Origin of the sequence: Listeria immobilis, from assembly GCF_014322765.1 — a bacterium.
Classification (GTDB): domain Bacteria; phylum Bacillota; class Bacilli; order Lactobacillales; family Listeriaceae; genus Listeria; species Listeria immobilis.
This window is the reverse complement of record NZ_JAASTZ010000021.1, coordinates 1-46,256: the sequence shown is the minus strand read 5'-3', so window position 1 is coordinate 46,256 and position 46,256 is coordinate 1. Positions and strand designations below refer to the sequence as shown.

54 protein-coding genes are annotated in these 46,256 nt (G+C 34.1%); 50 read left to right on the top strand and 4 right to left on the bottom strand.

The features are described from left to right. Positions 1–311: 311 nt before the first annotated feature. The 27 genes from HCJ50_RS13970 (at position 312) to HCJ50_RS13840 (ending at position 16,987) form a co-directional block, all read left to right on the top strand. Positions 312–596 carry a hypothetical protein gene (locus HCJ50_RS13970; RefSeq protein ID WP_187127559.1) on the top strand — a complete coding sequence of 95 codons (285 nt, stop codon included), beginning with the start codon at positions 312–314 and terminating at the stop codon, positions 594–596. Between the two features lie 2 nt (positions 597–598). Continuing rightward, a complete protein-coding gene (locus HCJ50_RS13965; protein WP_311769598.1) occupies positions 599–1,306 on the top strand; it encodes a hypothetical protein in 708 nt (235 codons plus the stop codon). A 37-nt stretch (positions 1,307–1,343) separates the two neighbouring features. Continuing rightward, positions 1,344–1,658 (top strand): hypothetical protein, encoded by a 315-nt coding sequence (locus tag HCJ50_RS13960; protein ID WP_187127558.1) that lies wholly within the window; start codon positions 1,344–1,346, stop codon positions 1,656–1,658. Positions 1,659–1,990: 332 nt separating this feature from the next. Next, positions 1,991–2,161, top strand: a complete 171-nt coding sequence (locus tag HCJ50_RS13955; RefSeq protein ID WP_185348389.1) for a hypothetical protein — start codon at positions 1,991–1,993, stop codon at positions 2,159–2,161. Between the two features lie 52 nt (positions 2,162–2,213). Beyond that, positions 2,214–2,516 (top strand): hypothetical protein, encoded by a 303-nt coding sequence (locus tag HCJ50_RS13950; protein WP_185348387.1) that lies wholly within the window; start codon positions 2,214–2,216, stop codon positions 2,514–2,516. A 62-nt stretch (positions 2,517–2,578) separates the two neighbouring features. Further along, positions 2,579–3,190, top strand: coding sequence for a thermonuclease family protein (locus HCJ50_RS13945; protein ID WP_185348385.1), 612 nt, complete (start codon positions 2,579–2,581; stop codon positions 3,188–3,190). Between the two features lie 14 nt (positions 3,191–3,204). Continuing rightward, the gene (locus HCJ50_RS13940) at positions 3,205–3,606 is read left to right on the top strand and encodes a hypothetical protein (RefSeq protein ID WP_185348383.1); all 402 of its coding nucleotides are present in this window, start codon (positions 3,205–3,207) and stop codon (positions 3,604–3,606) included. A gap of 171 nt (positions 3,607–3,777) precedes the next feature. Next, positions 3,778–4,014 carry a hypothetical protein gene (locus tag HCJ50_RS13935; RefSeq protein WP_185348381.1) on the top strand — a complete coding sequence of 79 codons (237 nt, stop codon included), beginning with the start codon at positions 3,778–3,780 and terminating at the stop codon, positions 4,012–4,014. Between the two features lie 96 nt (positions 4,015–4,110). Then, the gene (locus HCJ50_RS13930; protein ID WP_185395768.1) at positions 4,111–4,605 is read left to right on the top strand and encodes a hypothetical protein; all 495 of its coding nucleotides are present in this window, start codon (positions 4,111–4,113) and stop codon (positions 4,603–4,605) included. 84 nt (positions 4,606–4,689) lie between these two features. After that, the gene (locus HCJ50_RS13925) at positions 4,690–4,836 is read left to right on the top strand and encodes a hypothetical protein (RefSeq protein WP_185349385.1); all 147 of its coding nucleotides are present in this window, start codon (positions 4,690–4,692) and stop codon (positions 4,834–4,836) included. Further along, complete coding sequence (locus tag HCJ50_RS13920; protein WP_185349387.1) at positions 4,833–5,456, top strand: hypothetical protein; 624 nt, start codon at positions 4,833–4,835, stop codon at positions 5,454–5,456. The genes HCJ50_RS13925 and HCJ50_RS13920 overlap by 4 nt, the downstream gene beginning before the upstream one ends. Positions 5,457–5,468: 12 nt before the next feature. Continuing rightward, positions 5,469–5,747 carry a hypothetical protein gene (locus tag HCJ50_RS13915; protein ID WP_185349389.1) on the top strand — a complete coding sequence of 93 codons (279 nt, stop codon included), beginning with the start codon at positions 5,469–5,471 and terminating at the stop codon, positions 5,745–5,747. A gap of 4 nt (positions 5,748–5,751) precedes the next feature. Then, on the top strand, positions 5,752–6,012 hold the full coding sequence (locus HCJ50_RS13910; RefSeq protein WP_185349391.1) for a hypothetical protein: 261 nt from the start codon (positions 5,752–5,754) through the stop codon (positions 6,010–6,012). 28 nt (positions 6,013–6,040) lie between these two features. Next, a complete protein-coding gene (locus HCJ50_RS15915; protein WP_260443082.1) occupies positions 6,041–6,547 on the top strand; it encodes an AP2 domain-containing protein in 507 nt (168 codons plus the stop codon). Between the two features lie 220 nt (positions 6,548–6,767). Next, on the top strand, positions 6,768–7,442 hold the full coding sequence (locus tag HCJ50_RS13900; RefSeq protein ID WP_185398498.1) for a hypothetical protein: 675 nt from the start codon (positions 6,768–6,770) through the stop codon (positions 7,440–7,442). A gap of 21 nt (positions 7,443–7,463) precedes the next feature. Beyond that, the gene (locus tag HCJ50_RS13895; protein WP_185349395.1) at positions 7,464–7,676 is read left to right on the top strand and encodes a hypothetical protein; all 213 of its coding nucleotides are present in this window, start codon (positions 7,464–7,466) and stop codon (positions 7,674–7,676) included. Positions 7,677–8,102: 426 nt separating this feature from the next. After that, positions 8,103–10,640 (top strand): AAA family ATPase, encoded by a 2,538-nt coding sequence (locus HCJ50_RS13890; RefSeq protein WP_185349397.1) that lies wholly within the window; start codon positions 8,103–8,105, stop codon positions 10,638–10,640. Positions 10,641–10,975: 335 nt separating this feature from the next. Beyond that, a complete protein-coding gene (locus tag HCJ50_RS13885) occupies positions 10,976–11,560 on the top strand; it encodes a recombinase family protein (protein ID WP_185349399.1) in 585 nt (194 codons plus the stop codon). A 114-nt stretch (positions 11,561–11,674) separates the two neighbouring features. Beyond that, complete coding sequence (locus tag HCJ50_RS13880; RefSeq protein ID WP_185349401.1) at positions 11,675–11,959, top strand: TIGR04197 family type VII secretion effector; 285 nt, start codon at positions 11,675–11,677, stop codon at positions 11,957–11,959. A gap of 16 nt (positions 11,960–11,975) precedes the next feature. Further along, complete coding sequence (locus HCJ50_RS13875; RefSeq protein WP_185349403.1) at positions 11,976–12,332, top strand: DUF3958 family protein; 357 nt, start codon at positions 11,976–11,978, stop codon at positions 12,330–12,332. Further along, complete coding sequence (locus HCJ50_RS13870) at positions 12,332–13,807, top strand: pre-toxin TG domain-containing protein (protein ID WP_185349405.1); 1,476 nt, start codon at positions 12,332–12,334, stop codon at positions 13,805–13,807. The genes HCJ50_RS13875 and HCJ50_RS13870 overlap by 1 nt, the downstream gene beginning before the upstream one ends. 10 nt (positions 13,808–13,817) lie before the next feature. Next, positions 13,818–14,252 (top strand): YrhA family protein, encoded by a 435-nt coding sequence (locus HCJ50_RS13865; RefSeq protein WP_185349407.1) that lies wholly within the window; start codon positions 13,818–13,820, stop codon positions 14,250–14,252. A 27-nt stretch (positions 14,253–14,279) separates the two neighbouring features. Beyond that, positions 14,280–14,654, top strand: coding sequence for a CPCC family cysteine-rich protein (locus HCJ50_RS13860; RefSeq protein ID WP_185349409.1), 375 nt, complete (start codon positions 14,280–14,282; stop codon positions 14,652–14,654). A gap of 19 nt (positions 14,655–14,673) precedes the next feature. Further along, complete coding sequence (locus tag HCJ50_RS13855) at positions 14,674–14,967, top strand: barstar family protein (RefSeq protein WP_185349411.1); 294 nt, start codon at positions 14,674–14,676, stop codon at positions 14,965–14,967. A gap of 138 nt (positions 14,968–15,105) precedes the next feature. Continuing rightward, positions 15,106–15,366 carry a YolD-like family protein gene (locus tag HCJ50_RS13850; protein ID WP_185349413.1) on the top strand — a complete coding sequence of 87 codons (261 nt, stop codon included), beginning with the start codon at positions 15,106–15,108 and terminating at the stop codon, positions 15,364–15,366. A gap of 5 nt (positions 15,367–15,371) precedes the next feature. After that, positions 15,372–15,719, top strand: coding sequence for a hypothetical protein (locus HCJ50_RS15910; protein WP_260443083.1), 348 nt, complete (start codon positions 15,372–15,374; stop codon positions 15,717–15,719). Beyond that, a complete protein-coding gene (locus HCJ50_RS13840) occupies positions 15,707–16,987 on the top strand; it encodes a Y-family DNA polymerase (protein WP_185349415.1) in 1,281 nt (426 codons plus the stop codon). Before HCJ50_RS15910 ends, HCJ50_RS13840 begins: the two co-directional genes overlap by 13 nt. 76 nt (positions 16,988–17,063) lie before the next feature. On the opposite strand, the gene HCJ50_RS13835 is transcribed toward HCJ50_RS13840, so the two are convergent. Next, positions 17,064–17,480: a hypothetical protein gene (locus HCJ50_RS13835; protein ID WP_185349417.1), complete on the bottom strand. Its 417-nt coding sequence runs from the start codon at positions 17,478–17,480 to the stop codon at positions 17,064–17,066. Positions 17,481–17,549: 69 nt separating this feature from the next. Beyond that, positions 17,550–18,473, bottom strand: a complete 924-nt coding sequence (locus HCJ50_RS13830) for a ParA family protein (RefSeq protein WP_185349419.1) — start codon at positions 18,471–18,473, stop codon at positions 17,550–17,552. Positions 18,474–18,786: 313 nt separating this feature from the next. Here HCJ50_RS13830 and HCJ50_RS13825 point away from each other — a divergent pair, with 313 nt between their 5' ends. Next, positions 18,787–19,083, top strand: a complete 297-nt coding sequence (locus HCJ50_RS13825; RefSeq protein ID WP_185349552.1) for a hypothetical protein — start codon at positions 18,787–18,789, stop codon at positions 19,081–19,083. 392 nt (positions 19,084–19,475) lie between these two features. After that, entirely contained in the window at positions 19,476–21,125 is a 1,650-nt protein-coding gene (locus tag HCJ50_RS13820; RefSeq protein ID WP_185349550.1) for a primase C-terminal domain-containing protein, read from the top strand. Positions 21,126–21,343: 218 nt separating this feature from the next. Here HCJ50_RS13820 and HCJ50_RS13815 read toward each other — a convergent pair whose 3' ends face one another. Further along, positions 21,344–22,225 carry a helix-turn-helix domain-containing protein gene (locus tag HCJ50_RS13815; protein WP_185349548.1) on the bottom strand — a complete coding sequence of 294 codons (882 nt, stop codon included), beginning with the start codon at positions 22,223–22,225 and terminating at the stop codon, positions 21,344–21,346. Between the two features lie 1,075 nt (positions 22,226–23,300). On the opposite strand from HCJ50_RS13815, the gene HCJ50_RS13810 reads away from it, so the two are divergent. From HCJ50_RS13810 to HCJ50_RS13795, 4 genes are all read left to right on the top strand, one after another. Continuing rightward, positions 23,301–24,005 carry a hypothetical protein gene (locus HCJ50_RS13810; RefSeq protein ID WP_185349546.1) on the top strand — a complete coding sequence of 235 codons (705 nt, stop codon included), beginning with the start codon at positions 23,301–23,303 and terminating at the stop codon, positions 24,003–24,005. Between the two features lie 481 nt (positions 24,006–24,486). After that, on the top strand, positions 24,487–25,599 hold the full coding sequence (locus HCJ50_RS13805) for a toxin Cry1Ac domain D-VI-related protein (RefSeq protein WP_185349544.1): 1,113 nt from the start codon (positions 24,487–24,489) through the stop codon (positions 25,597–25,599). 150 nt (positions 25,600–25,749) lie between these two features. Beyond that, positions 25,750–28,647, top strand: coding sequence for a SpaA isopeptide-forming pilin-related protein (locus HCJ50_RS13800; RefSeq protein ID WP_185476286.1), 2,898 nt, complete (start codon positions 25,750–25,752; stop codon positions 28,645–28,647). A 98-nt stretch (positions 28,648–28,745) separates the two neighbouring features. Then, positions 28,746–28,940 carry a hypothetical protein gene (locus tag HCJ50_RS13795; protein WP_185348429.1) on the top strand — a complete coding sequence of 65 codons (195 nt, stop codon included), beginning with the start codon at positions 28,746–28,748 and terminating at the stop codon, positions 28,938–28,940. Here HCJ50_RS13795 and HCJ50_RS13790 read toward each other — a convergent pair. Next, the gene (locus tag HCJ50_RS13790) at positions 28,937–29,401 is read right to left on the bottom strand and encodes a hypothetical protein (RefSeq protein WP_185348427.1); all 465 of its coding nucleotides are present in this window, start codon (positions 29,399–29,401) and stop codon (positions 28,937–28,939) included. The two genes, HCJ50_RS13795 and HCJ50_RS13790, sit on opposite strands and share 4 nt — an antisense overlap. Before the next feature lie 484 nt (positions 29,402–29,885). On the opposite strand from HCJ50_RS13790, the gene HCJ50_RS13785 reads away from it, so the two are divergent. From HCJ50_RS13785 to HCJ50_RS13700, 17 genes are all read left to right on the top strand, one after another. Beyond that, positions 29,886–30,236: a hypothetical protein gene (locus HCJ50_RS13785; protein ID WP_185348425.1), complete on the top strand. Its 351-nt coding sequence runs from the start codon at positions 29,886–29,888 to the stop codon at positions 30,234–30,236. A 59-nt stretch (positions 30,237–30,295) separates the two neighbouring features. Then, on the top strand, positions 30,296–30,718 hold the full coding sequence (locus HCJ50_RS13780; RefSeq protein WP_185348423.1) for a hypothetical protein: 423 nt from the start codon (positions 30,296–30,298) through the stop codon (positions 30,716–30,718). Between the two features lie 42 nt (positions 30,719–30,760). Beyond that, positions 30,761–31,753, top strand: a complete 993-nt coding sequence (locus tag HCJ50_RS13775) for a hypothetical protein (protein WP_185348420.1) — start codon at positions 30,761–30,763, stop codon at positions 31,751–31,753. A 20-nt stretch (positions 31,754–31,773) separates the two neighbouring features. Continuing rightward, entirely contained in the window at positions 31,774–33,039 is a 1,266-nt protein-coding gene (locus HCJ50_RS16035; RefSeq protein WP_185348418.1) for an immunoglobulin-like domain-containing protein, read from the top strand. Position 33,040: 1 nt separating this feature from the next. After that, entirely contained in the window at positions 33,041–34,039 is a 999-nt protein-coding gene (locus HCJ50_RS15900; RefSeq protein WP_260443065.1) for a C40 family peptidase, read from the top strand. 13 nt (positions 34,040–34,052) lie between these two features. After that, the gene (locus HCJ50_RS13755; RefSeq protein WP_185348416.1) at positions 34,053–34,619 is read left to right on the top strand and encodes a hypothetical protein; all 567 of its coding nucleotides are present in this window, start codon (positions 34,053–34,055) and stop codon (positions 34,617–34,619) included. Between the two features lie 15 nt (positions 34,620–34,634). Further along, positions 34,635–34,907 carry a hypothetical protein gene (locus HCJ50_RS13750; RefSeq protein ID WP_185348414.1) on the top strand — a complete coding sequence of 91 codons (273 nt, stop codon included), beginning with the start codon at positions 34,635–34,637 and terminating at the stop codon, positions 34,905–34,907. Continuing rightward, entirely contained in the window at positions 34,900–35,901 is a 1,002-nt protein-coding gene (locus HCJ50_RS13745) for a conjugal transfer protein (protein ID WP_185348412.1), read from the top strand. Before HCJ50_RS13750 ends, HCJ50_RS13745 begins: the two co-directional genes overlap by 8 nt. A gap of 11 nt (positions 35,902–35,912) precedes the next feature. Beyond that, complete coding sequence (locus tag HCJ50_RS13740; protein ID WP_185348410.1) at positions 35,913–36,197, top strand: hypothetical protein; 285 nt, start codon at positions 35,913–35,915, stop codon at positions 36,195–36,197. Between the two features lie 63 nt (positions 36,198–36,260). Continuing rightward, positions 36,261–36,656 carry a TcpE family conjugal transfer membrane protein gene (locus HCJ50_RS13735; RefSeq protein ID WP_185348408.1) on the top strand — a complete coding sequence of 132 codons (396 nt, stop codon included), beginning with the start codon at positions 36,261–36,263 and terminating at the stop codon, positions 36,654–36,656. Positions 36,657–36,660: 4 nt separating this feature from the next. Further along, positions 36,661–39,156: an ATP-binding protein gene (locus tag HCJ50_RS13730; RefSeq protein ID WP_185348406.1), complete on the top strand. Its 2,496-nt coding sequence runs from the start codon at positions 36,661–36,663 to the stop codon at positions 39,154–39,156. A 3-nt stretch (positions 39,157–39,159) separates the two neighbouring features. Beyond that, entirely contained in the window at positions 39,160–41,412 is a 2,253-nt protein-coding gene (locus HCJ50_RS13725) for an ABC transporter permease (RefSeq protein ID WP_185348405.1), read from the top strand. An 8-nt stretch (positions 41,413–41,420) separates the two neighbouring features. Next, entirely contained in the window at positions 41,421–43,589 is a 2,169-nt protein-coding gene (locus tag HCJ50_RS13720) for a helicase HerA-like domain-containing protein (protein WP_185348403.1), read from the top strand. A gap of 233 nt (positions 43,590–43,822) precedes the next feature. After that, entirely contained in the window at positions 43,823–44,050 is a 228-nt protein-coding gene (locus tag HCJ50_RS13715; RefSeq protein ID WP_185348401.1) for a hypothetical protein, read from the top strand. 253 nt (positions 44,051–44,303) lie between these two features. Beyond that, positions 44,304–45,110 (top strand): replication-relaxation family protein, encoded by an 807-nt coding sequence (locus tag HCJ50_RS13710; RefSeq protein ID WP_185348399.1) that lies wholly within the window; start codon positions 44,304–44,306, stop codon positions 45,108–45,110. Continuing rightward, positions 45,107–45,586 (top strand): single-stranded DNA-binding protein, encoded by a 480-nt coding sequence (locus HCJ50_RS13705; RefSeq protein WP_185348397.1) that lies wholly within the window; start codon positions 45,107–45,109, stop codon positions 45,584–45,586. Before HCJ50_RS13710 ends, HCJ50_RS13705 begins: the two co-directional genes overlap by 4 nt. Before the next feature lie 14 nt (positions 45,587–45,600). Continuing rightward, entirely contained in the window at positions 45,601–45,948 is a 348-nt protein-coding gene (locus HCJ50_RS13700; RefSeq protein ID WP_185348395.1) for a hypothetical protein, read from the top strand. The last annotated feature ends 308 nt before the right edge of the window (positions 45,949–46,256 follow it).

Here is a 46,256-nt window from a genome sequence, read left to right as displayed (position 1 = left end):
GCAGTTATCCTCGCCTTTGGTATCCTATTCCTTCCAGCAAAAAATAACAAGGGGCGTAAAAACTTTTTCTAAACGCTGCGCAGAAAAACTTTTTCCTACAGCACTCCCTTGTTATTTTTAGCCTCCAGGAATAACGGACAGTCAGGCGACGATAACTACACTGAAAAAACGGAACATATCAAATCAAAGAGAGGGTGAACTCTAAATAATCGGAAATAGGCATTCCCTTTTCCGGCTCAGAAAAACAACCTAAAAAAACAGGTTGAAAAACCAAAATCAAAAAAATAAAACAAAAAAAGGAGAAAAAAATCATGACATTACAGGCAAAAATTGAAAATATGGAGCTTTTAATTCAAGACTTACTAGAGGAAACAGATAATTTATTTGTATTTGATTTAGATTATCAAATACTTGGCATGGAAATGGGTCTAAATTATTTACTAAACGAAGGAACTTATAAAATCGGTAATGAACTCACTGTAGAAGAAATAAAAGAGGATGAAGGACAAACATGTAAATACATTTTTGAAGTAAACAAAATAGGAAATGATACCGAAAATGTAACTATGACATATAAAAGAAAAGAGGTGGCATAAAAGTGGAAAGAACAAAATTGGAGCAAGCAAAAGGTAAACTGGAAAGATTAAATAATGAAAGAGCTTCACTAGGTATATCCATACGAGAAGAACATGCAAGAATCCCATTCGGACAACCAAACATTATCGGAAGAAGAGATATTTATAAAGATGTAAACCGAAAACATGCAAAATCAAATAAGTTGTTAGAGGAAGCAGAAAAACAAGAATTACGGATAGAAATGCTTGAAAAAGTAGAAACATATAAAGAAGAAAATGAATTAATTAAAGATGTTCATGTAGTTGGTCGCTCTAGCTACGCGAATGTAGGCGCAAGAACTAGTGTCAATAATTTAGATTACTTCCGCAGTAAATTGGAAGAATTAGTAAAAGAAAATGAAGAGGCGAAAGCTTACAACAAAACGAAGCCAGCAATTAAAAGAAGAACAAAAGGAGCAGAGATTACTAAACTAAAAAATAAAATTAGCATGTTAGAAGACATGCAAGAGAAAGCGGAAAATACAGAACTTAGCTCTAAAACAAAGGAATTAATAGAAAACGGGGACGTTAATCAATGGAAGAAAAAGCCGATTTACTATTTTGTTAAAGGACTTAAAAAAGTAGCTTTGGAAATAGATGAAAATGGAGATTTCTTTATCTCTCGCATGTATCCGGCGCGAGGGGAAGAAGATAAAGCGTTTGTTAAGAATTTACTAGAAGAAGAAAACTAAAAGGCAGGATTAAGGGTTAGTTCTTGGAATTACCACGTTGGAAAGCGACATTTTAGGCGTTTTCCAATGTGGTACAAGCCAGGAACGAAAAGGGAAAAGCACCCTTTTCAACGGGAAGAAAAGCACTTCCCTAAAAAATGGAAGATTGGCATGCGCCAAAAAAGCAAAAATCAGTGATCAAGTGCATGGAAATAATTTGCAAAGCAAATTATTTAGATCAAAAGCAAGTTCAAGAGCAAGAATGCCTGGCGATTTCCGATTATTTCGTCCGTTGCTCTTTGATATAACCCGTTTTTTCAGTGAACGCAGTTATCCTCGCCTTTGGTATCCTATTCCTTCCAGCAAAAAATAACAAGGGGCGTAAAAACTTTTTCTAAACGCTTCGCAGAAAAACTTTTTCCTACAGCACTCCCTTGTTATTTTTAGCCTCCAGGAATGACGGACAGTCAGGCGACGATAACTACACTGAAAAAACGGAACATATCAAATCAAAGAGAGGGTGAACTCTAAATAATCGGAAATAGGCATTCCCTTTTTCGGCTCAGAAAAACAACCTAAAAAAACAGGTTGAAAAACCTAAAAAACAAAAAAATAAAACAAAAAACAGGAGGAATTAAGATGAAATTTGAAATAACAAATCTTACAGAATTAGAAAAGAAATTGGAAAAAATAGAGGGCTTAGACATGAATAGAATTAACACTGTATTACATGATAATAATGATTATGTTGTAGGTGAAGAATTTGGTATAGCAGAAGATTTGCTAATCGGCTATATGGAAGTAGTTAATTTTCAAGTTATTAAAGCAAATGAAAATCATGTTGTAATTACTTATAACGGCACTTACTGGGATTAAGTAAGTACTAATCAACAGAAGAAAACAAAATAAATATATAAGAGAATGGAGAATGATGAAAATGTTACCATATTATAAAATTAAGGTCATTTGTGAAACGGAGAAAGGCAATAAAAAATGTGTATATAATCAAGAGAATTTAACAAAGCAAGAAGCGAAGACAAACATAGAGAAAATAGCAAGAACGATTGATAAAAATATGTTAAATGATAATGAGATAGAACGTTCGCTCATTTATTTAAAAAAGAATGAAACAGAAATAAGATTTCAAAATAAAAAAACAAAAAATTTATACTGTAAATACTTTGTGAAAATGGAACGATATAGTTTGTTACAACTTTTAAATATAAAATAATGCGAGACTTCAAGCGGATATTTGTCCGCTTGGAGTATCTAAAGAAAAGAGGATAAGGTCAAATGCGGAAAATGAAAAAATGGGTAATAACAATGGCTATTGTAGCAATAACTGGTGGATTTGGTGTAATACATATTGACAATATGTATGAAAAAATGAATCAAACAGTTACTAGTATTAAGTCGTTTCTTCCATTTACAGAAGAAAAGGCGACGGCAGCACCAAAAAATACCGTTCCCGTCAAACTAAATCACGTGACTGATGGCGATACTTTATCTGTTACTTTTGAGGGAGAAACCAAACCAAAAACTGTGCGCTTGTTATTAATTGATACACCAGAAAGCGTAAAACCAAATACTCCTGTTCAACCGTATGCAAAAGAAGCGAGTAACTACATGAAAGAATTAGTTACGAACAAAAAGTTAACACTAGAATATGATGCTGGGGGAGCAACAGATAAATATAGCCGTGTTCTTGCTTACGTATATGCAGATGGAAAAAATATTAACGAAATGATGTTAAAAGAAGGATATGCAAGAGTAGCTTATGTTTACGAGCCGAATACAAGATACCTAAGCGACTTTAAAAAAGCAGAAGCGGCAGCAAAAGAAGAAAAGAAAAATATTTGGTCTAAACAAGGATATGTAACAAATGATGGATTTCAAGCGAATTAAAAGAGGTGAAAACATTGTCTAATGAATTCAATTTAGAACAATTAATAGATGAAATAGCAAAGTATGAGGTAAAAGCTTACAAATACAATTACGATGACATTAGATCCAAAATTGTAAAAGAAATTCAGTTAAAAAACAGAGTAACTTTAGCATTTAATATCAATTTTCAAGAAACGTTAGGAGATTATGAAGTAAAAGCGTATTACGATTTAGCTGATTTGACCTTAAAGCAAGAGTTTAATAATCATGATAAAAAATATATTTTAATTATCAAGCAGTTTACTTCTATTCAGGATATTTTAATCGATGCTAAAAATTTAGATTATCAAAGATTAACAAAAGTTTCAGATAAAGCAGCAATGCTTGAAATTTCTAGAATCGAAGCGTTAGAAGATAAGTTATTTTCTGATGATTAAAAGCTAAAGAGCCTATCGCCTTTCGCTGCGCTACAGTTGATAAAAGCAAAGATAGGAACGGTGTTGCTTTGCAAAACCTCTCCAATCTTTGCTTAATAAAAAACAGAGTGAAAAAATAAGTGATTTCTTAGAGAGCAAGTAGTATAAAAATTAAACTGCAGGAGGATGAAAATGGATAACGTGAAACAATATGTATTAATAGATTATGATGACAATAATAGGGTGATAATAATTGATTCCGATAAAAATAAATGCTTAAGAGCTATTGAAATGATTTTAGGAAATGATATTGCCATCGGTGTTTATGAAGATTGCGAGCAAAGTATTGAAGAAATAATGGAGAATGAAGGCTGGACAGAATTTGGGTTTGATATTTTAGAATACAGTGGAACAAGTGGAGTATTTTAAAGAGTATTGTAGATGAATAATTAAGAGAAAAAAGGCGATGTATATACTTTATGCATTGCTTTTTTTCTAAAAAAATGTATGAAAAGGAGTTTTAAAATGACAAAAATTATATCAGCATTCCCATGTATGGGAAAAACGACCATATTCTCTTTAAATAAAGATACGATGTTTGATCGAGAATTTAATGAAAGTCGTTCTATTAGAGGTATGTCTACAGAAGAACGAGATGTCTTCTTTCAACAATGCGCTAATATTGTTCAACTTCAACAAAAAATAGGTTATTATGATTATATTTTCATTACAGATAATCCGTTGTTGGTTTCTTGTTTAGATGCACAAATAATTACGCATGTATATCCGAATGTTTTTGATGAAGCGGTTATGCATGAGTATAAGCAGCGAGTGTTAGAAAGAAATGATATTGTCTGGTACGAACGTGTCATTACGCCAAAACTGGGCTATTTAAAAGGGCATATTATTGCGCTGCAAGAAAAAGGCTGTGATGTTCGACTTACAGATTTAGACAATCGCTTTATAGAAGATGTTTTTACGTTTAATGAGTATACGAAGTTACCAAAACAATTTATATAAATGGCTAATTTTCTATTAAAGTTCTCCTATATAGGAGAAAATGATGCTTTTTACCTATATACAAATTCTCCTATTTAGGAGATAATGTATATAGAAAGAAAAACAAAAGATGACTTGAGCGGTAACTCAAGCCATCAGCAACCAATCCAAAATGGATTGATAGCACTAGTATATTGTATTTTCTTTTTAAAAGCAACCAAACCAAAATTAAAGGAGATTGATGAAAAATGACAACGAAAACAGGTAGAGTAGTAGCAAAAAAAATCTATGGACATGATAATGTAGAGAATAAAAATTTGATTCATGAATTTGCAGAATTAATTTTTATGAATGGAAGAAAGATTTATGAGTTAAGCGTAAAACCTTTGAATTCTAGTTTAGTAGTAAAACGCTTTTATTATGAGGAAAAACCAGATGTTGAATTTTTCGCAGATGGGGAATGGGAAATCACAAGAACCAATTTTATTTTTGATGATGAATACGACTTAAAAACAAAAGCTGGATTCAAGCAAAAAATTATCAATTATTTAGTAGAATTAGAAACTGAAATTCGAGTCAACGAAAAGTCTGTATTTATAGATAAAGCCTTTTTATTAGAAGAATTAGAAAACTATTTTGCTGATCATGATTTTTATCGGTACGATGGTTATCCTCAGATTGAAATGAAGACTTTTCTTGATAGAAGACCTTTTGAAATTGCGCGTGATGTAGCAAATAGATGTGAATTTAAACTAAGATATTTTCCTGCTACTTACGAGAATAAAGAAGCTTATTTAGAAGCTACAAGCGGCAAATGGGTGGTACAAACGTTTGGTTATGGTGCTTCTAAATTATACGATAAAATGATGTAAGGGGAATTCATGATGAAAAAATATCCGTTGGAACGACTGCTGCAAGAATATAATTATAGTATGTTAGATGTAGAGAGGGAAGAGGGCTTAAAGTCCTCTACTCTCTATAATTTAAAGTATCGGAATGATTCTGTAACAGATTATAAATTAGAAGTCATTATTGCTTTATCCTCATTGTTAAATTTAAGTTTAGATGATGTATTTGCAAAATTATGTCGATACGAAGTAGAATATGAGCTAAGTCAGCTCATAGGAGAAGACGAAACTAATTTGTTGCTAGAAAGGGGATAGCTCATTGACGATAGAAGAACAAGCTTTTCAATTAGGAATAAATTACAAAAAGAAGCAATTAATCAGTAAAAGTAATTATCATACATTATTTTATAAGTTGACTAATATTGTTAAAAAAGGGGATAAAGAACTTTTTTTGAACACATTGCTAGAATATAGTAAAGAAAGGAAAATTCCTTCCTTTTTTGAAGAAAATGACTTGCAAGAAGAAAAAGTATTTAAAGCAGTAGGTTATGCATTTATCGTTGGCTTAACACAAAATTAGAATTATGCTAGGTGAAGGAGTGTCAGCTATGGCAAAAAATCAGGATTTAACGGGGGTCAAGATTGGCCGTTTGACAGTCATCGAAAGATTGCCTTCACGTGAATGGCTATGCTATTGTGAATGTGGGAATCAATATATTACTACTACGAGTCACTTAAACCGAAAATGTGGTGTGAAAAGTTGTGGTTGTTATAAAAGCGAATTAGCTAGGAAAAACAGCAAAAAGAATACGGAAAACGCAACGAAACAGAAATATCAGGAAGCTTCAAAAAAGATAAAGGAAACAATGAAGAAAAATAACGAGTTGGTAGAGAATACTCGTATATCAATGATTTCAGACAAAAAAATCAGATCAGATAACAAAAGTGGCCATACAGGTGTTGCTTTTAAAGATAATAAATGGATTGCACGGATATTTGTTTCCGGAAAAGAACATCATTTGGGTACATTTAACACGAAAGAGGAAGCAATTGCTGCAAGAGAAAAAGGAGAAGAGTTATATTTTAAACCTTTAGTAGATAAATATAAGAAGTAAATTATAAATCTGTTACATAAAGTTAGTAAAAAGTAAATGCACTTATTAATAACACAATTTAAAAGGGTGTATGGACAAAAATTCATCATCTCCATCATTTAACGTTTGATTTAATCGGAAAGTTGTGATAAAGTTTGTGCATATAATCACAATTAATAGATCTTTTACTATTTAAGACACTTGTTGATTATAAAAAATAGATAAAAGGAGTTGGATTGAGATGAAAAAAAGAAATAAAATGGTTGTGTTGGCGTTAGTATTTGTATTATCATTTCTCCCTTTTAGTTTTTTGGGAGAACACAATGTAAGTGCTTCTGAAAATCAGAAGGTGACACAAGCAGATTTAGAGAAAAACTTTTTGTATGAATTAGAAAATTATAATAGTGTAGGATTAACTAAACAAGAGGCACAGAATAATTATGATATTTATATGTCTATGTCAAAAGCGAAGAAAAAAGAGGTTACTAATTTAGTTAATAATCCTAGTGAATTTGATAAAAAAGTCACTAGGAATGGGGCGTTGGTTGAAGGGAACGGCTTGCAACAATATGCAAGCAAGAATAAAACGGTTTATGTACCTATGAAAGTTTTTGGAATTACCTGGATGAAATGGGCAGCTAGAAGTTCATACAAAACTAGTGGAAAAAGAGTAAGTTCGGCTTCTGGAATTTCAGCTTATCTCTATTATAAAAATCCACTATTTGCCCTTTATAGTTCAAGTATCAAAGATAAGTATTGTTATGTATCAGGTGGAAAATATAAAGGAAGAGTAAAAGCAAATATCAAAGGCGGTTATGGAAACTGGGGCTTGCAAGTAATGAGAATAGACTTTACAATTACTGTGAATTATCAAGGAAAAGGAAGTTATAAAATTAACAGCACTAAATTTTTATAAAGGTGAAGGAGAAGGTGTGGCATGAGAAGTAGCAAAAAAAAAGAGTATGTCTATTTAATCATTGTTTTTTTGGTAGCTCTATTTATTTCATTTAAGGTAGCACCTTTTTTCTTTCCAGTATTAATTATAGGGATTGCTTACCACGCTTATGTTTTTCGGGATAATTCAAAATTAGCATTTGATTTAGTAGTAATAGCTGCTCTTTCCATTGCTCAATCTTTGTATCTTATGTAATGAATTCATTCGTGTGAACTTAAGTGCCTATCGCCTTTCACCACGTTACAGTTGCTAAAATCCTAAATGAGCTTGACATTGCAAGCAAAGCCTTCACTCATTTAGGCTTACATAAGATGTTTCAGATTGCTTTGCCATTTAAAAGTGAATTTTATCCTTATAATATAGTAAACCAGGAGGCTAGAAATTATAAGTTCTAGCCTTTTTTATGGAGAGTTTTACTTAAGCAAATTTATTAAATGTGGTAGCTAATTGTTGATCTATAATAATCTATAAACAAGAGTCCAGATTATAAACATTTTTGGACAGAAAGGCAAGAGTATATAATAAAAGGAATATGATTCTATATGCTAATGAATATAAAGAAAATTAATAATATAATATGCATAAAAAGTATTACTCAAAATAACACAAGGAGATGACATTATGATTAGAGATGAAATCGTGGAATGGGTAAGAGAACAACCATATTGGCAGCAAGTTGGGGCCGATGCAATTTTAAGTGGAATTAAAATAAATGAATCTTTGATAGACGAAGTTTATTTGGCATTAAAACAAGAATATAAATTGGAGGGGTCGCTTCTTACAAAAAAGGCACTTGCATTTTTGTCTAAGGCCACTAAATCAAAATCAATCTCTAATGTAACCTGGGATGAAGTATCAGAAGTTAAAGGAGTTAATGCTTTATCACCAAAATCATCAATCCCAGTTGGGAGACAATTAACGATTATATACGGACTGAATGGAAGTGGAAAATCAGGGTATGCCAGATTACTAAATAATGCCTTTATTTCAAGAGGAGATAAGAATATTTTACCAAACATATTTCAGAAAGAAGAAAATGTAATCCCAAGTGCAAAGTTTGTTTTTAAGAATGAAAAAGGAGATTCTGAAACCCTAGTGTTTCCAGAAGATCATAAAAACGAATTGTTTAGTAGAGTAGCTGTATTTGATTCAAAAAGCGCTACTAATGATTTAACTAAAGATGTAGAACTAAATTTTGCTCCAATAGAATTTAATTTTTTTGATGAGTTTAATTATTTAATAACCGAAGTTAAAAATAGACTGAATGACGATATTAAGGAAAAAAATAAAGAGAATAACTATGTACGTCAATTTCCTAATAATACCCTAATAGGGATGTTAGTTAAGAGTATAAATAGTAATATGGAATATGTTGAGCTTGAAAGCGCTTCGAAAACAACTCACTTAAAAGAGAAACTACAAAAAAAAACGGAGAGAAAATCTGTGCTAGTCGCTTTGAATATTATGAACCAACAAAAGCTACTTGAGAAACGTAAAACAGAATTGAATGGAATGAAAAGCAGAATAAAAGAGATTAATGCAAAGTTTTCTAGTGAGCAAATTGATGATATAAAAAATTTAATTCAAAGTAGAAACGATTTGGAAAAAATTTCAATTTCTGAAGGTATAACTCAATTAGATGGAGAACATATATATCAAATAGGTTCACCCGAGTGGAAAGAATTTATTGAATCAGCTAAGCAATACTATGGGGTTATTCAAGAAGAAATTGACCATTGTATATTTTGTGGACAAAAAATAGATGGAGTAACGGTAATTGATAAATATTGGATTTACTTAAAAAGTTCGGCAGAATCCGAATTAAGCCAAGTAGATAGCGATATTAAAATGTTAATACAGGATTTTAAAAACTTTGATTGTAAGTTGCTTACAAAAGATTCTGGTTTTGAAGAATGGCTGAAGGAGAATATTCCTAACTTACATAGTCAACTTATAAGTTGGCAAACGCAAGTTGAAACTATTAAAGAAAATCTTATTCAGAATTTAACAATCCTACAATGGGAAAAAGAAAGTAATGCTTTTAAAATGGAAGAAACAATCTGTAATGAAGCTTTAAAGTGCTTAGAGAAAGAGATATCTGAATTAAACACTAAAAAAGTACAACAGGAAATTGATGAAATAGAGAAATTTGAAAATGAATACAATGATAAGCTTCGACTTAAGGATTTCTTACCGGAAATAAAGGTATTCTTAGAAGATTTGAAATGGGTAGATGCAGCAAATAATATAACTATCTCCACACAAAAAGCCACTAGGTTCCAAAAGTCACTTTTCTCTCAATATGTCACTGATAAATATGTGGAAAGATTTAATGAAGAATGTAAAAAACTGAATGCCGATTTTTCAGCTGAAATAAAGCAAAGAGGGAGCAAGGGGAATACACTCAGCAAGTTAATAATAAAAGATAGAAAACCAATAGAGATCTTAAGTGAAGGAGAACAAAGAGCAATTACAATTGCTAATTTTTTAGCAGAAACAAGCTTAGACAACAAAAATACATGTATCGTTTTGGATGATCCTGTGAGCTCTTTAGACGTTGAGAGGAAGGAAGCTATTGGAAGAAGATTAGTGGACGAAGCTAAACAAAAACAAGTAGTTGTTTTTACGCATGATATTACTTTTGTAAATTGTTTGGATAGATGGACAGAAAACAAACAAGTGGAGTGTTCTATAGTACCAATCAGAAACTTTAATAATGTTTCAGGACTGAGGGAGGATAATGAACCATGGATTGCCACACCTGTTAAAAGGAGGATAGGATATTTAAAGAATGAGCTACAAGCAATAACAAAAAAATATAATAGTATTAATAGTGAGAAAAACATGGATCTGTATAAAGAATACATAGTTGATGCTAAATATTGGTGTGAAAAATTAAGAGAAACTTGGGAACGCATGATTGAGGAAATAATATTCATGGGAGCCATTACGAGATTTACTCCAGCCATACAAACAAAGAGCCTTAAAAAAGTTGTTTTTAATGCAGAAATATATAGAGAAATAGAAGAAGGTATGTCCCTTTGCTCAGACTGGGTGCATGATAGACCTTTGAATTCAGGTGAAAATTATCCTAAACCTGTAGAACTTCAAAACTATCTTGAAGCTTGCGAAAGGTTTAAAGATAAATACAAAAAATAGCATACAAAAAGGATGATTATCCAAAATTTCTATTTTAAGGTCCATTAGTAGTAGGGCCTTTTTTATTTTTAACTATAGAAAAGAAGATAGAATCATTAATAACAAGTGTTAATAGAGTATACTCTATTGACACTTGTTTTTCAGGGTATCTTTTTAGAAAATTTCAACATAATTCATGTCCAGAAAATCAGGCGTTTCTGGACACGCTCTTTTTTTATTCTATTTTTTAAAATAGGAGGCTATTTAGTGTTCATAAACTCGTAATAAATTCTATGTTCAATTATATGTTATAGATAAAGTTATGATACAATAGAGTTAATAAAGGAGTGATTTTTTTGAAAATAGGATATGCCCGAGTCTCTACCGGATTACAAAATTTAGATTTACAAAAAGACAGTTTAAATAAATTTAGTTGTGAGAAAATTTTCACGGATCATATGAGTGGAGTAAAAAGTAGTCGTCCTGGATTAGAAATGGCTATTGATTTTGTTCGATCTGGGGATACGCTTGTTGTTTGGCGTTTAGATCGTTTAGGAAGGAATATGGAAGATTTGATTTCTATAGTTAATCGTTTAAATGCACGTGGAGTGAGTTTTCATAGTTTGCAAGAAAATATAACGATGGATAAATCTAGTTCTACAGGACAACTTATGTTTCATTTGTTTGCGGCATTTGCTGAATTTGAACGAAATCTAATTTTAGAAAGATCTGCGGCAGGACGAGCAGCTGCTCGTGCAAGAGGGCGATTTGGTGGTCGTCCTGAAAAATTAAAAGCACAGGACTTAGAGTTACTGAAGACACTAGTTGACAATGGGACTCCGATAAAAGCTATTGCAGAACGTTGGAATGTTTCTCGAACAACGATTTATCGTTATTTAAATAAAATGGAAGAAAATGATAGAAAAACAAATGCTCACTAGTTCTTCAGACTAACAAAGACCGGCTGGTAAGAAGTTAATATTATAAATATTATGTGAAAAATAAGCAAACATGCTATAATATAGGCAGTTTCAATAGTACAAGGAGAGGATACGATGACGGAAATTCAAAGTAATTTTTCAGCTGCTGCAAGATGTGCAGAGCAGCTGGGCCAAGCTTCCGAAAAGATTGCAATCGCTGGCGCTAGTTCTATTGTACAAGCAGAAAAAACAACTGTTTTAGGTAATCAAGAAGCTTTGACAACGAATCAAACGGTGCAGAAAATGGTGCTGCAATTTCAACAAGGATTAACTAAAGATATAACACATGTTCAAAGTGTCGCAAAAGAATTTGATTATCAAGATGCACAGCTGAAACAACTATTTGATTTTGTCAATTGAATATGGGGTGAATGGGATGACAGAAATAGAGAAAAAATTAGCAGAAGTACAACAACAAATACGGTTAGTCAATGAACAACAAGAAACAAATGAACGAGATCGTAGAATCTTAGAAAGAAAAGAACAGTACTATCATGAGTTTCGGTTTCGACAAGCGAACCTTTTTAAAAGATTGGATCAATTCTGGTATAGAGACAGGGAGATGAATGCTTTCTTAGATAATCATTACCAGGATTTGCGACACATGGATCAACGGGTTATCCATGATTTAGAAGAACAAACAGAGCAATTGCAAAAAAACAAAAGGCAATTAGCAGATAAAGAGGATGCGTGCCTGCACCAACGCCTGGCATTATCCAGGGAGGTGCAATAATGGGCATAGATATGTATTTAGGAGAAGTAGAAAGTCAAACTACTAGCGTGGAAACTTTTTGTCAGTTGACCATTGAGGGCTTGGAAGATGTTATTCGGGCCATAGATGCCTTTAATATGGAGCCATCTCTAAAAGGAAAGACCTATGCAAGTGCGAAACGTTATTTTATGGAGACATATCGAGTTTTGGCAGAAGGAATGATTTTGCTTTGCCAGGACTTACAAGAACCAAACAAACAATTAACGACCAATTTTCAAGCAGAAGTGGCAAATACGGACGTTATCGAAGAAGAATTAGTTCAGCAAATAGAAGAAATAGAACGACTACAAGCAGGACTAAAGGATATGATAGATCAGCTACCGTTAATGAAGCCGATGGATGCCATCTATAGGATGTGTAAACAGAAATTAGTGACGAAATTAGAAAACTTGCGACTGTTTCATCAAACATCAGCAACTTACTTTGACCCTGTTATCCAACAAGCAAAAAATCTCCAGGTAGGATTAACTGAAGTGTTACAACATACAGGTTTTAACGCCTCAACTGGAACATTCAGTACAATGGGAATGAATATGTCCTGGGTTGCTTCCATCGAGAAGGCATGGACGGCTGACCAAAAGAAAAAACAAGAAGCAGCCGAAGAGGCACTAATTAAAGAATATGAAGAAAACATGCCATTACCGTACATACCAAAAGGCAGTTACGCTGGATTTGTGGTAAAAGATGGCAAATTAGATACAGCAGCTACGTTAAAAAGGGTAGACGAGCAAGTAGAGCTAAACAGAGAAACGAATGCGAAGTGGTTAGCTATTTTTGATTTTGTAACACCCGTAATAGATGCTGTTCGTGCTGTTTTTGGTGTAGAACCAACGACAGGTAAAAAAGTTTCTACTGGTGAACGACTTTTAGCAGCAGGATTTATTATTATCCCTTTTGTGAAAGTGGCCAAGATTGAAAAATTTGCCAAACTAGCTCGTGATAATAAAGCCTTTAAGTTTACGTACGAAGGGTATGATGAGGTTTTTCATTTAAGTAAAACAGAACATGTAGGAAAATTAAAAGGTAAGAGCGTAAAATTAGATGGTGTAATGGAAAAAACGATTATTTATACAAAAAGAACTAAAACTGAAGCTGCACAGTTGAGAAAATCCTTTAACTCTTCAATACGTTCAAATTATCTTAAAAATATTTCAGATAATCCTGTTGCTATTAAAGAATTCAAAGCAGCAGGATTGTCTGAAAAACAAATTCAAGAAATGAAAAAAGGTGTTCGACCACAAGGGTATCAAGTGCATCATAAATTACCGTTAGATGACTCTGGTACAAATGACTATAGTAATCTTATGTTAATTAAAAATGACCCGTATCATAAAGTAATAACCAATTCACAAATAGAATTTTCTAAAAAAATGAGTCCAGGAGAAAGTGTTAAAGTCAAGTTTCCGATTCCTGAAGGAAATATCTATCCTAAATAGGAGGTTTAATATGTTAAAAGATACTATTTCAAAACTAAAACAAGTAATGTTAGAATTTGATCGAGCTATACCTTCACAAGCAAGTGTAAGTGAAATAGAAAAGTTTAAAAAATGGGCAGTAGAGCAGTTTGGGGAAGAGGTTCCTTGGGAAAAATATGTTCCATTTTTAGAAGAAGTTAATTCTATCGAATTTAATGGAATATTTTTGTATGGAATAGATCCAGATGACAGCAATTTGGATATTATAGAAAATAATGAAATTTGGCATGATGTGGAAGAAAATAAAAAATATCTTTTTTTGGGAGACGGAGATATTTCCTGGTATGTATGGGATTCGGAAATAGATGAATTTCAAGAGTTAGACAAGCCAAGTGGAGAAGTAATGGAAATATTTGAGTCCTGTAATGCAATGCTCATAGAAGCATTACAAACTGCCATAAATTAAAAGATGGAATGATAGGAAGAAATAAATTTGAAACAATGCCCAGTTTGTAAAAATTATACAATTCAAGATGATTACGATATTTGTGAAGTTTGTTTTTGGGAGTATGATAAGGTGGCACAAAAATATCCGAATGAAATAATTGGAGCTAACAATGTTTCGTTGAAACAAGCTATAAATAATTATAAGGAAGGAGGACAAATTGGGGGAGATATTTTTAAGAATAGTGATAAAGTATTGCCGGATAAAAAAGGAAGAACATGGCGTGAAGCTGACGTAGGTTTAACTGGTAATATGGCACGAAGAAAACAGCCAGGAACTAGACTGTTGTATTCAAATGATGGATTGGTATACGTAACAACAGATCATTACAAAACTGCACATTATGTTTGCAATTACAAATAAAAGTAGGAGTTGTTAAAATATGGATGATTTAAGAGAAGAAGTTGTTAAAATAAATCTAGCTAATGTAACTAATAAAAACGAATTACAAGTTTTATTGAAAAATAGTTTGGATTTTCCAGAATTCTATGGGGAAAATTGGGATGCATTTTGGGACACTATTACCGGCTTAGTGGAACTACCGGAAGAAATTATATTTGAGCAGTGGTCTGTATTTTCTGAATTGCTTCCTGAAGAAGCTATTAAACTAACAAAAACTTTAGAAGCATTTAACACGGAATACCCTATGCTAAAGTGTAAAATTGTACTTAATTAATGTTAATGACAAAGAGTTATAGGAATAAATAAATCGTGTAACCACAAAAATAAGAAAAAAGACATATTGCAAATAAGAACATATGTTTGTATAATACATACAAACATATGTTCTTATTATTTTTTGGAGGTTTTGGCCATGGAAAAGTTATTAATTGGAAAAAAGTATGATGAGAGGGTCACCCAGCCTATTATTACAAGTGAGCGCTGGGAACAATATTTAAAATTAATACACGACTCCATAGAAAAGGATTATTCTCTACGATTTACCACGTATGCAGGTGGTTATGACCATCATGTTTCAGGAAAATGTTATTTATTTAATGAGTCACTGAAGACTATTTTAGTGAATGGAATTATTGTGCGAGATATAGAAATACTCTCGATTGAAAGGTTGTGATCTGGATGACCTACCAAGATAGAGGCATTAAAAAGTGGCAAGGATTTTTCTTAAGTGAACATAATGAGCAAATGGATCAACAGCAAGCCTCTTCTAAGCTAAAATGGCGAGAAGCCATGTCGTCAGAGTGCATTGAGAGCGTGTTAAGTGCTGCTATCACACACCAGTCTTCATTAGTGATACAAAAAAAGCCTCAAAATGTGGATTCTTTTCCAGAGCCGGATGTTATCGGAAGAATAGTTGGAATAGATGAAGATTTACTTTTTATACGGACAGCAGCAGAAGTAATTTCTCTCCCCTTCTCCAGTATTTTAAATGTAGAAGAACGGACAGTAGAAAAATGGTACAAATAGAAGACTACTCTCATGTACCACGAAGGGACATTCTTTGTATTGATGTGAAGTCCTTTTTTGCCAGTGTAGAATGCGTTAAGCGTGGATTAGACCCTTTAAAAGCAAAATTAGTTGTGATGAGTAATGCGGATCGAGCAGGTGGTTTAGTGTTAGCAGCAAGCCCGATGATGAAAAAAATACACCGAATAAAAACAACCTCTCGCATGTATGAAGTACCGACTTGGGATAAAGAAATCATTATTGCGCCACCAAGAATGAAACTATATCTAAAAGTAAATGCGATGATACAAGCAATTTTCTTACGTTATGTCCCCAAAGAATATTTCTTCCCCTACTCGATTGACGAGGCATTTTTGGATGTCACTGGATCACATGCATTATTTGGATCCACGCAAGAAATTGCGGAACGAATTCAAGCGGATATTTTACGAGAGCTACGCTTATTTGTGACAGTAGGAATTGGTGACAACATGCTGTTGTCTAAACTTGCACTAGATAATGCGGCAAAACATCAAATCGACGGAATTGCTAACTGGAGATATGAAAATGTCCAGGACACCATTTGGAAAATAAACGAATTAACCGATATGTGGGGGATTGGCCATCGGACTGCAGAGAATTTAAAACGGCTAGGAATATATAGTGTCTATGCGTTAAGTCAGTCCCCTCCCCCACTTTTGAAGAGGCGATTAGGAGTGATAGGGGAGCAGTTATATTACCACTCTCATGGGATTGATTACAGCAAAATAAATGAGCGCTATGTACCTGTTTCAAAGAGTTATGGAAAGAGTCAAATTTTAGAACGTGATTATCATGATCCATTTGAGGTAGCAATTGTTATACGTGAAATGGCCGAGGAAATTGCGATGCGATTAAGAAAACATCACATCAATACAACCGTTGTAAATCTTGGTATAAGGTACAGCAAGTACAGCATAAAAAGTGGTTTTAGACATCAGTTGAAAATTCAAGCAACAAGCAGCACAAAAGAAATTGTAGCACAATTTTTAACCCTTTTTTGGAAGTATTACGAGAATGAAGCTGTTAGACAAGTGGAAATGAATTGTGGAGGTATTGTTAAAAAGATAGGCTTGCAATTAAATTTATTTGAAAATCCTAATCAAACGGTTAACCAAGAACAATTAGATGTGACAATTGATAAAATACGAGCTAGATATGGATTTAAGTCGATGATGCATGCAAGTAGTTTGTTGACTGGATCAACTGGCTTAAAACGTTCTGAAATGGTCGGTGGACATAAAGGTTAATAACAAAATATATTACTAATATATTAATAATAGTAATATATTAGTAACTTATTAAAAAAGACCCTTTTCGGGTCTTTTAATAATTTTCATTTTTTTCGAGTTCTGAAGGAGGTAAAATTCCAAGACTAACTAATTCTTTTCTTAAGGCATTATTTACCAGTTTAGAAATAAAACCTTTTGTTCCAGGTATTTTTTTCCCAGTGCGCTTATCTGTAACTATGCTTTCAATAGCATTATCTATTGAAGAGTCAACTACGTAAGTCTTCCGTACTCCTTCAGAATCATTATTTTGGAAAGAAAATATTTTTTGGTTATTAGATACATTTTTGCTGGCATTTGTATTGTTTTTTGACGAAGAAACAATATCCTCATTAATAATAGGTGTACTATCTTTATAAACCTCAGGATCAATTGCTTGATTTAAAGTATTTGTAATAGAATCGATAGGCAAAGCTTTTGGTTTTTGCTGATTAGTTTTACTATTTCTACCCATGTAATTTCAGTCCTTTCATATATTGTTATTAGTATCATAATATATTACTATTAATAATACAATATATTACTATAAGTTGATTATTTTATTTTCTACAAGTTCGTCAATCACCTTGTAGTACTGTTCGGTAAACTTGCTATCTCGTTTATCTACTATTGTAGCAGGAAGACCAGTAGCACTTGCAGTAGCAAAACGGACACTTTGTGGAATTCTTGAATTAAAATGGAAAAGCTTGTTATTTAATGAAAATTGTAGTACTTCATTTAAAACTTGGTTATGCAATTTAGTACGTTTATCAAACTTAACTGGTAGTAAGCCAGCGATATTTAGATTAGGATTATATTCTTCACGAATAGAGTATATTCTTTTTAGAAGTCGTACGATTCCTTCAGTTGAGTACTTTTCTAATTCATAAGGGATAATAACATGATCTACAATTGCTAAGGTAGATGATGTAATGGCCTTCATTTCCGGTGGAGTATCAAATATAATGACATCATACATTTTATCAATAACATCAAATTTTCCATCGAGTAAATTAAAATAATCTTTACCTTGTAGGTCTAAATGAATGGAATCAATTCTTTTTAAAAAATCCTCAGTGCTATGATTGAGAACATTTGGATTTTCTTTAATATATTCAAAGACTGAAGCAGAACGGTTTTTGTTATTTTGAATCATAAAATCAAAATCCACAAAATCCATATCACTGTTTGCTGGCAAAATATCAATATCGGCTGAATCATGGCCTTCATACACTTTGGTAATAATATCTTCTGGTTTAGTATCTTTTAAAAATACATCATACATTGTATTCTCAATCGTACTTGAATCTACATTGAAAGTTGAAGATGTATTACCTTGACCATCAGCTTCTACTAATAAAATTTTTGCATTGGGGTATTTTTTGGCCAAACCACCTGCTAAATTAGTAGAACTAGTTGTTTTAGTTGTACCACCTTTGTAATTTGTAAAAGAAATTTTAACTGACATTATGTACCTCCTATAATATTATTTATAGTAATAGATTAATAATATAATATATTACTATTAAAAACATATTATATTATTAATCTATTACAGTGTTTATTATAACACTATTTAACTCGACAAGTCAAATAACAATAAATAATGTTACTAATATAATGTTATACTATTACTAATATATTACTATTAGTAATAGTAATATTAGAAAAGTAATTAAATTATTAGTTTTTAATGCTTTAAAATGCCACTTGTAATTAATTGAATTCTGGGTATAATTAAGTTATAGTGTTATCTGTAACACTGAAATGAGGTGACTTATGTGGCAAGAAGAGTAAATCCAGAACGTTTGCAAAGAAATAAAGATATACGTTTTCTTTGTAATATACTGCATAAAAAATACTTTGTAGACATAAGCAGATTGGCCAGAGCTCTTCATATGCAAAGGCAATATTATTATGATTTTGTTCGAGGCGATAGAGATTTATTATATCCAAATTTATATAAAATAGAATCATTTATTTTTGATTTGTATGAAACTATTTTAGAACAAGAAATGGATATGAATGGAATAGTATTACCATCCATTGATGAAAAGCAATTAGAAGTGAAGTTTTAAATTATGTGTTTACAAAAAAAAAAACTTACTGTATTTTATATATAACAGTAAGTTTCTGATTAAATGAAAAAGGAATTAACAATTTAGATATTGTGTCGACCAAAACATAAAATCTAAAATGAATTATATTCGACCAAAAATATAATCCTAGCAATTCCCAATGTGTTATAAATTTTTAAAATCCTTAAAAAAATTATAACATAATTAGGTTTATTTGACAATGGCTGTAAACGTTGATAATTAGCCATTTCCAAAACTTTTTTCGCTAGGAGTTCGATTTTTTTCTTCCTATGCGAATTTTATTTTGTCAATTTTGAAGGACAAGTAACTTCTCATAGCGGAGGGACTTGTCCTTTTTGGTGAGAAAATAACAGGAAAGGAGCTAACCTAGCATGTATTCTTCACACAATGAAATGGATCTATACACCTATTCAGCAGTCATTTCTACAGTCGTAAAAGAAGGTATCACAGCTTTTCGTAAAAAAAGCAGTGATGGTGTCTTGTCTGTAAGAAAGCACTTTACTGAACTGGAAGCAAAAAATGGACACAGAAAAGGTGTGCAATTTGTAGTCCGACAAAAAGAAGACTTGCAACGACCCATGGGTGTTCGTGGTTTTATCGTGACAAGCCAAGAAGCACTTATTCAGGAAGTCAATAAAATTAGTCACTGGACACCTAACGTTTTTCGATGGGGAACCTATAGTGATGACAACCGAAAATTTATAAAAGGACACTCTGAGGAAAACCTGCAGCAAATAAATACATACGTCATTGATATTGATACGCAACAAGTCGATGTTGCTAAAATGGTAATGGTTTCGATGAAAATACTTAACCAAACACCCACATTTATTTTAAAAACAAATCATGGTTTTCAGTTGTATTTTGTCCTTGAAAATCCAGTATTCATCAGCAATAAGAATAACTTCAAAAGTTTAAGAGTTGCGAAGCGAATTGCAACAAACTTAAAGCACGCTTTTGCAGAAGAAATTTCAAGTGTGGATCGGGGATGTAACGATTTTGGCTTCTTTCGTGCGCCAAATACGCAAAATATCATCTTTGAAAATTTGGCCAATCAAATAAAATATACAGATCTAATTTCCTGGTCAAAAGTTTATTCACAAAAATCGAATAGACCTGGATTAAAACTAGTACAAAATTCGGAGTCTTTTGCGATGGCTACAAACCAAGAATGGTTTCAACAACTCGTTCAATTAACTAATATTCGTGGTCATAAAGGACAATATGGCCGAAACAATGCGGTGTTTACTCTAGCATTAGCTTGCTATTCATCTAATAAAAGTTATGAAGAAGCTTACAATTTTTTAGATGAATTTAATACAAATCTGCAAGATCCTTTATCGCAACGAGAAGTGGAGAAGATATTAGTCAGTGCTTATTCCGATAAATACAAAGGGGCGAATTTAGAGTACATTCAAGGAATTTTAGAAACGTATCATTCTAATACAGAAATCAAGCATTCTACGGCATTTATCTTTGAAAAGCAAGGTATTCGTGTGTTTAGAAAGCACAGAAAAGCCAGAAACGAACGCCAATATTCGCATTTTGAAGAATGGGAAGCTGATTTAGAAGATTACATACAAAAAAACATTCTTGCAGGACAAACTTTTGTCGAAAAGGCACAAAGAGAATTGTCGGAAGAAACAAAAATTCCGTTAGCAACGCTAAAAAAACTATTGAAGCAATCGGAACGGATTATTTCACGAGTCGAGGGAAAAGGAAGAACTGCTAAAACATTGCTATCGACTGTAGCTATCGTAGTGGAACAAGCGATTCGTTATGCGATTACCAACAAACAAGCAAAAAAAGAACAATACATTCAATTTTTAGCGACTTTTACGGAAGCAGCGCAGTACATAACACAAAAACTGTTCGACAAAGAAGGAAATTCAGAGTCACAAAACGCCATTTTGACGGCACTTCCTGAAAGGGGTAGTCCTGGAAGACAATTGTTGTTACTGCTGGATGAGGTGTACAAGACAAGGCCTAAAGCACATTTAGAGAGTAGCTGGGGAACTTAAACATAAATGGGTTCAATTGCCATTTACTTAATTCTAGTTACACTCTTTTTGGTCTTCATGAATCTTTATGTGTTTACTTTTTGTAAATAAAAAAGACCTCTCCAGGTCTATTTAAATGTAGAGCGTACTAAGCAATGAGGTTTTGCAAAGCAATACCGTTTTGCTTTGTACGCTGAACAACTGAGTGCAACGAAAGGCGTTAGTTTGAAATAGTTAGATTATTTTTGTATCTTTGGTAAGGGGATGTGATATTTATTAAGTTCTGTTTTAAAATCTTCTAGTTGTAATGGTTCGTCCATATATTCTAGTAGTTTACTGCATTTTTCTATGTTCTGTTTGTACTCTTTTTTGTTTAGCAAGAATTGAATTATCCCTTTTTTACCTATTGCGACTGCCCATTGTAAGTAGTATTTGTTGTCTTTAGCTAAATGGAGTACATCATTAACAAATAATTCGGCTTCTTTAATTTTGTTGTGCATAAGTAGGAAAGAGCTAGTATTTAGTAATATACTAATTTGTAGACGAATAGTGTTTTCAAATTTTTGATAAGTTTTAAGTTCTTTATTTATTCTTTTAGCAATATTTAAAGCTGTTTCTTCAGGAAATATGTAAAAAATGGATGCTAATATTTTTATATCTGTTAAGTATAATTCATCTTGTTTCATTTTTTCCTGCCAAATGTAGCTAACTACTTCTTTTGCTTTTTTAAAGTCATCTTTTTTTTGTAGTATAGTTAAGGCTTCTAAGCATTTTGTTAAATGCTGAATCTCGTAATCATTGTTATTATTTGCTAAATAGGCATAATTTTTTTTAATAAGATTAGTTATTTTATCTTCTTCCAACGAAGTGTTTATCTGATCATACAGATATTTTAATTCACCTCTGGCGTTCAAACGTTTATTGTTTTGTACAAAGAAGAATTCTTCTTTTGACATTCCTAAAACATTTAATAATTGATTTAGCACAGAAATAGATGGAGTCTGTTTATTACTCTCGAAATTTTGGTAAGATGCTCTGGAAATGATGTTGGTATAAACTTCTTTTTGCGTTAAATTTTTACTTTTCCGTATGTATTTTAGGGTTTCTCCAATAGTTTTCATATGTTATCCTTTCTTAGCCTAATTTATTATGCCTCCACTCTATTATGCCATATTTTTTGTTAGTATTGTTACCATAAATAAAAAGGAGTGGTAGATATATGACGGGACTCATACAAGTATTAATTCAATGGTGGATGTAGAAAGGAGAATCAAGTCTGATGAATAAAAATTTAGGTTTTATTCTATATTCAAATTGGTGGATTGGTTAATTTCTTTGTTCGTGAAAGGAGCTAAGATGATATGAAACCTTGTTTTCAAAAATGGGGACATTGGTGGATGTAACATAGATGTGTAGAATAAACATAAATGAATATAAATTTAACTTTTTCCAAAAAAATATATATGGAAAAGGTTATTTGTCATGTATTTATGTATATTTTGTGAACAAATCTGAATTTTATAGAAAATGATAGGACTGTATGTTAAACTTTAAACGTACAGACAAATAGAAACAGAAACTAACTGTACAAGCAAAAAAACGGGCTTTTTTATGTAAAAATAATGAAACACACGTATTTGTGGGGTTTTTCTTATTCATATTTTTCCTCCCGATACATAATTTTTTTACATGAGTGAAAGTTTCAGATTTATTGGATTATCTGCTGATTTTTGCTTTTTCTTTCTCTGCAATTTAAAAAGTTGTGCTGAAATTTCAGAAAGTATTTGCTTTTTGATTTATCGTCATGTTATCATCAAAAGGAATTCGACGAGTACGACTAACAAAAAAATAAAGGCGAGACAATATTAACCAATCCGACTTCCCGGAAGGATTAGCTAATACGTGGCCTTAGAGCTAAGGCTCTAAAACACACTCCACTAAACTACTAGTGGCGTCTCACCCGTAGCCCTTATTTTAACAAAAAACTATGCATTTAGCAAAGTAAAATTTATCATTTGGCGGTGTATTTTCTTATACACATTCAATTGTTCTCATTTTACGCTAAGCAGACCGTTATCTGTTGTTGCAGTGAGTTTTTTAATTGGCTACGCTTGAGCGCTCTATCACATTAGTGGTAGGGCGCTCTTTTTTGTTGGTCGCCGTTGGATTCAATACAATTGGAGGGAGTTTTTCTAGATGAGTCAACCAACACAAGATGGAAAATACATACAATCAATTAAAGAAAATATTCATCAAATTTTAAAGCTAATTGAAAATTGTCATGCAGAAGAAATATTACTACCGTTAACCAAAGCAAAAGAAAATTTAGAAAATCTAGTCTTGAAAGAAGAGCTTAAAAACAATATAAACGTGTTAACCAGTTGCATTGCTAACACAGAAGATATGGAAAAGAAGGCTAGCTATAAAAGCTCCAAAAATTCTCTACAGCTTTCACTTATGGAACTAGAAAAAATGGGACAAGCTCGAACATCGGAAGAAGAAAGCATTATTCGAGAAAAAAAAGAACATCAAGCTGCTATCGACTATGTGTTAACAGAACGAAAAAAACAGGAACAAGCTAAATTAAAACAATTTGTTGCATTACCTACAAAAATAAGGCGGATAGAACTCCCAAGAAAAAAATACATCAGAAAGTTCGCAAAAGAAGCATGGGATGTTTCTAAAGTGATTGAAAACGCCGAGTCCATCTACACCTTGGATAAAAAAGAATATATCAATTTGCATAATGGGTATTGTGTGGAACCTGAGCGAATGGAGCTGAAATGTATTGTTGATATTATGCCATCTATTCAAAATATCCGATCGCAAGGGATGATCATTGCAGCAAGAAATAGAAATCGAATCTATCAAGTTCAATTTTTAAAAAAGGCACACGCTTAGTTGTTTTAAATTAATTATTGCTATCTATATTGTGTGCATTTGAAACGTACACATTGGTTTAGTTCTTTGAAAATTTCATATAGATACTCGTGCTGTTTGTGAAACTACACATAAACAGAAACCTTGCAAATAGTAAGGCACGTAAGACGCATAGCCGTATAATGTAGCGAGTCTATAATTAAATAAAAAGAAAAACGATGCGGATTTTCTTTTCTATCTTTTAGATAGTTTCCAGGTTACCAGATACGCAGCAACACAGCCACAAACTGGTTCATTTTAAGGCTTATTCTCTAAAAAGGAATATGCATGCTTAAATAGGGTGGCGCAACTCCAGCCTCAACGTTGCTTTGACAGACTCATTCATTCGAAGAAAACAAACGCAAAATACACAGAATATAGATAGCAAATTATCCTTGTGGGAATATGCACAAGAAGTTCTAAATACGTTATAATAAATTAAAAAGGAAGAAGGGATCAATAGATGGATAAAAAGAGAAAAATTATTATTGGGGTTAGTATTGCGATTAGTGTAGTGATTTTGGGCGGTGGGGCGCTTGGATTTCACAATTATAGTGTGAAAGCAGAAGAAAAAGCAAAAGTAGTACAGAAAAAAGAGGAAAGAAATAAAATAAAGAAATTAAAAAAAGAAGTATTATCGTATTACACAGACGATAAAAAAACTAACATAAAACAAGAAATAGAAATATCAGATTTAAAAGAAACTAGTTTAGATTTATCGGAACTTACAAAAAATGGTAAAAATGATACTAAAGAAGTAGATGAAATGGAGCTAGACATTTATTTGGCAAGGAAAATGTTATCATTGCGATGGAACGTAATTAATTTATTAGATGAAAATGGTGTGTTAAAAGAGAATGCGGATGTAGAAGGTACCGAAGAATCTGTAAACGCATATAAAGAAACGAAACCAGAATTTTTTATTGAGCAAAAAAAAGCTTTAAACGAAGCAAAGAATCAAGAAACACAAATTAAGAATGCAGAATGTAAAGTTAATCAATTATTTGCTACAGTTATAAAAGAAGACGTAAAAGAAGGAATAACATGGGATAATTACAATGTTGCTAAAACAGAAATTGATAAAATAAAACAGGATAAAGCGAAAAATTCTTTGTTAGAATATTTAAAGAAGCCGAATGAATATCTAAAAAAGAAGGATGAACAAAACAAAGCGAAAGCAGCTGAACAACAAGCTGTTGTTAGTGAACAAGCGAAAGAAAACAACTCTAATGCAAACAACAATGAAGGAAGTAGTAACTCAAGTCAAAGTAATAAGTCATACAATAACAGTAGCAATGGAAGTTCAAGTAGTTCAAGTAAGTCAAACGGATCAAGTAGCTCTAAAAATTATAGTAGTTCAAATGGTTCTAACAATAGTGGTATCGCTAATAAAGGAAGTTCAAGTACTTCAAAAAGTACCGGAGGAAATACTAAATCTAGTGGAGGAGAATCCACGGGAAGTAAATCATCGTCTAATAATAGTGGTAATAGTACTAGTCCCAATTATGATTATGACAAAAAGAGTGATAGTGAATCAAATGTAAATGGTGGTAGTAATGATTATTGGGGTTGGTAAAAAATAAATTAACAATAATATAAAGCTGAAATGAATTGGTTAAAAACCAAAATTCATTTCAGCTTTTTTTTATGGAAAGAAGGAAAAAATGGAAATCAGAGCGCCAACAGCTGGATGTAATATGCCAAATTAATAAAAATGGAGGAAATTATGAAGAACAAAGTAATTAATAATTTACAAAGAACAATTGTTTTTACGTTAATATGTACATTGATATTGCAAATGTTTATACCTTTCATTAAAGCTGAAGCAGCTAGTACTGAAAAGTATCAAATCGGAAAAACAACGGATGGTGAGATAATCACGAGTACCGTGAATCCAAGGCCTTTATTAAAATCTAGCAATGGAAATAGTTCAGGAAGTTGGAGTGCTAATTATGGGGGATACACAACATCTACTGCATTTATTACAGTAAATGGGGAAACGGCGTTTTGTATTGATCCAAACAAAGATTTTCCTGTAAATTTAGAGTATGCAAAACAAGTTTACAATGATGTTGGTATTATGAATATCTTGTATTATGGTTATCCTCATAATGGAACAAGCGTAAAAAATTATGTGGATACGTATGTTGCTTTAAATTATTATTTAGGCCATTTTGATAGTCCGGCAATGGCAAACGATTCTGGAGTTAAATATCTTTTGAACAAAGCAGAAACAAAAACAGCGCCACTAGGCGAATTTTCTATTGCTAATAAAGTTCAAACAGCAGAATGGAATCCGACTACTAAACAACAAGAAACTAAATTGTATCCTACAACTTGGAAGAGTAACACGAAAAATTACCAAAGTTTCACTTTACCAGAAGGAGTAAAAGCGGTAACTAGTGATGGAAAAGAATATACAGGTAATGTAAAGATGGATGCAGATGCAGATTTTAAACTAGTTGCAGGGCCAAAATTTGATGGTACGGTCAATATAACAGTAAACACAGATGTAAAAAAACAAACAGCTTTACAATTTATACCTAGCACTAGTAATGCGCAAAGATTGGTAAAAGCTGGTGGAGTAACAGACCCTATATCAGTAACAGGAATCAAAGCAACTTTTAAAGCACAAACCGGAGATCTAAAAATTAAGAAAACTGGTTCTGACAAACGTACACTTGCAAATGCTGAATACGATGTCAAAGATAGCACCGGAAAAGTTGTTGCTCATGTGAAAACAGGAGCAGACGGAACTATTACAGCGAAAGATTTATTAATGGGAGATTATACAGTGGTAGAAACGAAAGCTCCAGCTGGATATACCATTGATAATACTGTCCGTAAAGTAACCGTTAAAGCAGCAGAAACAACATTATTAAACGTGACAAACCAAGCTGTTTCTTTCCAAGTAAAAGTAAAAAAAGCAGATAGTGAAACAGGTGACACGGCACAAGGTGATGCAACGCTTGTAGGTGCCAAATATGGTATCTATGAAGATGCAGCAGCAACTAAATTACTCGATGAACTAACCATTAGTAATGATTTAACTGCTATCTCTAAAAAAATACTGTTAGGTGGGGCAACAAAAACTGTATACGTCAAAGAAACAAAAGCGCCAACTGGTTATAATGTAGATCCAACCGTTCATGCAGTCAAGGTGGACCAAAAAGACGATGTAACGGAATTACTTTTAGGGAATGCGACAAGTAAAGATACAGTTATTAAAGGTGGATTTGAGTTAATCAAATTTGCGAATAAACCATTGCTACAAAGCACGTTAGCGACTCTTCCAGATGGTCAAAAACAAGCGTTAGCAGGCGCAGAATTTACAGCTACACTAAAATCCACAGGCGTTGTGGCACAAACACAAACAACCGATGTCAATGGCCAAGCAAGCTTCCAAGGCTTACCGTACGGAACTTATGTGGTTTCTGAAACTAAAACTCCAGAAGGTTACAATGCAGTAGCTGATTTTGAAGTTACAATCAGCGAAGAAGGCCAAAACTTCCATTATATTTTAGAAGATAAGGTTATCGAAACCAAAGTGAAAATTGTCAAAAAAGACATCGAAACAGGGAAAGTGATTCCACTTGCTGGAGCTACTTTCAAAGTGAAAGACAGTGAAGGAAACTTTATTTCTCAACACATTAACTATCCATTAGAAAAAGATTTAACCGAATTTACTACAGCAGCAGACGGTACCCTTGTGTTACCAGAAACGCTAGTATACGGTAATTACACCCTAGTAGAAGTGAAAGCACCGAATGGTTACTTGTTAAATAAACAAGAAATACCATTCACAGTGAGTGCTAAAGATGATGGAGATATGATTACTTTAGACTTTAGCGATGCACCAGCAAAAGGCAAAGTCAAAGGAATCAAAACGAAAGAAGTTATTGACACAGAAAAATCGACACAAGAAAAGGTCGTTTACAAACAAGTACCTGCTGGCAACATTGAATTTAATGTCGTAGCAAAAGAAAACGTTGTTACTCCTGATGGTACCGTGCGTGCGAAACAAGGCGAAGTAGTGGATCATGTCAAAACCGATGCAAATGGTGCATTTGAATCGAACAAAGCGTTGTATTTAGGTAAGTATCAATTAATCGAAACGAATGCGCCAGCAGCTTATAGAGATTTAGCTCCTGTGGATTTCCAATTAACATACCAAGACGATCAAACAGCGATTGTTTGGGCAAATGTAAATGTTAAAAATATGTTGAAAAAAGGCGAAGTCGAAGTCTCTAAAAAAGATATTACTGGAGACGAAGAGTTACCTGGGGCAACACTAAATATTAAAGGAAAAGATATTGATGTGACATGGGTATCAACTACACAAGCAAAAAAATATACTTTACCAGAAGGGGAGTATACCCTAACCGAAAAAATCCCGAATGATGGATACCAATTAAATACTTCTTCGGTTAAATTTACCGTGAAAGATGGTAAAGTAACCAAAACAGTCATGCACAATACAAAAATTCCGGCTAAAAAAGGATTTTTACCAACAACAGGGGATAGTTCACTAGATTTATTCCTTTATTCCTTTGGAACTATCCTAGTATCAGTAGGAATTTACCTACTTGTACAAAACAGAAGAAGAAAAACAAACCACAACTAAACAAACCGTGGTGGGAATAAAAGAAGGAAGTATAATCAAACGAAAAGAGACAAGTACAAAGCTTGTCTCTTTTTAAAGGAAAAGGAGGAATAAGTTTATTGAGTTATCTTGTTTTTGTATCTGTAGGTACTGTTATTCTTCTTGGTTTTTTCATTGTTTTCGCTTTCGGTGAGAAGAAAAAAATAGCCATCAATTTGCGTGTATCTTGGTTAGCTATTTATGGAGGAATGGTTTATCTCCTTCTATGTACGACTAGTTTCATTTTTGATATTATTAACTGGTTTACCCATTAAGAATAAAACCAATTAGTAATGAAGTCTTGTAAATGTACAAGATATGGCCAAACCAAGTTCATGTGCATAAGAGCTAATAATACAAGAACAGTAAATAAATCTGCTATTAAATAAAGATACATTTTACTACGTTGAATACCATTCAATTTTGCTAATTCAATAAGGTATGTTTTGGATTGAAAGTGAAGAATAGACCATCCTAAAAGGTATGAGAATGCGAAAAATCGACCAATAATAAAATACCAAAAAAAGAAATTTCCTCTATTTTCTGTCATTACCGCAAACAACTGTGAGACCCAAGAGCCAAATTGAGAAAAGCTGTCTACATGGATCATAGGAGCTTGTTGAAAAATTGTTTGGATTTCTTTTGGAATAAAGATAGTGGAAAGAGATAAAAGAATAAAACAAACTAACAGAAATAGCCATTTAATGGAAACAAGTATTTCTTGTTGTTTTAACATGAATTTTTTACCACGGAATGCCACTATTAAAAGTAAAATAGAAAAAATGAAAGAAAAGACTGGATAAAATAAAATGTATAGTCCTAAGCAGAGGAATAATGAAATACCAACTAAGATAGTTTTGCTAATATCATCATCTGAAGTTGAGTTTTTATTAGTTTGTTTGTAATAAATATTGGTGTTATTTTTAGTAGAGTAATCCCAATTGATTGTTGTACTAATGACCGTGTTAGTATTACTTAAATTTTTTTCTTTGAACGTTTGCTTAAATTGTATGCCTAATAAAATAATTGTGCTGATGTTAGTTAGTAAAGTCCCGTAGGTGTTAAGTACATTTAAAATGTTTATAATAATTCATCTCCTTGTTTGTATTTTCACAATCAATTATACAATATATAAGTTAAAAATTCTAAAAATTAGTTGCACCAAGATTACAGTAATTTTAAAGAAAAAAATATATAAAACCAAAGAAAGGAATAAGAAAATGGAAAGTAGTAGAATGCCTGCGACACCTTACAGCAAGCATATTGTTTGTATCAATAAGAAAAAACAAGTGCATGAATCCCGTGCACAAATTTATATGTTAGTCGAGTTACCCATGCACTGTTCGGATGTGAAATTTGCGCTTGGATTCAATGCCTGGATAAAAAAAGAACCAACATCCCAAGTCATTTTAAAAGCAAAAAAGACGGAAATCGTGAAGCCACTCTTTTTAGAAGATATACAAGAATTTCGAGTGATCAAAAAATTAAAAAAAGAAAACATCTATGTGCTTGAATTAACCAAAACACAACAAAGCCGGTTTATTCAAATGATACAAACCATTGCCAATTAAATAAAAGGAAATACGCTCCTTAAAAAATTGTTGGATCAGGAAGAAAGGAGTGGATTTGGATGGATCCTATCCAAGAGGAAGAGAAAAAGCTAGGGAGACATGCGAAAAAAGCAAAAAGAAGTAAAATTTTCAGTGAATTAGGAGATAATATCTTATATTATGGACTACCCCTTCTTTTTATTGGAATGATCGTTTTCTTATTTTTATCGGTGGTAAATGGTCTGATTCGGGCATCGGATGAAGAAATCGAAGAAATTGCTCCCCACTATATACAAGTGGAATTGGGAGAGCATTATCAATTGAAAACATGGGAATATACGAATTCCTTTTTCCAAACAGAGATTAGTTATATTGGTGTCAACGAAAAGACGAACAAAAGAAAAGAAGTGATACATGAAAAAGTCACCTTACACGAAATGGAAGAAACACTGGCGAAGGAAAAAACCAGAAAAAAACTGGAGAAACAATTAGACAGTAGGTGAGTAAGCAGTAAAAAGGAGGAAAAAGGTTAGGAGGTGGCTATTATGTTAGAGATTATTTTTTTAGATGGAGAGGAGATGGATATACAAGAAGGACTAAAGCTTGATTACAACAAAGCCCAGGCACTTTGTGAGCGAAAAAATGAAGAATTATTGTCTCGATCTCATGAAGCAAGTTGTAGTTATCAGCTGTTATCTCATGAAAAAGTAGTGTACGAGTCCAGGCTCCACTTTCCTTATGATCTGTTTGATTTTCATGAGATATTACAAAAAGAATTACATGGAAAAGAAGAAGCAGAGGCATTTCTTACTTGGTTTGAAGAACAAATCAACTACAAACGACCGAAAATGAAAACGAGTGCTAACAAAGAAAGGCGACCTAAAAAAGAAAAACAAGAAAAGAGAAGGAAGGAACGAAAAGTTCCCACACTATCCCAAAAAAGGATGGGGGTTCTTTTTTTGTGCCTTTTTGTTTTAGGAATGGTGGGACTCACGATTTACATGATACAGCCAGAAGCCAAAGAAAAACCTGCATATGCTACTTTAATGAAAGAAAAAAAATACAAGCAAGCAGCTAAGGCTTATCCTGAAAAACAAGCGATCATTCGGGAAAAACTGTTCCATCAAGCAATGACTGGAGGGGAACAGGACAAGAAGGTGTACCAAACATACAATGACACGTACCCAAGTAAAACGAGTGACTTTGATCAAGCGGTATTAGCTAGTGATTATCAAGCGACGTTAAAAGCCTATGAAAAAATGCCCTCCAACATAGAGAAAGATTCCGAACGGTTAGCGATTGTAGGGTATGCCTATTTAAAAAACAAGGATCTGGCAGCAGCAAAAGAAATAGCGCAAAAGACAGAGAACCTAGACCTAGAAAAACGGATTGCCCATTTTGAACAATTAACGCTTTCTATTACCAACCGAGAAAAGAAAATCAAAGATTTACAAAAAGACCCCATTAAAAATGAAAAAGCGATTCAAAAAGAAATAGATTTATTATATCAAGACAAGGAAGCATTACTAGATTTGTAAATTTAAAGGAGTGAAAATGTGTGAACAAGAAAAAAAGAAATATTGCTATTGCTGGGCTTTGTACTGCCGTTTTAAGTGCTACTGGTATAGGGGCTTACTTGGGGATAGCAGAAGGCGATGTTACGCAAGTCAAAACGGCTGAAAACCAATCCATCCAAAAAAAGGAAAAGAACCCTTTTCAAGCGAAAGAAAAAAAGACCTCTCCTTTTCAAAAAAAGGAAGCAAGTACGAAGAATCCGTTTCAAGAAGAGCACTTCATCGCTTATGATACTGGCCAACTATTTGAGAATAATCATCCAACAGAAGCCGTTAAAAATCAGCAAGAAAAAACAGCAGCGTTAACGGAATTAACGAATCAAGTAACAGAAGCGAAGAAAAAACAAGCAACGATTATAGCAACGGCCATAGATAATACACCAGTGGAAAAAAACATCGAACCTGTGGCTACGATAGACCCAACACCAGAAGAACCAAAGGATACGCCAACACCTGAACCAATACCAACGCCTATTCCAACACCAGTACCGGAACCAACACCAGATCCAACGCCCATTCCAGAGCCAACACCCGACCCAATACCTGATCCAGAACCAACCTATGAAGCTTACTTAACTGTACCGGAAAGTATCACCATTCATGCGCTTTCTAGTTTTGACATCCAGGACTATGCGACAGCAACCGATGAAAAGGGAGAAGACATCACGAGTCAAATTACTAGTACTGCTGTAGATACCTCGCAATTAGGAAATCAGACTATTCATGTAGAAGTAGCTAATCATGGCGTGGTGGTTTCGATGGATGTCTCTGTCCAAGTAGTGAACGATGCCCCAACCTTAACAGGTGTAGAAGATAAAGTCCTTCCTGTAACAGAAGCCTTTGACCCATTACAAGGGGTTATGGCAGAGGATACGGAAGAAGGAGACTTAACCAGTAGTATCACGGTGGTAGGGGATGTAGACACACAAACACCAGGAGAATATACCTTAGAATATTCCGTGAAGGATCGCTTTGGAGAAGAAACAAAAAAAACTGTTACGATGACCGTCCAAGCAGAAGCACCAACCTTTTATGGAATTACTGACCTGGAAATCCCTGTTGGAACCACTTTTGATCCACGAGAAGGGGTAGAAGTGCAAGATATTTATGGAAACATCGAGTACACCGTCACTGGTGAAGTTGATACAGCTGTTCCAGGGGTGTATACGATTGAGTACCAAGCAACGAATCAATATGGCGTAGAAACCACGAAAACTCGACAAATTACGGTGACTGAATCGGTGAAATAGAATGAAGAAAAAAGCCAAACTATACGTCATCCTAGCATTAGTCCCTTTACTAGGCGTTATGCTCTTATTTATGTTACTTGGTGGAGCGACCTTGTTTTCAGAAGAAGACGATAATACAGCTTCGGGTGGAGGTTGCTCGATTACTGGCACCGTGGATTCCGAAAAATGGGAAGTAGGGTTTGAAAAAGCAGGGGTTTTTAAAGATAAAGCAGATGTTTTTCTCACACTAGCAGAACAACAAGGCATTGATCCCGTACTGTTTGCTTCTATTGCCATGAGCGAAACAGCTTGGGGAAGTAGTAAGGCAGTGACGGTTAAAAACAACCCAGGAGGCCTCATGGATACGGCCACAGGAATGGCCACAGTGAAGACGTTTGCGACACTCGATGATGGATTAGCAGCGATGGCACAAACGCTTCATAATCGCATTGTTGTGGATGGATTAGATACCATTGAAAAATTAGGGGCTGTTTATGCGCCTGTCGGTGCTAGTAACGACCCAACTAATTTAAATGCGAATTGGATACCTACTGTTTATTCCATTGCGGAAAATTTTGGTGGTTTATCCAAAAACTGTACTGCTGGAAATTCAGCAGATGTAGAAGTCATTGGAGATAAAATAAGTTATTTTGATGCTGTCATGCGTGAAGCGACGAAATACGAAGGATGGGTGTATACGTGGGGAGGAAGCACGCCAGAAGTTGGATTCGATTGTTCCGGCTTAGTCCAGTGGTCTTTTAAAAAAGCAGGGGTTAGCGTTCCACGTACAGCGACAGAACAATATTCAGCCACCCAACGGATAGAAGCAAAAGATGTGAAAGCTGGCGACCTCATCTTTTTCAAAGGCACATATGGTGGAGCCAACCATATAAGCCATGTAGGGATTGTTGTCAGTGAAACGAAAATGTTTGACTCGAATAGTAGTGGCATTGGCTATCATAATTACGCTGCTGGCTACTGGAAGCAACATTTTGCAGGATTTGGACGTGTGAAACCATAGTTAGGAGGTAACGATGAAAAAAGGATTACTTATTAGTATAGCCGTTCTTCTTTTTGTATTTGCAGGAGCCATTTTTTATTTTGTTACATCTGCTGATAACAACGAAGAAACAAAAACGGAAAAGAGGACGAAAAAGAAGCAAACAGCCGAACAAGAACCCATTGAAATTACTGGAGAAAAGAAAACGAATCAGGAAACAACGAATAACGAAGAAGTTATCAAAGAAAAAGAAGTGCGAGCAAGTAATCAACAATTGATCGAAGCTTATTTTACGTATAGTAGTACAGAAGAACAATTTCAACATATTTATCCATTAGTGACGAAAGAATTTCAAGCAAAGATGGAGGAAGCAGCTGGGATAAGTGATAGTTCTGCTAGAAGTACTTTAATCAGTCAAGAATCTTACTACAACAAAGAACGCTTCTTCCATCCAACCGTGGTGAACATCATCACGAATAGAGTCACTGTGAATGGGAAATCGTATGAACAAACCAATTATGTGCGTTTTCTGTTTACGAGTGAAGATAACCACTGGAAAATGAATGAAGTAATCATTACACCAGTTGGGAATACGAAATAAGAAGGGACTAATAACATGGAAGAATTCAACCAATCTTATGAACCGAAAAGAAAACTAACTGGCTATGAAGCCGTAAGAAATGCTATTTTACAAGGTATTCAAGAGAAAGAACTGGTCATAGGAAGACAAGTTTACTATCAAGATTACAGTAAGCAAGCAGGAAACAAAGCCAATTATCAACGAGCTTTATACTTCTTAGAAGGTGCCGGAATGATTGTGAATGAAGTGATTATTTCTGATAAAGTACCGAAAGAACTTCTGCAAAGGATTGGGTTAGTAAATGAATGAACCAAAAATACATTTGGAGAATATCCATCCGAGCGCCCCCCCGAAGAAGAAAAACACCAAGAAAAAACCAAACAAAAAACAGGAAGAAAAGCCTTCCTCCAGAAAAATCCCGTTTAAAAGACGTTGGTTCCAAAATGGACTCACCGTCTTTTTTTATACCCTTTTTATTACCCTCACGCTGGTTTTACTGATGACCTATGGCCGATTAGACACCATAGTAGATGTAGCCAACTCAAAAGCAATCGATCCAAATGATCTCACCACAAGTATCAAAGCAGAACAAAAAGAAGGAGATTTGGTGGCTTATGATGGCAAGAAGTGGCTACAAACCTTTTTTTCTAACCCTAGCGAGGATAAGGCTGTAGATGAACGATTGAACCAACTAAAACGAAACCTTGCTTCTGGTGTCGATGTGAACTTTTTGTCGAACACGGCGAGTGATGTCAAAAGAGACGGTATTGTGGTAGATGTAGTGAACCAACAAGTGACCACCGAAGAAGGGAAAAAAAGTTTATATAGAACCGTTTATGATGTTCGTTTCCAAGAAAATGGTCAAACAAAGGAAACAGAAATAGCCTTGTATGCAGTTTATCAAAGTGGCCAAAGTATTTTCATACAAATACCAGAATATTTAAATACCAAAGAAAATAAAGCCCCAAAAACCAGTGTAGAGAACAAAGAGGACTATTTTACGAAGAAGGGAACAGAATTAGATGCAGATGAAAAGCAGAAAGTAGAAGCATTTAGTCAAAAATTCTTAGAACTTTATTGTAAAAATGACCCAAATTTGTATTTAATCTCTGCTGTACAGGGGTTAGATGGTGGTACGTTGCAAAATGCTACCATTACCAATGTAGTCAAAAATGGAAAAGAAATAACGGTACAGGGGACATATACTTTCACGTTTACGGAAAATGCCCCTCAAACCTCGTATTTCACGTTCCAAATGCGACAAAACAAAGACAGTTATTTTGTGAATAACATGAATAATTAGGAGGACGAAAAATGCCAGTAGATTTAGCACCACTTAGAGATAATGTATTTACGCAATTAGGTATATTGTTGGCTATTATAGGTATTGTACTTGTCATAGTGAATGTAGCTACTCAAAACATGGGAAAAGCCTTTGTTACCGGTTTGGTTGTTATTGTAGTAGCTGGATTGATGATTGCGTTTAAAAATTTAGATGTGTTAGGTGAATGGTTTAACAAGACCGTTTTTAAATTGAGTTATATATCTACTTTAGAACCAAATTCGGTGATGGAAATGTGTCGTTTCTTTTTGACTTAGGAAACACAGAAAAGAGACTAGTGTCTGTTCGATACTAGTCTCTTTTTAGAAAGGATGAAGGTTATGGAATATGATTATACACGAATACTTCAACAAAAACATAAAGTATACACCTACAAAGGGTTTCCCATACCTTTTGCGAAAGATGGAGTCACGATTCAACAGTTAATCGTGATTGGATCTGTATTTTTAGTGTTAATACTAGTTGGGATTTTTGTTTACATTCAAGGAGTAGCTAGCTTAGTGGCACTCATAAAAAAAGGCTGGATGATTATGATAGTTCTAACTGGAGGGGTTATTTGGACATTGTTTTCGTTAAATTGGGACAGAAAAAGTTTTTTTAGCTATCTCCTTGATCGTTTTCGATTTAAGAAAAATACCTATAGACAATACGAACATGGCCAACTAGTAGAAATACCGCTTGATTGTACCGTGAAATATGATACGGGAAGAAGGTGAAAAAGTGGCCGAACGAATTGTAGAATCCCCGATTGAAAGCATATACAAGAACATGATATTAACGAAAGACGGAGAAGTTTTTGCGATTTACCGCTTAGCTAAACTAGATTATCCCCTCCATAGTACATCCTTTTTTGAGTCGTATATAGAGGATGGCAAAGGTGTTTTTGGGCATGATGAATTTGATTACAAGTTCTTTGATATTCCAGAAGGCTATGATATGCAGCAACATATCCAAAAAACGAAAGACTTGATATTAGCGAAACAAGCAACCAATTATTATGATACTTACTGGGAAAGAGCAAGTAGTGTCCTGAAACATGAAGTACAAAATAACAATTACGTTCAGTATTTACAAATCAGGTTGACGAAACCAGCGGAAATTGTGGATCCTTTAGATTTTTACAAAGAATTTCAACGTGGTGCTAAACAGTTATTAAAAAGGATGGTTGGTAATCCAACGAGTGAAAAGAAACCTTTATCCCATTACGAAAATACAGAAAAAATGCTGTATAGTGATTTACAAAATTACAAAGCATTAGATCGAGTGATGGAAGAAGAAATCAACCGGATTATGTACTACAACTTTCATCCAACCAACAAAACCATTTTAGCCCATGCGAACATTCACCCTTTTAACAGACAAGAAGGGATTATCACCAATAAAAAGGGTTATATCACCATCGAACAGTTAGATAAAACCCATTATATTAGCTCACTACCCCTCATAGAAACACCAGAAGGTCTTGCAGGAAGTGGATTTATTCAAATATTAAGAGATACCTTAGCCTTTCCTATAAGAACCCAAGTATTCGTTCGCTTTAGTAAAGTGGAAAAAGATTTGAAAAATGTAAGTAAAATTAGAAACCGTTTATACTACCAGGAACAGGACAGAAATCAAACAGACAAACCCTTGGATGAAGACGAAGTACTTGTCAATGGAGAAGAAACTCTCCGGTATTTACAAGGAGATATTAAAAACAAAGATTTTCGATTAACCAAGTCGACTATCCTATTTATTATTAGTGGAGAGAGTTTGGAAGAATTAAACAACAGAATCAAGGACTTACAATACGCCATTCAAGCGACCAAATTTAAAGTATATCAGCCAGTAGTAGACCAACTAACTTTATTCCATCAGTCATTACTTGCTACCCCTTACGACTTTCGATTATTTGAACGAAACCCATCTACAGGTTATTTGTGGGAGTTAGGCTTAGATTTGGAACGAAACATCGGAAATAATTATGGCATACCGATAGGCCGATTAATTACACAAAAAAAATATCGTTCTGCCGAAGAAGCAAGAGATAATTCATCCAAAGTCGTGTGGTTAAATCCTACGTTGACCAAAAAAGATATTAGTGGGGCGCAATTTACCAATGGGAATACCATGATTACTGGTCCACCAGGACAAGGAAAGAGTGTGACCGTCAAGTATTTATTCTGTTGGTTACCTTCTTTAGGTCAAAAAGTGCTTTACGTGGATCCCAAAGATGAAACAGAACGTTTCTTCGAAAAAGCAGTAGAAGAACATGGGAATATCCCAGAATTCGCCGAGTTTGTAGAACGGATTAATTTTATGAGATTAAGTGGGGAAGAAAAGAATCGTGGTTTATTAGACCCACTTATTTTCCTGAAAGGGGAAGAAGCAGAGAGTGTTGCACGGGAAACGTTAGAAGTATTAGGAGAATTAGAAAATAATGCAGCGACATCGAGTGCGAAAAAAGTGACCATCCAACGAGCAATTAAAACCGTTATCCAGGCAAATGCACCTAAAAACTTATTACGGGTCATCCAAGAAATCAGAAAAACAGATGCTGAATTAGCCGATTTAATCGGTGGATACGATAATACGATTGGCCGTGTGTTATTTGGAAATGATGAGACACAATGTATTAATTTTGACAATCCCATCACGGTTTTAGGTATCGCTGGGTTAAAATTACCAACTAAAGAAGAAGTCGAACAACATGCGAAATTAACTCCTATCCAACGAGCTTCTCAAGTTATCATGGAAAATATTTATAAACTGGTGAATATTTTTTCTACGGACAAAGACCAGGATGCAGCCATCATTTTTGATGAAGCAGCAGGTCTAGAGAATACAGCGAGTGGGAAAGAAAAAATGGACGACAGTTTGGCGAAAGGAAGAGCGAATAATACTGATATATACATCATTACTCAATCGGGTGGTGGTGTATTTAATGACGAAAGAAAAAAATCATTAATTAGTCACCGTTTTGTTTTTCGGCCAAACGATGAAGAAGCACAGTTAGAAGCCTTGAAATCTTTAAACTTAGACATAAACGAAGACAATAAAGCGGTGATAAAAAATCTTAAACGAGGAACTTGTTTGTATCAAGACCACCTGGGACGAACACAGCCCATCGTCATTGATGTTCTTTTCGATGAATGGCTAACGGCTTGTAGTTCCACGGATAAAACAAGTGAAATAACGAAAAATGCACTAGACCTAGAACAAGCAAAGGGGGTGTAATTCATGCGTACATGGAAAAAATGGGTATTCATTGTACTGCTTATATGCATCTGTTGCATGCATAGCACTACCGTACATGCAGAAATAAACAATAATATGGGAAGTACGGATACTGTTGATCCGGCGAATAAAAATAAGCAGGATGAAAAGATTCAAGATAAAAAAGTAACCGATGATCCAGTAGGTGTATATCGTGATTATGAAAATTTTTCTTTTCCCCTTATGACGAAAGAACCCGGTAGCTTAAACCCAGTGACCAAAACGATAGCCAATATGGGTGTAGGTATCAAGACTGGTACTTGGGAAGCTACAAAGTTTGTAGGATTGTTAAATGCCAAAGCAACAGGCTTTCTATTTGATTTAGATGCTATGAAGCCCATAAGACAGCCTATATTAAATTTAACTAATGGATTAGCTGACTCTCTACTTGGTATAGCAACGACCCTTGGAGTTATGGTGCTGGCACTCATCATGCTAATAAAATTTGTAATGGAACAAAACCTTAAGCAAGCGCTGCTTGTATTTATCATGGCTGTATTGGTTATAGCTTCTATGCTAGCGATGAGTGACCCGAACAAAAGTAAAGGCATTATGACTATAGCTACAGATTTAGACACAGCAGTAGCAGGAGCATTTATGAATTCTAATAAGGCGCTAGAAAATAGTGACGAATATGCCAAGAAATCTCCTGGAGAAAAAGTGGCAGCAAACATTTTTAAAGCCAATGTATTTACACCCTATCTTATCAATAATTATGGAATAAGTGATGTAGACGAGATTAACAAAAAGAAAATCAAATACAATAGTAAAGAATATTCTAGACTAGGTTTACTCATGGGGAATGCAGATTCTAGCACCGTAAGTGAAGATTTTGTTTCGGATGTCGCTAAGATAGAATACGATGATTTGAATAACAAAAATGTAGGAGTCAAGAAAAGTATGAGTATAGCGATCATTAATATATTCTTCCTTTTATTGAATTTAATACAATTCATCATTTACTTTTTGCTATTTCTATTAAAGGGTATGCTTGGATTTTTATTACTATTTATGTTCCCACTCAGCATAGTTATTCTCTTGTTTTCTATGTTTAGTTCACAAATGAATCCATTTAAAAATATTGCGAAAGGTTATCTAACAGTGATGTTATTAAAAGGTGCCATATCCTTTATGGCGTTCTTTTTTGCTACGTACATGTTGATAGCTTACCGAACAAGTGATGACTATAACAATATTTTTCTAAAAATTATTGTCATCTTGTTTTATGTGTTGTTACCATTAATTCTTTATATCTGGAGAACATTAATCCTTAATTTATTAATAGCAGCAGTGACCGGAAATAGTATAGAATCACATCGTTTAGCTAATCAGCTGGTACATCCAGTACAAAGTGCAAATGAAGCTAAATTGGCTAGAAAAGAAAGAAGAAGAGAAAGAGAAAAAGAAAATGGGGGAGGAAAAAAGGAAGAAGAGAAACAAAAATCAAAAACTAATGGCTTAGGAAACGTGATCAAAGTTCCGCAAAAATTAGTTCAAAAAGCCAATGAAGCTAGAAAAGGACAACAAGAGAAACGGAAGGAACAAAGAAAAGCACAAAAAGAATCAGAAGAACGAGTACAATCCAGTGAAGCTCGTCGAGGTGCCAAACGTGCAGAAGAAGCAAAAGAAAAAGAATATGAAAAAGTATTCGGACATGTACCAGTCGGAGAAGGTAGAAACGGAGAACTATCTGAACGACAACAACGAGTACAAGGAAAACGGGAACAAATTCAACAAAAACATAGACAACGAAGACAAGCAAAAAATACGGCAGAACATAACACAGCTACAGCTACAAGGCTAAGCAATAAACGACAAGCAAACCAAGAAAAAGCGTATGGTAGAACAGGGCAAGCAACCAAGAAAAACCCACCATTGAAGAAAGGAAACGTTCAACCAGCCACTCAAAAGCAATCCAATCATGCAGCTAGTCCGACACCAAAGACAAGAAAAGCGCCACCAACGAGACCAATAAGAAATAGCCAAGCCTCCACAGTGGCAGCAAGACCGGTAAGAAAAAATGGACAGGCTGTTACTAAAAAGGCCGTTCCAAAGTCAGTAATGATTCAAAGAAAAAGCAATAATCCAACCACCGTATCAGGTACAGAGAAGCAACAAAAGACAAAAAATAATGTTCGAAAAGTAGCCATTCAAAGACCAGTTAGAAGTACAAAAAATCGAGCCTCCGTGCTGACACAAAGGAATCGAAGGAAGTAGGTGAATAAATGTGGAATCAAAATTTATTTCATTCAGATACTAAAAATAGTCCATCCGACAAAAAACCAAAGACACGACTGCAAGAATTAACGTTCATTGCTAGTATCATAGGGATCGTTTTTTATCCCTTTCTAATGGCAGGCGCTGTATTAACAACGCCTGTCTTTTATTGGCATAAAAAAGATAAAATGGAGCATGGAGCTAGCACTTTGTATGTGCCAGCTCTGTATGCTTGGCAAAAGAAAATAGGCTTGATAACATTCGGATTGTTTGTACTTAATGCTTTTCTTTTTAGCATGGTCATGCCACAAGCTTATTTTTCAGCGTATGAATTTTTCCCATTACATCAGATTGGGAGTCCGTTACAATTTGGCTGGTCTTCGTTACCAGCCCTCTTACTGAATGGATTGTTCTTTGCTGGAGTCATCCTTAGTTATTACATTTTTAGTGATAAACAACGAATAGAATCAACCGAAACCGTTCGAAGAAGAATAAAAAAATCAAAAGAATACCAAGAAAGGAGAAGAAATAGATTTGAAAATAGTGCTACATTGAATGAAAAATATGAAAAATTAATGCAAAGTGAAGACGAAGAAAAAGTACGTGCGTTGCAACAAAATATACTGATTGGAACGAATGAATTTGGAAAAGAAGCTTGGTTACCACGAAAAGAATTGAATCAACACGCCCTTATATTAGGGTCAACAGGGACAGGTAAAACGACTTTGTTAGAGGTATTCTTTGATGATTGTGCAAGAATGGGTTTACCAGCACTCATCATTGATGGAAAAGGCTCCCCTGATACTCGTATGGCCGTGGAAGCCTATGCAAAAAAACATCAGCGAAAAGTACATGTTTTCTCCGATGAACATGACTTACGATACAATCCCATTAAGTATGGAAACAGTATTGTCATACGAGATAAATTAATCAGCATGGCTCAAACAGAAAGTACGTATTACTCCACTGGTGCTGAAAAATTACTTCAATTAACGATTCAATTGATGGATCAAGTTCCTTCTTTAAAACGAGACTTTCCCACTTTGTCGAAGTTATTTAATCCTAAATTGGTTTTGGAAGTATTCAGAGACTCGATAGATTGGGATAATTTGAATTACGATCAGTTGTATAAAAAGAAGAAAAAATTCTTTGATAACCTCTTAGAGAAGGAAAAAATAGCAAAAAAAGAAGAAGAAAAAACGAGTGAAACAAAAGAGAAAGAAGAGCCAGCACAACCACGAGGTCGAATGGCTGTAAGGCAACAACAACTAGAATCTAATCCAGAACAAGCCGAAGTGATTAAAGATGTATTTAATAAACTTCCACTATACCAACGCGTGAAGATAGCCAAGTTTATGCTTAGTGAGGCGTTACAATTGCTCTTTCATGACTTGCTGGAGAGTTATGAAACAAGTAAAGAAGGAATATTTCAGCTATATTTACAAGCAGATAATCTAAGAAGTAATGTCGATTTATTATTAAAAAGTGAAATTGGTTATTTGTTTGATACGAGTTCTTGTGATGGAAACGAACTCGATTTGTTGGAAGTAGATGCGAATAATGACATGGTTTATGTGGGGTTAGATGGGTTGATTTATAAAGAATTTATCGAATCATTGGCTCATTTTTTCATCGGAGAAATCAACTTTTTGGCCTCGTATCGCTATAAAAGTGCTGCAAAAAATGCCGGAAGAGAAGGTGGAAATGGACAACAAAAACCTTTCTTTTTATTTTGTGATGAACCTTCTACGTATCTATCGGAGAATTTTATGGATACCGTTAATAAGACTCGTGGTGCAGGTATTCATACATTATTTTCTCCCCAAACGATCACCGATTTAACCCTGAAGCATGAAAAGATGGATAAGTTATTAATCGGAAATGCCAATACTTTTTTCATTGGCCGGATGAATGAACCAGGAGAAGCAGAGTATGCAGCCAAACTTTTGGGAACTTTTACGGATATTGAATTAACCGAAGTAACGCAACAAGAAGACGGTTACGGTAATGTTAATAGCACGAGTTGGAAGGGAGATAAAGGCACAAGAAGAGAAGTATCTGTGTTCAAAATACATCCAGATGTCCTCAAGGAATTAAAAACAAGTGAGTTTGTTTTGTATCGAAAAGCAAGCGCAGAATACGAAGAACCACACACCATTTATGTAAGAAAACCTTAAAAATGCAAAAGATTAAGGGTGGGCAAATAGGTAGGCTTTTAGGTAGCCACTTTGGTAGGTTCTTAGGTAACCACTTTGGTAGGCTTTTAGGTAGGCTTTAAGGGGGGCACGTGGCCTGTTTCCCTCCAAACGCTCTATCCATTGCGCCGGTTTGCTTTATCTTCCTTTTTTGCAAGCAAAAAAATCCTGACCATTTTCTCTCTACGTGTTTTTAACAAACACTACGAGAGAAAATGGTCAGGATTACAGAAAATAAAACAAACCTAATAGATAGAGGGAGGGAAACAGGCCACGAAAAAAAAGAAAGAAAAAAAGAAGAAAAGGAAAGAAGGTCAAGAGAAAAGATCAAGAGAAAAGGTCAAAAGATAAGAGCAAAAGACAAGGGCAACAACAACTATCCCCCCAACCCCCTTCCTTCACCAAAACTTGAAAGAAGGGGGAGAAGGAAAGCAACTTGTTGAAACAAGTTGCCTCGTTGCAAAAGCATAGAAGCACGAATGGAAAATAGCACGTACCGATCAGAAATTTGGAGCGCCACCCTTTCTTTTGGAAAGGGCTTAATAAGAAACCATTCGCTTTGGCTAATGGTTTCCTTGTGAACTAACGCCCTTCATTTTTTTCCGGTTGTTGCCCATGCGAAAAATTAACGGTATTGCTGGCGCAAACCTAAAACTTTCCCCACGGATACAAAACAGAAAGGAGGTCACACGATTTATGAGTTTAGAAAAATTAACTAATCATTATTACATTGATCCCACATCGAATAATGCAAATTACATTCGGATATTAACGTTGGTGAATGAACTGAGGATTATCACCAAAAAACAGATTAAAGAATTTGTGGCTTTTGAAAATGGATTGACCAAGCGAACCTATGACAAAATTTTGTTATATCTAGAAGAACGTTATTACATCCAACGAATTACGGATTACCGTTATCAAAAATCAATCATTTATTACATTACAAAGGAAGGTGTTCAATTTTTAGGTTCTTCTTATGCAGTACCTAATAATCCCTATTACAATTTAGATCATCATTTGAAAATTAATGATATGTTGATTGAAGCATTTCAAGTGGTTGGAAGACATCCTTACTTAAATGCTGTATCAAGTGAACGAAGACTTGTATTTGAAGCCAAAGATGCCAAAGAAGCCAAAGGAAGAATCTATAAAGTTCCGGATTTTGATTTTGAGTTTTTGTCACCCGATGATGGAATAGATATTATTTGGCATTTTGAAATTGAGTTAACCTTAAAAAGTTTTACTCGTTATAGCAAACGAATCATCCCACACTATTTAAACATGCTAGATAATGAATACACTGCACAAGATAAAATTATTTATGTGGTTCCCACCAGAAGCATTCAAAACAAATTACAAACCATTTTAAGAAGCTTTGAAGAGAGTAGAAATAAAACGTACACCAATTTTATTATTGTGCATTTTGATAGCATGGCACAAACATTAATCGAGTTATCCCAAGATTTAAAAACTAAAATAGGAAATGAGGAATTATCATGAAAATGAATGAAGTACAATTAATTGGAAGAATCGCAAAAAATTTGGAATTGAGTTTTATTGATACGCAAGAAGGAAAACGACCTGTTTGTAATTTTATCTTGGCCGTGACAAAAGATAGACCGGATAAACAGGGAAATTATGGAGCAGATTTTCTTTCTTGTGTTCTTTGGGGAAAACCAGCAGAAAATTTATGTAAATATCAAAGAAAAGGAAATTTAATTGCGGTAACGGGGTCACTTCAAACAAGAAATTATAATGATAAAGATGGAAAAACTGTTTATTTAACCGAAGTAGCAGCAAGAAAAGTGCAGTACTTAGAGAAAAAGGACAACCAGGAAGCGAATCCATCCGAGGAAGCACCCAAAGAAGGACCATACATGGAAGATGATGTGGCTGATTATTCCGATGGCATGATGGAAAATGCTCGAAGCCTTGCAGGAAGTTATGGCCAGCTGCAACCAGAAGATATTATTTAAAGGAGGGAAATGAATTGCTCTATGTCATTCTAGCTGTATTGCTAATAGGTGTCGCCATTTTTTGTATGCATGTCTTGGAAAAGCGACGATTGAATAAAGATATTTGGGAATTTGTTGAGAAGTATATTTTTTTAGGAGAAAATATAGAAGTGAAAAACTTACAATTTTTAAAAGTAAGAAATAATGGAATGGCACCTAATTATTTTGTGACCGTGAAATTTTGCGAAGAAATCGATGGGGAACAGGAAGAGAAGGTAGAAAGTTATGATGTTTTTCTAGAAGAAATACAAGAAATAAGAGTAGAACGAAAAAAAGAACATCGAGTACAAAAGTTAGAGCGAAAGAATAGAAAGAAATTATAAGTTTAGCAGAGATATAGCGCTTAGCTATATCTCGTACATAGAAGATAGTCACTAAATAAGCAACAAAAGAGAATCTTTTTAGGTTCTCTTTTTTGTTGCTTGAGGAAAAGAGCAACAAAAAAAACATTCAGGGCATGGAAATAATTTAGAAAGCTAAATTATTTCAATCAAAAGCAAGTTCAAGAGCAAGTTCAAGAGCAAGAATGCCTGGCGATTTCCGATTATTTCGTCCGTTGCTCTTTGATATAACCCGTTTTTTCAGTGAACGCAGTTATCCTCGCCTTTGGTATCCTATTCCTTCCAGCAAA

Excerpts from the sequence above, each read along its gene's own strand:
- HCJ50_RS15900 (WP_260443065.1), top strand. The coding sequence starts at position 33,041 with ATGAAGAAAAAAGCCAAACTATACGTCATCCTAGCATTAGTCCCTTTA.
- HCJ50_RS13900 (WP_185398498.1), top strand. The coding sequence starts at position 6,768 with ATGAAAAAAAGAAATAAAATGGTTGTGTTGGCGTTAGTATTTGTATTA.
- HCJ50_RS13705 (WP_185348397.1), top strand. The coding sequence starts at position 45,107 with ATGAAAATGAATGAAGTACAATTAATTGGAAGAATCGCAAAAAATTTG.
- HCJ50_RS13915 (WP_185349389.1), top strand. The coding sequence starts at position 5,469 with ATGAAAAAATATCCGTTGGAACGACTGCTGCAAGAATATAATTATAGT.
- HCJ50_RS13855 (WP_185349411.1), top strand. The coding sequence starts at position 14,674 with ATGGATGATTTAAGAGAAGAAGTTGTTAAAATAAATCTAGCTAATGTA.
- HCJ50_RS13880 (WP_185349401.1), top strand. The coding sequence starts at position 11,675 with ATGACGGAAATTCAAAGTAATTTTTCAGCTGCTGCAAGATGTGCAGAG.
- HCJ50_RS13840 (WP_185349415.1), top strand. The coding sequence starts at position 15,707 with ATGGTACAAATAGAAGACTACTCTCATGTACCACGAAGGGACATTCTT.
- HCJ50_RS15910 (WP_260443083.1), top strand. The coding sequence starts at position 15,372 with ATGACCTACCAAGATAGAGGCATTAAAAAGTGGCAAGGATTTTTCTTA.
- HCJ50_RS13895 (WP_185349395.1), top strand. The coding sequence starts at position 7,464 with ATGAGAAGTAGCAAAAAAAAAGAGTATGTCTATTTAATCATTGTTTTT.
- HCJ50_RS13750 (WP_185348414.1), top strand. The coding sequence starts at position 34,635 with ATGGAAGAATTCAACCAATCTTATGAACCGAAAAGAAAACTAACTGGC.
- HCJ50_RS13870 (WP_185349405.1), top strand. The coding sequence starts at position 12,332 with ATGGGCATAGATATGTATTTAGGAGAAGTAGAAAGTCAAACTACTAGC.
- HCJ50_RS13740 (WP_185348410.1), top strand. The coding sequence starts at position 35,913 with ATGCCAGTAGATTTAGCACCACTTAGAGATAATGTATTTACGCAATTA.
- HCJ50_RS13805 (WP_185349544.1), top strand. The coding sequence starts at position 24,487 with ATGGATAAAAAGAGAAAAATTATTATTGGGGTTAGTATTGCGATTAGT.
- HCJ50_RS13930 (WP_185395768.1), top strand. The coding sequence starts at position 4,111 with ATGACAAAAATTATATCAGCATTCCCATGTATGGGAAAAACGACCATA.
- HCJ50_RS13925 (WP_185349385.1), top strand. The coding sequence starts at position 4,690 with ATGTATATAGAAAGAAAAACAAAAGATGACTTGAGCGGTAACTCAAGC.
- HCJ50_RS13970 (WP_187127559.1), top strand. The coding sequence starts at position 312 with ATGACATTACAGGCAAAAATTGAAAATATGGAGCTTTTAATTCAAGAC.
- HCJ50_RS13745 (WP_185348412.1), top strand. The coding sequence starts at position 34,900 with ATGAATGAACCAAAAATACATTTGGAGAATATCCATCCGAGCGCCCCC.
- HCJ50_RS13735 (WP_185348408.1), top strand. The coding sequence starts at position 36,261 with ATGGAATATGATTATACACGAATACTTCAACAAAAACATAAAGTATAC.
- HCJ50_RS13835 (WP_185349417.1), bottom strand. The coding sequence starts at position 17,480 with ATGGGTAGAAATAGTAAAACTAATCAGCAAAAACCAAAAGCTTTGCCT.
- HCJ50_RS13890 (WP_185349397.1), top strand. The coding sequence starts at position 8,103 with ATGATTAGAGATGAAATCGTGGAATGGGTAAGAGAACAACCATATTGG.
- HCJ50_RS13790 (WP_185348427.1), bottom strand. The coding sequence starts at position 29,401 with ATGTTAAAACAACAAGAAATACTTGTTTCCATTAAATGGCTATTTCTG.
- HCJ50_RS13920 (WP_185349387.1), top strand. The coding sequence starts at position 4,833 with ATGACAACGAAAACAGGTAGAGTAGTAGCAAAAAAAATCTATGGACAT.
- HCJ50_RS13715 (WP_185348401.1), top strand. The coding sequence starts at position 43,823 with ATGGTCAGGATTACAGAAAATAAAACAAACCTAATAGATAGAGGGAGG.
- HCJ50_RS13950 (WP_185348387.1), top strand. The coding sequence starts at position 2,214 with ATGATGAAAATGTTACCATATTATAAAATTAAGGTCATTTGTGAAACG.
- HCJ50_RS13865 (WP_185349407.1), top strand. The coding sequence starts at position 13,818 with ATGTTAAAAGATACTATTTCAAAACTAAAACAAGTAATGTTAGAATTT.
- HCJ50_RS13955 (WP_185348389.1), top strand. The coding sequence starts at position 1,991 with ATGAATAGAATTAACACTGTATTACATGATAATAATGATTATGTTGTA.
- HCJ50_RS13810 (WP_185349546.1), top strand. The coding sequence starts at position 23,301 with ATGAGTCAACCAACACAAGATGGAAAATACATACAATCAATTAAAGAA.
- HCJ50_RS13815 (WP_185349548.1), bottom strand. The coding sequence starts at position 22,225 with ATGAAAACTATTGGAGAAACCCTAAAATACATACGGAAAAGTAAAAAT.
- HCJ50_RS13775 (WP_185348420.1), top strand. The coding sequence starts at position 30,761 with ATGTTAGAGATTATTTTTTTAGATGGAGAGGAGATGGATATACAAGAA.
- HCJ50_RS13945 (WP_185348385.1), top strand. The coding sequence starts at position 2,579 with ATGCGGAAAATGAAAAAATGGGTAATAACAATGGCTATTGTAGCAATA.
- HCJ50_RS13780 (WP_185348423.1), top strand. The coding sequence starts at position 30,296 with ATGGATCCTATCCAAGAGGAAGAGAAAAAGCTAGGGAGACATGCGAAA.
- HCJ50_RS13935 (WP_185348381.1), top strand. The coding sequence starts at position 3,778 with ATGGATAACGTGAAACAATATGTATTAATAGATTATGATGACAATAAT.
- HCJ50_RS13710 (WP_185348399.1), top strand. The coding sequence starts at position 44,304 with ATGAGTTTAGAAAAATTAACTAATCATTATTACATTGATCCCACATCG.
- HCJ50_RS13875 (WP_185349403.1), top strand. The coding sequence starts at position 11,976 with ATGACAGAAATAGAGAAAAAATTAGCAGAAGTACAACAACAAATACGG.
- HCJ50_RS13785 (WP_185348425.1), top strand. The coding sequence starts at position 29,886 with ATGGAAAGTAGTAGAATGCCTGCGACACCTTACAGCAAGCATATTGTT.
- HCJ50_RS13755 (WP_185348416.1), top strand. The coding sequence starts at position 34,053 with ATGAAAAAAGGATTACTTATTAGTATAGCCGTTCTTCTTTTTGTATTT.
- HCJ50_RS13820 (WP_185349550.1), top strand. The coding sequence starts at position 19,476 with ATGTATTCTTCACACAATGAAATGGATCTATACACCTATTCAGCAGTC.
- HCJ50_RS13850 (WP_185349413.1), top strand. The coding sequence starts at position 15,106 with ATGGAAAAGTTATTAATTGGAAAAAAGTATGATGAGAGGGTCACCCAG.
- HCJ50_RS13725 (WP_185348405.1), top strand. The coding sequence starts at position 39,160 with ATGCGTACATGGAAAAAATGGGTATTCATTGTACTGCTTATATGCATC.
- HCJ50_RS13800 (WP_185476286.1), top strand. The coding sequence starts at position 25,750 with ATGAAGAACAAAGTAATTAATAATTTACAAAGAACAATTGTTTTTACG.
- HCJ50_RS13830 (WP_185349419.1), bottom strand. The coding sequence starts at position 18,473 with ATGTCAGTTAAAATTTCTTTTACAAATTACAAAGGTGGTACAACTAAA.
- HCJ50_RS15915 (WP_260443082.1), top strand. The coding sequence starts at position 6,041 with ATGGCAAAAAATCAGGATTTAACGGGGGTCAAGATTGGCCGTTTGACA.
- HCJ50_RS13720 (WP_185348403.1), top strand. The coding sequence starts at position 41,421 with ATGTGGAATCAAAATTTATTTCATTCAGATACTAAAAATAGTCCATCC.